Here is a 57,671-nt window from a genome sequence, read left to right as displayed (position 1 = left end):
GTCCGGTCGGTCGGTCGCCGTTGACCTGGGCTGGCGCAGGGTGGCGCGCAGGGGTCGGGATGTCATCCAGGCGATCATCGGCGGTGACGGTCGCGTGGTCCACGCATCTGATTTCGGCTCTTGCGACCGGCGCTGCGTGGGCCCGGGTCGGCCTCGGAGCGTCAGCATGCGGCGTTGACTATCTGCGCATCACGGTTCCGGCGCAGCCAGCCGACCATGTCGTGGATCTTTCCGAGTGGTTATGCAAGCGAAGGACCCGAAGATCGAAGACTGGGCGCGGTACGTGAGCGACTACTTCTACTCACCAACGGGGTTCTGCCGACCATGACGTCGTCGTCTGATGTGTGCCAGGATTCTGCTGTGGTAGCGATCGAGGTCGCCCTGGGTGACATCACGCGGGAGAACGTGGACGCCATCGTCACCGCCGCGAACGAGTCGCTTCTGGGCGGCGGTGGTGTCGACGGCGCGATCCACCGCGCCGCCGGGCCTCGCCTGGCCCGGGCGGGTGGTGCAATCGGCCCCTGCGAGCCGGGCGACGCGATGCCGACCCCGGCGTTCGACCTCGACCCACCGGTGCGGCACATCATCCACACGGTCGGGCCGGTCTGGGAAGGCGGCGGCCACGGTGAGGACGAGGTCCTGGCCTCCTGCTACCGCAGGAGCCTGCAGGTCGCCGATGAGCTCGACGCCCGGACCGTGGCGTTCCCCGCGATCGCGACCGGCGTATACGGCTTTCCTGCCGAGCGGGCGGCGCGGATCGCCATAGCAACGATCAGGTCCGTGTCGACGAACGTTCAACGGGTACGACTCGTCGCATTCGACGAAGACACCCGGGATCAGCTACAGGCCGCGCTGGCAGCCACCGGCTGACCTTGAGACGGGTGCGTTGCGCAGTTCCACAAGCAGGCTGGGCAGGCGCGGGTGGGGGTCAGTCGGTGCCTCCTCCGCCACCGCCGGTGTCGAAGGTCGCCGCGTCGCCATACGCGGTGTTCTCCGCGATGGCAGCGGAGTGGCGGTCGGGGACGCCTCGGCCCCGCTGGAAGATGTCGCGATCAGGGCACGGCGAGTTACGGCGTATCGATCGCATGGCGGCCCACGCGGCTGCCGCCTTCTCCGCTGCGCTCTGTGGCCGACGACGTTTGCGCTTGAAGATCAGGACCGCGATGCCCGTCGCAAGCACCGTGCAAGCGAGCAAGAGGTGCCACTGCATGGCATCACGGTAGAAGAGGCGCGCATTGGACGGGAAGAGCGCTCATGCCGCGAATCGTGCGGCTCGGCGGCCCTGCGCGTCGGTGCCTGGGTCGAGGCGATGCCCGATGTGTTGATCCAAGTGATGATCAGGTTCGAGGAGCGCTTCGGCGGACTTTGGTACCCGGTCATCGGCTCCAAACGGTATGGAGCACGCCTTGACGGTGCTGCGGTGGTTCATCGCGGCCCGCTCGATCTGGCTTTCACCGGAATCGTGGACGGTGACCGGACCTGGGGTGTCGATCTTCCTGCTGGCGGCTGCACCGCCATGGAACCCGGCCATTGGTCCTACCGTTTGATCGACCACTGCGTCCTTCAGCGTCTGGAGAGCCACGCCACGCTCATGACGGTTAGTGGCAGCGAGCCGGCAGCGAGTCGGGTGTAGGTGTCACCATTGCGCAGGCGAGGAGGGGCTGCCGCTGCGGCACGAGACGCCGTCAGTGGGATCGATGCTGGTTACGGTGGTGTCATCCTGCCCAAAATCTCCTATTTCATGTCCTATTTGGACTAAGTGGAACGGGGTTGAGGTCGTGGAAAGGGCCTGACCTGCGTACCGCTGTAGGGCTACCGCGAGTCTGTAAAGCCCTGATCGTCAAGCTTAGGATTGCCCAATGTCGGCCTGGACAGGCGTGGTTGTGATCACGGCCTTCGCGCCGATATCTTTGGTCGCCCCTGTTTCGTCGAGTTCGGAGCCCAAGGTCATGGTGACGAGTGCGGCCACGACCGCTCCTGTGCAGAGGTCGCCTGATCCCTACCCTGTGATGGCCTACCTGCGCATACGCCGGCCGCACCGCCTCGCACCGCTCTTTCGTCACTACTACCTCACCGAGGACCTTCCGGAACCTGTGGAGGGCACCGTTCTGGTCCTAGGCATGAACGGTGTGTTCGAACTCGCCGGCATCGAACGTCGCGGTGTCCGTGCGCGTGCTGATGCCCCGGTTGACGCCTTCCTGGTTTCCACTGTTAACCACACCGTTTACTGCACCGTCGAGCTAAACTCCGCCGAACCGCATCGGACGTTCACTGTAGCCGCGCGCTTTGCCTGTTTCGTCAACGACGCGGTGGCCCTGCTCCGGAATGGCTGTACCCACGCTGCGGAACAGCTGACATCCTATTTGTATGGCCTGGTCAATCTTCGGGCGGAGCTGGCCAAGCACCGCGTCACAGACCTGGAGACGGTCCATGCTGTCCTGATCTCGGAGGCGCAGGCGGAAGTGGAGCTGTCTCCACCGTCGATACCCGGTATGACTGTGCAGCGACCCTACCTCAGCTTTCTCCCGTACGGGGCTTCTGGTCTTGTGACGAAGAGCCTGCAATCGCGACCGTCGGAGGGCACGGATGGCTGAACGTCTTGATCGCAATTTCGGCTGGCCGATCGGTAGCTATCTTCGGGCGCTTGCCGGTGTGCAAGAAGAAGTGCTGAACTTCGTGCCGAACGAACGTCCCCGATACACCGCTCTCGGCGGCGTCGTCGTCGGTGCTTCGCTGCTCGCGGTCGTCTCCATGTTCGCAGCGATGCGGTGGGTTACCGATTCGTGGGTTGTAGCCCTCGTTGTGTCCATGTTCTGGGGCGCAATGATCCTGACCCTCGATCGCTGGCTGGTGACCTCGGTTTCCGGGTCAACCAGTCGTGCTGGGCGGCTGGGCAGCTATGTGCCTCGTATCTTGATGGCCGCGCTGATGGGCGTAGTGATTGCCGAACCGCTTGTCCTCACCATTTTTCAGCGCGAAGTCGAGCAGGAGGTGTCGCTCGACCGGATGCGTTCGCTTCAGGAGTACGAGAGTAAGCTTCGGCTCTGCAATCCCGTGGCCGGGACATCTGAGGCGGCGAGACAACCGGATCCGGCCGCCTGTCAAGGCTACCTGCTTGTCGTCCCAGACCCTGGGGCTGCTTTGGTGGCGCTGGCCGGATACCAAGCCCAGGCTGACGAGATGCAGAAGTCGGTTGACGCTGGCGCGAAAGAGTTGGATCAAATCGAAACGCGGGCATGGCAGGAATGCAATGGGGAGCAGGGTGCCGGGCTGAGCGGAAGTCCAGGTGAGGGACCGAACTGCAAGCGCCTCCGTGCTGACGCCGACCGCCTCCGCGCTGAACAGACCAAGAAAGCAGCGCGACTCTCGGATCTCAGAGAGCTGATTCGGGATAGGCAGGCGTCACTCAGTGAGGTCCAGGAGTCTGCAGCGCAGGAACGCAATGCAGCGATCAGGCGCCTGGTTCGTTCGCAGGAGGCGGCACTGGGGCCGATCGGACTGATCGATCGGCTGTCAGCTCTGCAGCGCCTGGGTTCCGAGAGTAGTAGCGTCGCCGCGGCAGCCTGGTTGCTGAGACTGTTGATCATGCTGATCGACGTCCTTCCTGCCTTCGTCCGGTTGGTCATGGGCACCACGGACTATGACCGGATCGTCGCCTACCGCTCGGAACTTGCCGTGCAGACCCAGTTTGCTGTCGCCGAGAACCATCGCGACCTTGTTCTCGCTGACGAGGAGTTGGCTCGGGAACGCAAGGAACTGGAGCTAGCGGTGCTGCGCGAACGGATCGAACTTGACGCGAGCATTGATCGCCTGCTGGTCGACTCCCACCGCGCCAGCTTGATCTCGCGACGCGCCACCGAACTCCGCAGTGCGAGCAAGAGCATTTCGGCGGCCGATCTACCGGAGAAGCGCGATCATCCGAGCGTCGAGCCGTGACCTATCGTGGCCACAAGCGCTGGCGTGCACGGGGGGTCGCACGTGGCAGGCTGCATGTTGTCCGCCGAGCCTTGCTTACCCTCTTGCTGATCGGCGCGGCACTCGGAGTGTCAGCGCTGCTGGATGCGCCCTCGACCGCCGCCTTCGGAGCGACCCAAACCCGAGCGGAGGTGCCCAAGGACGCCCTGATGATCTCTTTCGGCGCTGGACGGACGCCACTTACCCGCACCATGACCGTGCGACCCCCGGTCGAGGGAAACGCCGTGCGTCCGCCCGGTGCCTTCCTGGTACGCCTGGAATCAGACCTCACCGATCCCGGCACCGGTCGACAGTTCCCCGCACAGCAGGTGACCGTCGCTGCCAGCGAGATTACTTCCGGGGTCCTGGCCCTCGCGGTCTCTGCCGACCCCTGGTCACCGGAGCAGGTCCCGTCCGGCGACTACCGCGGGTTGATCCGGGTATCGAAGGACGACGTCCAGATGGACGTGCCGATCGTTTTGCGCGTCGATGAGCGGGGCGGCTGGTCAGCCCTCTACGCAGTACTCATCCTGGTGGCCGGTGCGGCTGCCGGACTGCTGATCAAATGGATTACAGAGCGGCTGACACCGCAGGCAATGATCTACCGTCGGCTGGCATTACTGCGGCGGGCTGTGGGTTGGGGTTCGGACGGCCGTAACCTCCCGGTCGTGGCCCGACTGCAGATGGAGGAGCTGCAGGATGTAATTGCTCGGCATGACTACGGACGTGCCGAACAGCTGTTCACGGATCTGGAGAAGGAACGTGAACAGCTCGCGTCGATGGCGAACCGTTTCATCGTGCTCGACAACATGCTGTTCGCGCAGTCTGAGGCAGTCAGCGCGCACCCCAAGCCGATCAGCCGCAACGTGCTCGCGCGGGTTGACGCCGTCGTTGACGAGTGTCATCGCCGCCTGCAGCTCGCGAAGGATGCCCCGTGGCCAGACCGAGCCGATGAGATCGCTCGAAACCTCGACGTCCTCCAGCTCAACTTCATCACCGCGTCGCAGGTGATCACTTCCTACATCGAGCTTCCGAACGAAGCGACCTTGCGCAGCGCGGTCGACATGTTACAACGCGGCGCGTACGACAGTGCGGCACAGGAGTACGACCGGTTCTTGCAGTCCGGCACTGTCGAGACGAGTACCACGGCTGAGCCGGGAAAGAGCCGGCGCTCCCGTCGAATACGTGCACCCCGGGCGGAAGAGCCCGGGCTGGCACCTTGGTTCCGGGCTGCCCGCCCGATCGCCGGCATGGCCTCGGTGCTGGTTGTGGCGCTGGTGGGACTTAAATTGCAGTACCTTGGCAACCAGTCCTTTCAAGGCGACCTTACCGCCTGGCTCACCCTCGGTCTGTGGGGGTTCGTCGTTGAGCTGAGTGGAACCTCGGTCATGGAGGTGGTGGCGCGGCTCAGCGCCGGGCACGGTTCCGGCACCCAGCCGCTTTCCGTGAATCGCCGGTGAGCCAAATAGCTCGCCGGGCCGCACCGACAGCAGTCCGGTTCAATCATGATCGGTCCAACGTGCAGCACCCTGGCCGGGCCGTTCGGGTCACCGATGGTGCGTCCTATCCGAGCACTGCGCCCGGCCACCGCGCCAGGCGAGGATCGCAACGACCGGTACATCGCCGCGTTCGCCTGCAGCAGGGTCGCTGCGTCCGGCCACCGCGCCGGGTGAGGATCGCAACAGGACGGTTACCCCGTCGTCGGTGATGAGCTTCCGATGCTGCGCCCGGCCACCGTGTCGAGCGAGGATCGCAACACCACCAGGTCGAAGCCGTGCTCTCCGCCGTAGGCACGTCGGTGCGGGTCGTCGAGGCGACCAGCGCGGTGTACAGCCGGCCGTTCACCCGCACCGACACGGTCAGCGGCGAGGCGGTGTCCGGGTCGATGACCCAGCCGCGTACCCGCAGGCCGGACGGTCCGGGGGAGAGTTCGTCGAACGAGCCGAACGGGTCGAACCGGACGGCGAGCGCCCGACAGGCGGTCTCGCCGACCCCGGCGCCCTGGTTGACGACGGTGAGGCAGACGGTGTCCCCGTACCGGGCGGGGAGGGTCCGGATGAAGGCCGAGCCGGAGGCGACACTGAACCGGCCCACCTCCACACCGGAGATCCTGGCGTGAGTCAGGCCGGCGGGGCTGGATGCGTCCGCGGGTGGGGGTGCCGAAAGGTGTCGGGACTCTCCGTTAGCGTGGCAGCTCGGAGAAGCGACGAAGGGCGGAACAGCGTGGCAGCGGATGACGACGAGGTTGATCCTGCTGCGGGCATCGTTAACCCACGGTTGAGTGACGTCTTCGGCCTGGTCATCCGGCAAGACGAGGTGGACTTCGTAGTCCCTCACCTACGTGAGGACCTTCCGCTCTACCTCGACCCCTTTTTGCTCTGGAAGTCTGAGGACCCGCAGTACCAGCAGCTTCACGCCGACTTGCTCGGCTTCGTCGAGGAGGTCCGCCGGCAGGCCGTCGGCGGGCAGGCCAACCGGGCGGCTGTGCTCCTGGCGGAGGTCAGCGAGCCGGTCGAGCTCGGCCTGGGCTACGCCACCGGGACTAAGCGGGGATCGGCCCTGGGCCCGGGCACCATCGGCGGCATTATCCGCACGTTTCAGCAGGTACCCCAGTTGCAGACCGCGGGCTTGGACCACTTGGAAATCCTCGCGTTGCTCGTGCCAGGCATCGCCGAGGATCGCATCAGCGACCTGACCGCCTCGGTCATCAAACGGTGGTTGGCGGAGTTCACCCAGCGTCACTGCCAGCAGTGGGGCATCCCGACGACACGCCGCCGGCTGGTCGGCTGGGACCCGGCTGCGCTCGACTGGCGGCCGTTCGACGCGCACCTTCCGTACAACCCATCCGACGCCTCGCCCGTTCTGCTCGCGCCGCTGAACCTGCTGCGCCGGCTGCCGTGGATCAACTACGGTGACTACTACCGCACCGCTTACGCGCCACTCGTGCTGCCGCCGGGGCGCGCGGGCAGGGCCGTCGCCAAGCAGGATGTGCTCGCATACAACCGAGCTCACTTCGATACCGTCCGCGGCTATGTCGCCGAGCGGGAGGCCGCCGCCGACGTGTGCGCCCCCGACCCGCTTTTTGCCCCGCTGCGCCTTACGACCATTGCCAAAAAGGTCAAGGAGATCAAGGCGCTGCCGACCGGCCGGGTCAGCGGCGCGGACAAGAAGTTCGAAGACCTGGCCTTCGATGTCCTGTCCTCCGCGCTCTACCCCGAACTCGACCTCGCAGCCCAGCAGGAGCGCACCATCAGCGGTGCCCACATCCGCGATGTCATCTTCCATAACGACGGTAAGACACCGTTCCTGACCGACCTGCGAGACCTGTACGGCGCCCGCCAGCTCGTCTTCGAACTCAAGAACGTCGCCGAGCTCGACACCGAACACGTCAACCAGCTCTACCGCTACCTCGACGACGAGGACATGGGCCGCCTCGGCATCCTCGTCGCGCGCCACCCGCCCAAGAGCAGCGTCCAGCGCAACATCATCGACCTGCACTCGTCCAAGCGCCGAGCCGTCTTGTGCCTGAATGACTCCGACCTCGAGCTGATGGTCGCCCTGCTCGACTCTGGACGGCGGCCCATCGAGGCGCTGCGTAAGAAGTACGTCGAGTTCACCCGCATGCTCCCGAAATAGGAGACCGTATGCCCCGCCGCACCGCCGCCAACGATGCTTCCTCGCCGTCGCCGACCGAGGAACAGGCCGCGACTTACGACCGGCTCGTCCCGATGCTGGAGGCCGCCCACCGCGAGATGACCGAGCTGTCCAAGAAGAAGCAGGACGGCATTGTCAACACCCTCAAGATCAAGATGCTGAACCGGCTCCTCGGCGAGCTCAGCAAGATCATCGAAAGCGATCCCAGCCACGCCTTCGTTGACATGCTCGACGAAGAGACTCTCCCGCAGAACAGCGATGCGGTCCTCATCCTCAGCCAGTGGCACGCCGCCCTCAAGCAGTACAAAGCCCGACACTATGGCCAAGAAGCCGTGACAGGCGAACTCAGGTGGTTCACTGTGGAGAACCCGGGTGACCGCTATCGCTGACGCCTCGCCAGTCCGGTCATCGATCGGCGATCCACCCAAGGAGGGCAGCCGCCACGAGTGAGCAGTTGCACTCCACCTGCATTTCTTCGGCCGCTTGACCCCGCCGGTGGTCGTCGTGCACGACGCCCGTGGGAATGGAACCCAAGCGTCGCGGCGACGGTTGGCTCCGCTGGCGATCGTGGCTGCCCGGTGGTCGTGTTTGGAATGTGTATTGGTCGGGTGTGTCGCACAGTGGGTCCGATCGATGGGCCTTGGCCTTCCACGCCCGCAGGAACGGCCCGGTCGGCGCCCACTACGCGTCGATGGCATCACTGGGGCACGGCTTCCGATCACCCATGACCGGGCTAACGCTGCCCCGGCCCCGAAGGTCGCGACATCCCATGGAATCGAGGGGCGGCTATCAATGACGTGCCAGACCAAAGGCCCTCAACCGGACGCACGGCATAGATCACAACTCGAAGATCCTCGAACCGCACTCTGAGGGGTTAAAGATCAAGTTAGGCCGAAGGGGCTGCGACCGCCAGCACCGGTGGCGATCCGGACGCGAGTATCACCGTGCCGCCGGAACAGAACCTGGATGTCACCCTCCGGCACAATCTCGGCGCGGTCACCGGAGGCGAGTATCCGAACAGCCGTGACCGGACGGTCCTCCACCTGGGTCCATTTGCCGCTGGCCCACCGCCATCAGGTCGGCGGAGCCGGATCCGGTCCCCCGCGTACGGTCATGTTCAGGGTGCTGTTGAGTCGACCCTCTCGGTCCCATCAGGTGTCGCCCATCGAGGTCGTGCCCGGCCCGAGCGGGAGATCCAGCTGGGCGAGTGCGACGCCCGCTCTCAGGATCCAGGCGCGCACGTCAGGGCAGATTCCGTCGTCCGCCGGTTGGCTGATAAGAACACCGGGTGGCAGTCGGCGTCGTGACCGCCGACCGCCCCGGAGCCGACGACGGAGGCGTGGCCGTGCACCTGTCGCCCGCGCCGAGCGATCTCAGATGGGCGTTGAGCTGGTTGCGGATGAGCGGGCCGGCCGGGTGGCGCCGGAACGTCGAGTCGGTCGTGGGTGTACGGGCGCAGCGTGGGGCGGTGCCGAACCAGTTTCTGCGGTGAAGCGATTCGGTCGACGGCGACCACATCGTGCGCTGACGAGGTAGGGGACGTCAGGTGTCCACCCGGAGTGACCCTGGCGGAGGTTGTGTCGATGGCGAAGGACTTGCCTCCTAAGTCATGGTGAGGTGATGGTGAACCGGTAGCGGACGCCGTCGCCGACTGGCCGGTAGACGCCGCTGTGAGCTGGGTCGAACGGGTTGGGTAGAAGATGGATCCGCCGCTCGGCGGCTCGGAAAACGTTAGTGATGAAGAGGATTGTGTAGCGTTCGTTCTTTCTTAGGCCCCGTGCTCGGGTGATCTCCGCCGGGGTGAGCAGGAACTCGAATGCTCCGCCCTCGGATGCCTTGACCTCGAACATCAGACGCCGGTGGCCCTGCTCGACCAGGAAGTCGTATCCGAGGGTGTCGTCCCCGCCGTCGTCGCCGAGCAGTTGGTTGCGATAGCCGGAATGCCAGCACTGCAGCTCGTTCAGGCCGGGGTAGCGCTCCTTGAGCCACTCCAGCGCCGCGATCTCGCCGGCCAGACCGATTGCAGCCAATTTGGCCTCTGGCGGCCGGCTCTGGCGGGCGGCGGTCGTCCCGGGGCCGCCCCACCCGGGTGCACGGCGCGACGGGCGTGCGGCGGCCTCCAGTGAGGTGCGACCGTTGGCAGCGCGGAACTCGGGCGTGATGCTCGCCCGAACGGCCGTGGCGATCTGTGCGTAGTTCGTCTCGTCGGCTACCAGCCGAACTCCGTCAATCTGGACGGTCCGGCGATCGAGCTCGCGACGGTCGTGGATCTCCCGCTGTTGCTTTCGGGCCAGGTCGAGGGCGTCGGCGGGCAGGCCGAGCGTGCCCAGGTCGGTGGAGCGCGGCATGTCGGCCGGCCAGCGTTTGGTGTCTGCTGCCCAGGCCAACAAGCGGTCCGCGTCGACTGGCTCGAAGTCCAGGATGCCTGCGCTACTAGCCGCGTCGGCGACCGCGGTTGGCTCACCCGGCAGGCCGGACGGGGTAAGGCCGCGCTGGGTTTCGTACGCCCGGACGACCCGGGCGGTCTCGGCGGCCCAGCTCAGTGCTGCGGTGCGGTTGCCGATCCGCAGCCGGTCGAGTGGCTCGAGCCCGGAACTAATGCCTGGCTCACCGGCGCCGGACGCGGCCAGCCAGGCGTTGACTCGCTCGCTCATCCGGGCAGCGGGGACGGTGGGGAAGTAGTCCAGCGCCCATTCCGGATCGGGGCCGAGGGTCGCCAGCGTCCGTTGCGCGACGTATGGGTCCAGCGGGCGGCCGGCCCGAAAGTCGGCGAGGAAGGCCGCCCGCAGGGCATCGAGGATCGGCCCGGTGCGCTCGGCGACGAAGGCCCGGAACTGCTGGGCGATCCCCTCCGGGTCGGTCAGAGGGTGGTACGGCGCCCCGAGCGCCCGAATCGCCGCGTTCAACGGGCGCAGTTCGATACCCAGCAACCGCCGAGCCGCGTCCAGGCCCTCGGCTGCGGCCTGGAGCAGGGCGTCCGGCGTGGCCGTGGCGTCGCTGTGGTCGCACAGCCATGCCGCGATCTCGCCGGGGGTGACCGCCGTGTCGTCGCCGTCCAGATCGTGCGCGCGGGCCGGGTCGAGGGCAGCGACCAGCGGGACGAGAACCACGAGGGTGACCTCGTCGGGCCGGCGGATCGCGGCGCGCACCTCCTCCACCCTGGCGACCGTTTCGCCGAGGACGTCGGCGATCGCGGCCGGCGACGGGGACTGGTCGGGTCCGTAGCCGTCTCGGGCCAGCTCGATCAGGGCGAGCCGGAGGGACTCGTCCAGCGACGGATGACCGAGCAGTTCGCCGACGGCTGGGGCGGCGCATTCCAGTAGCCGCTGGCGGTCGGGCGAGCGCAGCAGCAGGACAGTTGGATGGGTGTCGTCTGGCATGGCCAAGTGCCGCGCCTCGATCGCATTACCGCCGAAGCCCGCCTCGATCCGGTCGGCCTCTACGACGCGGATCCGGCGGAGCCTGGTGTTCGCCCGGCGCAGCACGTCCGTCCGACTGGCCCGGACGCTGCGCCCCCGCAGGTCGATCACCGCGGCAACCAGGTCAGCGAACCAGTCCTGGTCCGGCTGCATCAGCAGCGGCGGCGCGTCCGACGGGGTGAACGGGATGCCGTCGACGGTCACCGCCGGGTGCACGCCGGAGACCCGCTGCACCCGAGCGCCGCGACCAGCCGGTCGGCGACGGCAGACGCCTCCGGGCGGCGCAGGCGCAGCACCGGGAGTCCGCACTGCTCGAGCATCCGGAGTCGTTGCCGCTCGTCCGTGTCCTGCACGAACACAGGATCGGTGGCCGCCTCGACGGCGAGATCGATCACGTCGATGGTGGTGCCGCGGGTCACCACCAGCGGTGCCCGGCTCTGGTGATCGAGCGGCGTCCCGGCGGAGCGCTGGCGGATGAAATCCGTCCAGGCATCCTCGTACGCGTTGCGGAACGGGGGCACCACCGTGTCCGGCACGTGCCCGGTCTCGAGCAGTTGGGCCAGCAGGAGGACCCGGTCGGCAGCGGTGGCCGGGTCGTCCCAGGTGCGGATGCCAAGGCTGGTAGCTCGTGCCTCAGCGACCGGGCGGGCGTGGATCAGGCTGCGGACCCAGGACGCGATGACGGCTGCGAACGGCAGCGCGTCCCCCCGATCCGACCAGGCCTCGCGTGCCTTGTGATAGGTGATGTTGCTGCGGTCGCGCGGGGCGGTAACCGGCAGCCAGTCCGCTTCACTCAGGAAGGCCGCGGCCGGCGTCGGCAGATCGAAGGCGTCCGTGCCGTCGTTGTGCCGCCGCACCGTCACCGTGAGCGTCTCGTCAGGCCAGGTGTCGAGGCCGTGGGCGATCAGCCGCGCGTACGCCATCCGGGCGGGACCGGGAAAGCGCGCGTAGTCGTCCTGGCCGGCCAGGCGATAGAGCGGGCTTCGGCTGAGGTATGTGGTCTGCGGCCGGCGTCCCTGCGGCCGAGCGCGCCCGATCGCCCGGCGCCAAAGCTTCCCGGTCTCGGCGGTCAAGGCGCGCGGGAAGGTGAAGTAATTGCCCATGAAGGCGTCGCCGCGCCCGTTCAGCAGCGAATCCGGCACCGGATCTGGGACCAGGCCGGCCCGCACGCCGATGTGCGCGAGGAGCTCCCGCCACCGCTCGCGTTGGTGGCCGGAGAACGGCGGAGCGCCCGGCCCGGCGAGGATGCGGCGCCGCAGGGCGGCCATCTCGGGGAACTCGTCAGCGGTGTGGCGCAGCAGGTCGTCGAGCAGCGCGGGCTCGGGGCCGCCCCAGTCCTTGGACAGGTGGGCCTCAGCCGCGGGGAGCCAATCGCCGTCGCGGCACGGCACGCGCAGACCCATCTCGCGGATCTCGCGCCATGGTGGATCGGCGAGGCCAGTCGCGAAATGGTACGTCCACAGCAGCACATCGGCGGCCAGCTCCGGCCTGCGCTTCAGCTCTTCCCCGATGGTCCGGAGCAGCGTGGCGGCCCGGTACTCCCGGACCAGACCGGCTTCCAGCAGCGTGCGGCCGGGTCGCTTGGTGATGACGCTTCCGGTGCGGGTGTTCCAGGGCAGCGCCGACGAGACGTAGAACAGCCGGTGGCGCAGCGACTCCGGCGGCTTGAGGTCGTCGCCGGCGGCATCCGGCGCGTCGGCGTCCGAGCGCGGGGAGAAGAACGCGGTCGGGCCGCCGCGGTCGCTGTTGCAGGCGCGCAGCCGGCCGTCGTCATCGATCAGGATCGTACGGCCGCGCAGGACCGTACGCTGCCGCACCGCGCCGGCCAGGTCGTCGTAGAAGGCCATCCAGGCGTCTGGGTCGAACGGCGCCGAGGGCAGGCCCTCGGCGATGCGCTCCGCCCAGCTGGCGATCTCCTCATCCGGCGCGGTCAGAGTCCGGCCGGCGAGCGTCCGGGCGGTCGCGCCGATGCTGGCCCGGCGTCTCTTCGACAGTGCCGCCGGGAGCAACGGGACGTGCGCGCGTCGGGCCAGCCCTTCGGTTGTCAGCACCTTGCGCCCGCCGCCATCCCAGGTGAAAACCTGCGACAGCGAGGATCGCGCGCCCGAGTCACCCTCGATCGGCACCACAGGCACGGTAGCGGCGTCGTGGCCGAGGGCGCCGAACGCGTCCCGCAGCCGCCCGGCGTCCTCGGCTGTCCAGGAGAGCAGGTCAGCCAGGGTGTCCACATCGATCGGCACGTCGCCGCTGCGCGCCGCGAGCAGCAGCCGGGCGCACAACATCGCGACCTCGTTGAGCAAGGTGTCGTTCAGCGGCACTGACTGCTCGAGACCGACCCTGGCAAGCTTGGCGAAGAACGGCGCGTTGACGTGCGCGGCCAGCGGCGCCCGAGCGTCTCGCCCCATAGGTAGGTGGGTGTAGAGGCGGTGGTCGTCGGGCTCGTCGCCTAGGGTCGCGGCGATCGACACGTGGGCGTCGCCGCGCCAGTCCCGCCAGCCCTCGCTAATGTGGTCGCCCTCGACGCTCCGCCGGATCGCTTCGGCCAGCGTCGTCTCGGGGACCAGCTTGTCGGCCACGAAGTACCGACCTGCCGGGCCTAGATCCACGATCGATGCCGAGACCCCGCCGTCGAAGCCGGCCAGCGGCGTCTCGCGTCGATGCAGGGTCTCGCGGACCGGCTGAAGGCCGCCGATCTCGACGGTCAGCTCGGCGATCCGGCGCAAGAACAGCAGCGTCGGCGGCGTCCCGCCAAGCAGGCGCATCTGCGCCATCGCGTCCGCGCGGGCATCGTCGCTCTTGAGCGGCAGGCGCACTACTGTGGCGTACCCCTCGGCAAGCAGCCCGGTCACCGCCACCGGCCGGTGCGGCTGAGGGAGTGGCAGACACAGGTGGAAGACATCGCGTTCAATGTCGGCTACGTCGCCGGCGATGTCGGGGCCGACGATGCCGATCAGCTGCTCGCGCAGCTCCGGTCCTGTGGCGAAGCGGAAAGAGTAGGCGTCGTCAGAATCCGCTGCGGTCGAATAGACCTCGGGCGAGCGGGACAGCTGCAGGACCGATTTGAACCCGATGCCCTTGTTGCCGATGCCCTCATCGGGCCGCTTGTCCGACCGGGCAACGTCGCTGATCGCGTCGAAGTTGCTGTCGCCGAAGCCGTTGCCGGTGTTCGCCACGTACAGCACGCCGTGCTCGCCCTCGTCGGGATCGAGCCGGACCAGGATTCGTCCGGTCCGCTCTCCGCCATCCTGCGCGTCGTGCGCATTCTGCACCAGCTCGACCACAGCCCGGTGCTCGTAATCGCGGACCGCCTGCTCGGTCAGGTTCTTCAAGCCGCGGGCCGGGTTCCAATCGTCCTTGGAACGCAGGTACGACCGGATGCGGCCACGGGTGGTGTCCTCGACTCGGCGCTGGCGGAATCCGGTCGAGGCGGGCTGGACCTGAGTCACGCCTTGAGCATGTCACTCAGGTGCGACAGAGGCGACGGTGCGGCACGCCGGACACCTGATGTTCCAAACCGGGCACCGAGCTCCTCAACAATGCGTCGGTGCGCCCTTACATCGCTGCGTGAGGTCTCCCACTACTCCGAGGGGCATTGGTACTAGACGGCGGAGGCTGGAGTCAGGGATACGACGGAGGTGCGCCGCAGTGTGCCGCCGCCTTCGATGCTGAGCGCGCCGTGGTCCATGAGGGGCTTCAGCGCCCTGATCACGTGCTCCGGTCGGTACACCGTTTCGAGAAGAGCGAAGTGTCGCAGGTCTTCGACGCGGACGGGTCCGCTGCGTCGAAGCTGTTGGGTGAGTAGTCGGGTCAGCGGTCCGAGTTGTGGTTCGTCGACGTCGAACAGCGTTTCGGCCTGCTCGTCGCGGGGATCGCGGAAGCCGACGCCCTGGGTGCGGTCGACCTCCCAGAGACTGTCCTTCATCTTCTGCACGCCGAGGCGATGGCGGGTGCCGAAGATCAGATAGAGCGGCTGTCCCTTCCTGGGGATCAGCTCGAAGTCCAACAGGTACGGGAAGCCTGCTGCGCGCAATGCTTGCCGGTAGCAGGTGAGAATGTGCCGGCTCTTCGCTCCTGGTGCCAGGTCTGCCACGGTTCGCCATGCGGGGTTGCCGCCGAACACCGCGTCGCCAGCTTCGCCGAGGTCGCTGACGAAGCGCACGAAGTGCTGCGGAAACAGGGTGACGATGACCTCGCTGGAGACGTTCGCGGCCAGGCGCCGAAGGAGGCGATATGGCACTGGCGCGTTACCCCAGGAGTCGAGGTTGGCGAAGATCGGTTGCCCCCAGGCGCGCATCTCGTCGAGGGTGGCCTCCAGATGGGAGGCGCAGGTGCCCTTAACGATCTTCACGGGCATGGCGGCGTCGGTGCGCGGCCGTTCAGGGAACGCCTTCGTCAGGGTCGCCCGGAGCATGTCGACGCAGCGTTGGTCGTCGTCGACAAAGGCGAAGCGGGCGACGCCCTTGGTCCTGGGCACCTTGGTGACCAGCGCCCGCATTGCGATCACTGGCGAACCCGGCTCGTCGCCCTTGTAGATCCCCGGGCCGGCGAAGCCCTCGGCGTAGGTGACCGAGGGATAGGCGTTGGAGCCGGCTAGGGCCTGTGTCGAAGCCGGTCACAGCCATTCGTTGATGGCGGCGATGTGCACGGTGGCTTCGTAGCGGACGGCGAGTTTGTCGAAGCGGGTCGCCACCGCACGGTGGCGTTTGAGTCGGTTGATGCCGCACTCCACGGCGTGACGCTGCTTGTACCGCTGCGGATCGAAGGCCGGTGGCCGGCCGCCCTTCGACCCCTTCCTCCGCCGGTTCGCGTCCTGGTCGGCCTTCGACGGGATCGTCGCCCTGATCCCACGTCGACGCAGGTAGCGGCGGTTGGCCCTCGACGTGTACGCCTAATGAGCGTGCAAGGGCTGGTCTTGCCCGGTGCTCGTTCGGAGATCTCGCGTTGTAGCCCGCGCGGTGAGCGCTTCGACAAGACCGATCCGACACGGCGGGTCCTGGCAGGACCGGCCCTTGCGCAGTGGTAGTCACTTGCTTGAGCCGCTCGCGTGGGCCACCTCTGGACAGGCCTGGATCATCGAATCCTTCGACAACGATGGAGGGCCACGCGGGCGTCCACGGTCACTTCAACGCTGGTGGGATGGTGGACCGAGAGTCCTTTCATTAGGTCGCGGCGTGATCGTGGCGGGCCCGCCCGAATCTCAGATATCACCTACGAGGGGTTGATGCCTATGACTGTTTACTGCGGAATTGACTGGGCCGAGGAACACCACGACGTCGCGATCATCAACGACAGCGGCGGGTTGGTCGCACGGCTGAGAATCGGTGATGACGCGGCCGGTTACCGGCAGTTGATCGAACTGCTCGCCGACGCCGGTGACAACCCGCAACAGCCGATCCCCGTGGCGATCGAGACCTCCCGGGGTCTGCTGGTGGCTTGCCTACGGGCGACCGGCCGGCAGATCTACGCGATCAACCCGGTCGCGGTCGCTCGTTACCGAGACCGATACACCGTCTCACGCACCAAGTCCGACCATGTCGACGCGGTGGTCCTGGCCAACATTCTGCGTACCGACATGGCCGTGCACCGGCCGCTGCCCAACGACTCCGAACTCGTCCAGGCGATCGCAGTTCTCGCCCGTGCGCAACAAGACGCCGTATGGGATCGAACCCAAGCCCACAACAAACTGCGCTCACTGCTGCGCGAGTACTACCCGACGTTCCTACTGGCCTTCCGCGACGCCCGCGGCGGGATCACCCGCCCCGAAGCCCGCGCCGTACTCGCCACAGCGCCCACCCCCACCCAGGCAACGACCCTGACCCCAGACGACCTCGCCGACGCCCTACGACGAGCCGGCCGGCAACGAGGCGTCACCGCCGAAGCTGACCGACTGCACCAGGCCCTGGCCACCGCAACCCTGCACCAGCCACCCCTGGTCGAACAGGCCATGGGACGACAAGCCCTGGCCCTACTGCGCGCCTTGGACACCGCCTGCCTCAACGCCGAAGACCTGGCCACGGCCGCAGAACAGTCTTTTGATCAACACCCGGACGCCGAGATCATCACCAGCTTCGCAGGCCTCGGTCGACTCATCGGCGCCCGGGTACTCGCCGAGATCGGGGATGACCGATCCCGCTTCGCTGATACACGAGCACTGAAATCGTATGCCGGTTCCGCCCCGATCACCCGCGCCTCCGGCAAGAGCCTGATCGTCAAAAATCAGCGCCTCGCCCACGCCAGCCATCTCTGGGCCTTCTCCGCCCTCACCGCCTCCCCCGGCGCCCACGCTCACTACCAACGCCGACGAACCGCGGGCGACGGCCACACCGCCGCCCTGCGCCACCTGTCCAACCGGCTCCTTGGCTGCCTTCACCACTGCCTGCAAACCCGACAGCTCTACCAGGAGACAACCGCCTTCACCCCACCTCAACCACAACAGCTACCCACCGCAGCTTGACACCAAATTGCGTGGGATGTCTTGTCGGCCAGCACGGTGTCGGGGCGGGTGCGTGGCCGGCCGCCACCGGTGCGGGGGACGCGGATCCTGGCCAGTACGGGGATGAACTGTGGGCTGTCGCCGCGTTGTCCGGCGGTCACCACCACGGCCATCAGTTTGCGGCCTTGTTCGCAGGCCAGATGGGTCTTGGTGGTCCAGCCGCCCCTCGACCGGCCGAGGCCGTGGTCTGCCGGCTCGGTCTGCACACCACCGGGGGGCTCTTTCTGCGCCTGACCGTCGCGGCGGGCCCCAGCGGCGTGGTGATGGGCGCGGCTGATGGTCGAGTCCACACTCACCGTCCAGCCGATCAACCCCGCCGCGTCCGCGCTGGCCTGCAACGAGGTGAGAATCCGAGACCAGACGCCGTCACGCTGCCAGCGCCGAAACCACCGGTACAGGGTCTGCCAGGGCGGGTAGTGCGCGGGCACGTCCCGCCACGGTGATCCGGTCCGGACCCGCCACCGGATGCCGTCGATGATCAGTCTCATGGTCCATCTGCGTGGCCGAGCATGACCCGTTCCCGCAGGCAGCAACGGCTCGAGTACCGCCCACTGCACGTCGGTCAGGTCATGTCGCCTCACTGCCGCTACGCTCGGCACGAGGTCTCCGGTGTGAAGTTCTAGCTTGGTCGCTGAACCAACTACCGGAGACCTCCTCGATTAGCGACCACCGCCGGTCACGTCCGCGCTGGTGGTGTAAGAGACGGCCATCGCGTGATCCGGTCTGATGCTATGCGGCGATCGGGGTGGGGTCGGGTTGGTCGGTGTCGTGTTGGCTGGTGTCGACGGTGATCAGGCGGGCTTTGGCCAGTAGTTCCAGGCCCATGTAGCGGCGTCCTTCGGTCCATTCATCGGTCTGCTCGGCCAGGACAGCACCGACGAGGCGGATGATCGCCGCCCGGTTCGGGAAGATCCCGACGACGTCGGTGCGCCGGCGGATCTCTTTGTTCAGGCGCTCTTGCGGGTTGTTCGACCAGATCTGACGCCAGATCTCGCGCGGGAAACTGGTGAACGCCAGGAGGTCGTCGCGGGCGGCGTCGAGGTGCTCGGCCGCGGTGGGGAACTTCGCTTCGATCGTCGCCACGACCCGCTGGAACTGGGCTCGGACGGCGTCGGCATCAGGCTGGTCGAAGATCGTGCGCACAAGGGTCGCGATCCACGGCTGCGCCGACTTCGGCACCTTCGTGAGCAGGTTGCGCAGGTAGTGGGTGCGGCATCGTTGCCAGGTGGTGCCGGGCAGGGCTGCGCCGATCGCGGCGACGAGGCCGCGGTGGGCGTCGGAGATGACCAGTTGGACGCCGGAGAGTCCGCGGGCGGTCAGGGATCGCAGGAACGCCAGCCAGCCGGCGCCGTCCTCGTCCGAGGCGACGTCGACGCCGAGGACTTCACGCTGGCCGTCGGCGTTGACCCCGACCGCGACCAGGGCGTGGACGTTGACGGTCCGGCCGTGTTCGCGGACCTTCATGGTCAGCGCGTCCATCCACACAAACGTGTAGTGCGCGGCGTCCAGGGGCCGGTTGCGGAACGCCTCGACCTGGGCGTCGAGGTGGGCGGCCATCTCCGAGACCTGCGACTTCGACAGCTGCCGGATCCCGAGCTGCTCGACCAGCTTCTCCACCCGCCGCGTCGAGACCCCGAGCAGATAACTCGTGGCCACCACCGAGACCAGGGCCTGCTCGGCCCGTCGCCGATGCGTCAGCAGCCAGTCGGGGAAGTAGCTGCCCTGACGGAGCTTGGGGATCGCCAGGTCGATCGTTCCGGCGCGGGTGTCCCACTCCCGAGGCCGGTAGCCGTTGCGCGAGTTGACCCGCTCGTCGCTGCGTTGCCCGTAGCCGGCGCCGCAGATGGCATCCGCCTCGGCGGACATCACCGCCTGCGCGAACGTGCGGATCATCGCCTGCAACACATCCGGCGACGCGCCCTCAATCTGCTCGCGCAGCAGGTCAACAGGGTTCACACTCTTTGAAGCGGCCATCGCGCTCTCTCTTCCTTCTCTGACTTGGTCGTCTTGAAGGATCGACGCGATGGCCGTCTCTCATCTACGCAACACGCCCATCACGGGCAAGTCGTACACCACTCCCGTGGACGCAACCCCACCGCCACGCCGTTGACCGCTACGAAACACGGCCTAGGAGGATGGGGAACCAGCGCTCAAGGTAGCGCTGGTAGATGTCATGCTTGGCGCCCGTGTGTGGGGCGCATTCCCATGGCACCTCACCATTGACCGGCATCCGTACCCCCTGGCTACCGAGTGTCAGGCGTCAGTGTCTCATCGCAACCTCATCGGCGAAACCCATCGACCGTTGGCCGGCCTGCGCGAAGCGACTACGGCGGTCATGCCTTTGGCGAGACAGCAGCGAATATGCGCGTGGGCATGGCCGAGTGTTCGCGTCCGTCTAGCTCACGGCCGCCAGCCTTCGGCGTGCGACCCCCCCACTGCTTGAAGAAGAAGGCGGTCCCCGCCTCACCACACTTGTCCCGCAACTGCCGAACCCACAGCGGGTCCACTGGTCGGTGGGCCGGCCCGGACTCGCCCCCAGCGATGAGCCAGTCGATACCGTCTAGGTTCAAGTCGGCCAACGGGCCGAGCAGGGGTTCTGCGGAGAGGAAGCGGACAGCGGCCGGAACCCGCCGCAAGTCGTCCACGCGGGAGAGTTCCGTGGGGCCCTCCACGCTGACGCCCATCCAGATGTTCGGTGCCCAGTCCAACTGCGGGGCCACCTTAGCCAGCCTGCCTGCTCGTTTGGTGAGTAGCTGGTAGGTATGCTGCGGCGTTTCGTGCATCACCTCGAACACCCGCTGCACGAACGGCAGCGGTACTCGAGCGTGGAAGAGATCCGACATCGAGTTTACGAACACGATCCGGGGATCGCGCCAGCGTCTGGGGACGTCTAGGGCGTCTTCGTGTACTGCGACCCCGAAGCCGGGACCGGAGGTTCGTGGATCACCGTCGGTCTGATACTTGGCTGAACCCATAGCCTTCAGCCGCTTCGACAGAGTGAGGGCGTAGCAGTTGTCGCAGCCCCGGGAAACGCGATCGCACCCGGTGGTGGGGTTCCACGTCGCCTCTGTCCACTCGATGGGACTGTGGTCCGCCACCGAATCACCTCCCTACACGCCTATACTGTCGAACGTTCGTACGATGCGGAAGGGGATCGCTCAAAGTCGCCGCTCCGCCGGTCGTCGGCGATGTCGCGTTACCGCGTACAACGGTCGGGCAAGTGGATAGACGTTGGCGGCGTGGGATTGCTGTACGGAGCACGGCGCGCAGACCGGACAGCAGCCAGTCAACGGGTCGGTGCGGCGGCAGGCTACCTCCGTGAGTGCCGTGCGCCAGCCGCCGAGTCGGCCGGCGGCGACCTGTCGTAGGGGCTCGGATCCTTGAAGCGAACAAGATCGTCAGAGGATTGACCTGTCTATCGATATGCCGTAAGTGGCCCTTCGCCCCCGGCGCGGGTAGGGTACAGCCCTGGCGCGCACTGCTTTCCTCTGCCGAGGAACGCCCTCACACTGTCCACACAGGGCACCGGCGCCGGCAAGAAGATCGTCGGCCGCAAACGCGGCATCATCACCGACACCTCGGCCTCCTCCTCGCCGTCACCGTCTGCGCCGCAAGCGCCAGCGACAACACCATCGGCATGAACCTCCTCGACCAGGCCACCACCACCTACCCCACCCTGACCAAGACCTGGGTCGACGCCGGCTTCAAGAACCGCGTCGTCGAACACGGCGCCACACTCGGCGTTGACGTCGAGATTGTCACCAAGACCCGCAGGCCAAGGGCTTGAGCGTGGTCAAGCGCAGATGGGTCGTCGAACGCACCATCGGCTGGCTCATGCACCACCGCCGACTCGTCCGCGACTACGAAGCCCGCCCCGACAACTCCGCCAGCATGATCACCCTCGCCATGATCGACAACCTCGCCAAACGCCTCACCACCGAAACCACCCCAACCTGGCGAGAACCCCTACAACCACAACACACACAAAATACGTGAATCAGACGTCCTCTTAGCGCTCAGACCAGGGGCGGCTTACCTGTGCAGCCGATCTTTCCAAATAGCGAGACTTCTCTGCGCCGCCATTGTCTCCTTGTGTAACTCACCGAGGATAACGCCCGCGTCTACCGATAGACGCTCAAGATCTCGAACTGCCCCAACGGCGTCGCCGGCAGCGCCCCGCCACTGTGCGACGATACGGCGAGCGGCGAGGACTGCGACATGCTCAGCCCCGAGGAGCCCCACCAATTCAGCCAACAGGAACTGCGAGTCTCGGAGTTGCTCTAGGATCCCGACTGCCTCTGTCTGTAGATGAGAATCTAAGGACCCCAGGGTATGGATTGCTCGATTTCGGATCGTGACCCAGTGCTGGCCCTGTGATGGATCGGATGGAGCCTTGGACGACTTTTCCCACCATGGCTGAGTATCATCGGCTGATGTCTGTGGCGAAACGGGATCAAAGAATGAGACGTCGGATAGCACGAATTTCCGGGGGCTTTGGTTTACTCGCTCGCCACTGGGCCGCCCCAGGATTCCTGATGCTTCTGTCCGCTTGGCGGCGTCTTCCTCATATCGGCGCTCTCCTCCCGGCGCCAACGCTCGGCGAAGTGGCGCTACGCCTTGCGTATACGAAGCGCTAAGTCGATCTAGCGCTGCTACTACCTTTCGTATACGTGTGAGTTGATCTTCTTCTAGTGAGTGGGACGGGATTGCCGAGTGTCGGAACATCAGCGCCGGATCCAGCGATGGTTCCTCTGAACTGAGGCCAGGCAAGCTAGGGTTGACGATCGAGACGCCCTGCCCCGCATTGCTGGCTTCGACACCTGGGCGCGGGTCGTCGACTTCGCTAGGAGAGCTTGCAGCGGATTCCTTGATCGAGCGCAGTAAACGGGGTGATGCTCCATGCTTCCGAAGGAGCGAGTGGAAGCGCGCCGAGACCAGTCCTGAGCGCCTCGGGTGAACTCGAACTCCGGAATCGTTGTTATCGTCCATGGCTTCCCCACCAACCTGTTGGCGGCGGCCCTAGTTGTTCAAGCGTCGCAGCCAAATCATCAAGTATGTCTTGCATTCTTTCAGCCAGAAGATCCGGTGACTTCAGGGGGCCACTTACGAGAATGCAACCATTGGGCCTTCCATCTACTGCGAAGGTTGGACTAGCCACAACTCCTTCCGGAAGCGAAGATCGGCGCAGCTGCCCCCAACTTAGACCGTAGCGTTGCCTTGCTGAACGGCGCTCCCATGCTTTTGGCCCCTCTTGAGTGGCTAGTCGAACGAACATGCGCCAGTCTTCCGCTAAGACTACTTGCTCGGAGAATGCCGTTCCCGCAATGCCAACTCCGGGTCTGACTAGGCGGTCGGTATCTGCAATGCTGACGCCTGCGCGTAGCCCGGAAACTAGGCCAAGTCGTAGCCATTTCGACACCCCTCGCCGACGGTAGTATTTTACGTCGATCTCGTCCCACGGTGCCGCGGTAATCTCGACGATCGACGACACTGTCGCGCTAAAGATCGCTCGGAGGTCATTGTCCCACTCTCGAATTCGGGCGGATTGCACTGCATGGTTAACCTCTTTAATGCCGTCATAAAGGACAAAGGCCGCCAAAGCGACAACGCTCGCCCACTGCAGGGCCGGCCTTTCATCCCAGAAGCTTCTGCTAGGCAGATTCAGCTGGGCGAGCGTCACCACCGCAGCAGCTACTGCCATCGCCGTAGCCCGGAGTAGGCGCAGAACCATCACTTTCTAAGTGTGGCTTATCCAGCTGTCGATGGGAACTCAGGCACTGGCCAAGTTGGACGAACGCGGGTTTGAAGGAGTCTCGTGCCCAGACGACAACACCAAGGTCGCCCAACACCTGGCCGCTCTCAAAGTCCCAGGTGTGTCCGGTTTGGTCAGACGCCATCCGCTATCCGATCGCCGACAGGTGGCAGGGAGCGCGATGGGTCGTACATGTGATCGGGGCTGGGGCTCGCAGGTGATGCGCTGTGCCGTGAGCTGTGGGCGCGACGCCTGCTTCGGTTGGGTCAGTGTGTGTACTCCAGGGTGGTGCGGGACAGGTGGTGGAGGGTGTCGGCGAACTTCGTCGCGTCGAGATTCTGCAGGTGGTTGATGAGGTCGTCGCGAGTTTGCTCGGCTATCGTGCGGAGGCCGTCGACGGTCGTGCCGCTGGGCGGAATGATGGCCCGAAACGTGGGGTCGTGGATGGCGGTCTTGACCATTTCCTCGGCGATCCAGTACGGGGTGCGTTCGCCGATGGCGACGGTGAGATGGATGCTGGTTTCGGTGTTGGAGATGTTGCGGGGGTTGTGGACCCACCCGCGGGGCAGCACAAGTACCTCGCCGGCCTTCAGATCGTGGGTGAAGTCCGGGCCGGCGGCGGTCCATTGCTGGCGCCACTTCTCCTGCCAGATCTTGGAGGAGTCGTGGTAGTCGCGTGTCGGTGCAGGGTAGAGGGGTTTCCAGCAGTCCCAGCGTTTCGTGCCGGCGAGTTGGATGGCGAGCGTCATCTGCTGGTCCCAGTGGTGACGTAGTCCCTGCTCGCCGGGTGGGGTGACGAAGGCGTGGACGAAGGTGCTGTAGCCGGTTTCCTGCTGGACGCCGTGGGCGAGGCGGTGCATGGCCGGGCTGATGCGTTCCATGTGGCCGAAGCGGACGGTGAAGCCGTTGTCGAGGAGGTTCCGTAGTCGGGGACCGTCGGTGCGGCCGTTGGTGCTGAACGAGGCGGCGTTGAGGGATGGGTTGGGAGCCTTGACGACGGCGATCTCGGCGGCGGGAACGCAGCCGGTGTCGATCCATTCGTAGAGGGTGGTCGCGTTGATCTCGCGGTCCAGCGCGGCGGGGACGCTGTCGTAGACGTGGATCTGATCAGGCCAGTTGGTCATCAGGTTCCTGACGCCGGCCTCGGGGAGCAGGAGAGTGAGCGACATGCTATTCCTTCCGCGATGGCGGTTGATGGCAGGAGGGCGTGGGCGAAGTGAAGTCGAGCGGCGGCTACGGGTGGATCAAGCACGGGGTTGGGAGTGCCCGTAGTCGCTACACCCGCTTCTGGCTAGAGCGGTGGTTGGCGGGCCGCCCTCGGGTGGGGCGGCCCGCCGCGTTGACGATGGTGCTGCGATCAGGCGGTGAGCCCCTGCTCGGTGAGGAACCCGCGGGCGAAGGTGGTCAGCTCGTCCTTGGTGAAGCGGAGCTGACCGGCGTCGGGGTTCTTGCTGTCGCCCACGACGAAGCCGTCGGTGGTGCCGGGGATCTCGCCGTACTCGACGCACTGCTGGTTCTCGCTGCCGAGGTTGCCACCGCAGCGGTTCCGCAGCGTCACGCCGTCGAGGGGCATGCTGTACAGGTCGAGCGACATGGTGAGTCCTCCGATCCTTGCTGATTGCGGAGAGTCGGTCTCCGCGCCGTGACGCGCCCAAGCCCTGGGGCATAGGGATTCCTGCGCGGGCTCGGGTTTCCGTGCGGGCGGTGCCGCGGTCTGAGCCTGGCATCCGCGACGGCACGGATGGCAGACCGTCGCGGGTGGGTGCCAGGGTGCGCGAAAGGTGTGCTCGGCTCAGATTCGGCTCAGAGGGTGGTTCGGTAGCTTTCGTCCAATATGGGTTTGGGCTGGCATGTGAATGTGAGCCGTGGTCGTAACCGGTAGGTCCGGCCGGCGTTGGGCTGATCATGGGTGAGCGTGCGGCGTATCCGAGTGACCTGACCGATGAGCAGTGGGCGGTGGTGGGTCCGTTCCTGCAGGCGTGGAAGGACCGGCATCCGTCGGTGTCGGGGCATCAGGGTCGCTACGAGCTGCGGGAGATCGTGAATTCGATCTTCTACCAGAACCGGACGGGTTGTCAGTGGGCGTACCTGCCGCACGATCTGCCGCCGAAGTCCGCGACGTATTACTACTTCGCCCAGTGGCGTGACGACGGCACTGACCAGGTGATTCATGATCTGCTGCGGTGTCAGGCGCGGGAGAAGGCCGGCCGTCGGGAGGATCCGACCGCGGTGGTGCTGGACACTCAGTCGATTCGGGCGGCCAACCACGTCCCGGCGGCGACGACCGGCAAGGACGCGGCGAAGAAGGTGCCGGGCCGTAAGCGGGGCCTGGCGGTGGACGCGCTGGGGTTGATCATCGCGGTGGTGGTCACCGCGGCGTCGGTCACCGACAATGCGATCGGTGTGAGGCTGCTGGACAACGTCCTCGCGCACACGCCGACGGTGACCAAGGCGTGGGTCGATGCCGGGTTCAAAGACGACGTGCAGATCCACGGCGCGGTCCGAGGTATCGATGTCGAGCAGGTCCTGCGGTCCGACACGACGGCCGGGTTCGTGCCGGTGAAGCGCCGGTGGGTGGTGGAGCAGACCAACGGCACGTTGATGCTGCACCGCCGTCTGGTCCGCGAGTACGAGAGCCGACCCGCCTCCGCGGTGTCACGCACCTGGTGGGCCTCGACGGCGAACCTCATCCGCCGGTTGACCGGCACCGCCACCACGTCCTGGCGCGACCAACGGTGACGCAGCCGACGCTGCTGGCCCTGCTCACCGAACGCGAGAACGCCGCCGGCCTGGCCGTCGAGCGGCTCCGCGCCCAGATCGCTTCCCTCGACGAGCAGCTCACCGCGGCCGAGACCGAGGTCGCCGAACTCGCCATCACCCGCAAGACGCTCCTGAGCCTGGGCGGCCCACTCGATCCGGCGGCACCTGCTGACCCGACCGTCGCCAGCCCCGCCTACCAACAGATCCTCGCCGTGTTCCACGGCGCCAACGCACCGATGCGCGCCAAGGACATCTGCCAGGCCCTCGCCGCCGGCACCACCGCGAAGGACACCGAGAATCTCCGCGCGAAGCTCAAACGCCTCGTCGCCCGCCAGATCCTCACCGAACCCGAGGCCGGACTGTTCACCCTGGCCCCGCCGACGGCGTCCGCGTAACCCCCACCACCAGGGCCGCTAACGAACCGTCAAACCCGCATCGGACAAAGCCTCCCGAACCACCCTCTGAACGATAGCCGTCTCGTCGGGTCGGGCCTGGTGGGCGTGCCAGGCGGCTTCGTACTCGTCTGGGGATCGCCAGCCGAGGTCTTTCTGGATGCGGCGGGTGTTGTACCACCCATCTATGTAGGCGAAGATCGCGTTCTCGGCCTCGTCGCGGGTCCGCCAGGAGTTGCGGTAGACCAGTTCGATCTTCAGCGTCGACCAGAAGTTCTCCATCAGAGCGTTGTCGAACGAGTCGCCGACCGACCCCATCGAGGGCAGGATCCCGTTGTCAGCCAGGCGTTGCGCGAAGCGGAACGACGTGTAGTTCGAGCCCCTGTCCGAGTGGTGGATCAGTTGCCCGTCGCGGACGTCGCGGGACCAGATGCCGTATTCGAGAGCGCCGAGGATCAGGTCGGTGTCGCATCGGTCTGAGCACCGCCAGCCCACGATGCGGTTGGAGAACACATCCCGCACCGCGGCCAGCCAGAACACGCCCTCACCGCAGGGGATGCGGGTCGCGTCGGCAACCCACAGCCGGTTTGGTGCCGCAGCGGTGAACTGCCGGTTGACCAGGTCCGGAGCCGGTGTTGCCTTCGGGTTCGCCCGGGTGGACGGAATGCGCCACTTCTTGCGCAGGAACGCGCCCTGCAGGCCGGCGGTCCGCATCAACCGCTCGACCCGCTTGCGGCCCACCTGCCGACCCTGCCGGCGCAGCATGGCGTGCACCCTCGGACTTCCGTAGGTGCCGCCGGACACGTCGTGGATCTCGGCGATCTCCACCGCCAGCTCGGCGTCCTCGCGTCGCCTGGGGGACGGGTTGGCGGCTTGGGTGAGCCAGCCGTAGTAGGTGGAGACGGCCACGCCGATGACCCGGAGGACGGGCTCGACCCCGAAGCGATCGCGCAGCTCGTTGATGAGCGTCACGACCGTCGCCGGGTCGGGTCGAGTTCCGAGGCGAAAAAAGCCGAGGCGGCCTTCAGGATCTCATTGGCACGCTTCAGTTCGGCGTTCTCCCGCCGCAGCCGGCGCAGCTCCTCAAGCTCGGAGGTCGTGGGCCGATCGTCGCGCTGGCCGCGGTCGGCTTCGTCCTGGCGGATCCAGTTGCGCAACGCCTCGTGATGCACCCCGAGCTGCCGGGCAAGCTGACGGATCACGGGCTTCGGGTCCGACTCCCGATACAACCGCACCGCACGTTCACGCAGCTCATCGGGGTACTTCTTCGGTGCTGCCACGGATGACTCCCTTCAGCTCCATCAGAGCATGATCGAAAGCCTCCGAGCTACCGGGGGAACCTCACCCCGCCCACCTCCACGAACCTGTCCAGCAGCGCGAACGCGCGTTCCTGGTCCACCATCGTGCCGTAGTTCATCGTCCCCAGCACCAGCCGGGCCGCTGCCCTGTCCCCTGCCATGACGTCGACCCTGACACCTGGAGCGCACTCCAGATCAAGCCCTCCGTCCGGGGTGGTCGGGCGCGGGTGCGTCCACCATGTCTGGCCGGTCGGGGCGTCGGGTGCCACGCCGACAGCCCCACGGTCGCCAGACCCTAAGGATGCGAAATGCGTAACTTGCCCGATTTGCTCTCGTTCACTCGGTGACGGCTGCCGCCACATCACGCAGGCCCGTCATCCATCTGAACGGGGGAAAGTGGTGAGGACCGTCCTGCGAAGAACCACGAGCGCCGCCACGGCGCTGCTGGTCACCAGCCTGGCAACCCTGACCCTGGGTATGCCGGCCCTGGCGGCACCGGGCGACGCGAGCGCCCGCGGGGTCGTCGTCGACCTCTCGGCCGAGGTGGCCGGGATAGCCGTGATCAGCGCCGACGCGACCGTCGGCACCGCCACCGCGCCCGCCGGAGGGGGCACCGACACCGAGACGCTGCTGGCGATCTCGATACCGGGGGCGGTTGGCGTGACCGCCAGCGGCACCGTCGAGGAGGTCACCGCCACCCGGGCAGCCGACGGGTCGTCGGCGTCCTCCAGCGTCAACGGGCTCAACCTGGCCGTGCTCGGCATCGACGTGCTGAACGCCACGGAGGTCACCGCCACCGCGGTCTGTCCGCAGGTCGGCGCGACCAGCGCGGACACCACACTCGTCGGGCTGGAACTGTTCGGCTCGGCGGTGACGCTGACGGCGAACACCCCCGCCGTCGTGGGTAGCGCGGCGGTGGTGGTGCCGGGGCTGCTGGACGCGAGCCTGAACGCCTCGTTGACCCGCGTCGAGACGACCACCGCCACCGGTGCCACCGCAATCACCGTGCGGGCCGTGCTGACCCTGTCAGGCAGCATCCTCGGTGTCCCGACCACCATCCCCGTCGGAACCGTCATGGTCGCCGAGGCACTCTGCGAGCGTCCGCCGGCGGCACCGACCACCGCGACGATCGCCCCGGACGAGGGCCCGCAGTCGGGCGGCCAGACCGTGACGATCACCGGCACCGGCTTCATCCCGGGCGGCACCACGGTCACCTTCGACGGCGTACCCGCGACCGACGTCACGGTCGCACCGGGCGGCACCTCCCTGACGGCGGTCACCCCGCCCGGCGCGGTCGGACCCGCCGAGGTCGTGGTCGGCACGGTGAACGGCACGGCCGCCCCGCTGGGCTACACGTACCTGGCCGACGGCAGCGCGGCCACCATCACCGGCCTCACACCGACCTCCGGGCCGACCATCGGCGGCACCACCGTGACCATCACCGGCACCGGCTTCACCGGAGCGGCCGGCGTGGACTTCAACGGCCTGCCCGGAACCGGGTTCACCGTCAACCCGGCCGGCACCACGATCACCGTGGTGACCCCGCCGAACCCGGCGGGCCCGGCCCTGGTCGAGCTGGTCTTCCCGGCCGGTCGGGTGACCGCGCCGACGTTCACCTACCTCGGGCCGACGATCACCTCGATCGTCCCGGGCACCGGACCGACCGCCGGCGGCACCACGGTGACCATCACCGGCACCGGCTTCACCGGGGCGACCGGAGTGACCTTCGGCGACACCCCGGGCACCAACGTCACGGTCAACCCGGGCGGAACCTCACTGACCGTGGTCACCCCGCCCGGTCAGGTCGGCCCGGTGGACGTCACCGTGCTCCTGCCGGGCGCGGACGCGACCGCCCCGGACGGTTTCACCTACGTGGCAGCGCCACCGACCGTCGCGTCGATCACCCCGAACGCGGGTCCCCAGTCGGGCGGACAGACCGTGACGATCACCGGCACCGGTTTCGTCCCCGGTGACACGACCGTCACCTTCGACGGGGCACCGGCCACCAACGTCACGGTCGCCCAGGGGGGCACCTCCCTGACGGCGGTCACCCCGCCCGGCGCGGTCGGACCAGCCGTCGTGGTGGTGAGCACCGGCGGCGGTACGGCGGCACCGTTGGACTACACCTACCTCGCCGACGGCAGCGCCGCGACCGTGACCGGGCTGACCCCGACGAGCGGGCCGACCTCCGGCGGCACCACGGTCACCGTCACCGGGACCGGGTTCACCGGCGCCACCGGCGTGAACTTCGACGGGGTGCCCGGCACCGGATTCACCGTCAACCCGGCCGGCACCACGATCACCGTGGTGACCCCGCCGAACGCGGCCGGGCCGGCAGACGTCCGACTGGTGTTCCCCGCCGGCACCGCCACCGCGCCCGTCTTCACGTACGTCGCACCGACGATCACCTCCATCGTGCCGGACACCGGACCGACCACCGGTGGCACCACGGTGACCATCACCGGCACCGGTCTCACTGGTGCCACCGGCGTGAACTTCGGCAACACACCCGGCACCAACCTGGTCGTGAACCCGGACGGCACCTCGCTGACCGTGGTCACCCCGCCCGGCTCGCCCGGGACGGTGGACGTCACCGTCCTGCTGCCCGGTGACGACGTCACCGCACCGGACGGATTCACCTACGAACCCGCCCCGCCGCGCATCGACACCGTCGACCCCGGACAGGGGCCGACCGGTGGCGGCACGACCGTGACGGTCGGTGGCTCCGGGTTCGTACCGGGCGGCACCACGGTAACCATCTGCGGCACGACCATCCCGGCCGACCAGGTCACCGTGGCGCTGGACGGCCGCTCGCTGACCTTCCGCACACCGCGGTGCGCGGCCGGGAACACCACGATCACGGTGAGCACCGGCGGCGGCACCTCCAACGGAATCACCTTCCGCTACGTCGGGGGGATCCTGCCGGTGACCGGTGACGCCCTCACCGCGCCGCTGACCGTCGGGGTGGTGCTCGCGCTCCTCGGCACCGTCCTCGTCGTGCTGACCCGCCGCCGGCACCGCGCCGGCCGCACCGGCTGACCGGATGCTCCCGGCCAGGGTCCTACCCGACCCTGGCCGGGAGCCACGCTCCCAACCGTCCTCAGGGGCCGATCGCGCCCACGTACCCCTGAGCGGGCGCTCGACTGGGAGCTCAGTCAGCGTCAGGCAGGTCGTACCGCCGGTACGCCGCCGGACACGGACCCAGGGCGTCATCGTCGAGGTGGGCCCGGGCGGTGGCGCGGCCCAGGTTCCACTCCTGCCACGCGTCGCGCCGGTTGGACCCCGACGAGGGCGCCGAACCGCCGGTCAGTTCGTTGGTGATTGCGGCCAGCGCGCAGGAGCGGTACGGCTCCGGCAGCTTCCGCAGCGCCGGAACGGCGTCGGCGGACAGGGTGCTGAGGTAGTACACATCGATCCCGTGCTTCTCGAACCGGTTCACGTTCTGCCGGGCGATGAACGCGTCGGGATTGAGCACGGCTAGGCCGATCAGCGCGCCGACGGCCGCGGCGAGGGCGGCCCGGGGCACCCATCGTCCCCGCAGCTTGATCCCGGCCACCAGGATGAGCAGGAACAGCACTCCCAGCCACAGTTCGCCGACGGTCACCAGCAACCGTTGCCGGGTGAACCCGTACGCCTGCTCGTAGGCCGCCATCCGGGAGAGGGCCGAGGCGACGATGACCAGGGTCAGGGCCGACAGCAGTCCCAGCAGCGTGCGCAGCAGCACCCGGTCGGACACTGTGGCCCGGGGCGCGATCTGGGCCGCTACGCCCACCACGATCACGGTGAGCCCGGTGACCACCAGTAGCTGCCAGAAGCCGGCCCGGGCGTATTCCGCGTACGTCAGCCCGGCGGTCTTCGCCACGTGCTCACCGCCGCCGAACAGGACCGTCGCTTGGACCGCGACGAAGCCCGCGAACAGCGCGACCAGTCCGCCGACCGGAAGGGCCCACTCGATCCGGCGGACCAGCCCCAGCCGCGACTCCGGTTCAGGCACGGTCGTGCCGGTCAGCAGACCGTAGGCCGCGACCGCCGTCACCACGACGGCGGCCGCCGCCGACCCCAGCCACTGCACCACGGTGCTGCCGTCGACCGATGGGATCAGCACGGACAACACCTCGGCGAACGCCGCGTCCGCCTCGGCCAGCAGGAACCCGAACACGGCCAGCAACGCCACCGCTACCAGCCCGGCGATGGTGGTCCGCCGGGCCGCGCCCCGATCCTGTACGCGGATCCTGATCGCGTCCCTGAGCAGCCATCGCAGCGCGGCCGGCACCGAACCGACCACCCGCAGCGGGGCGGCAACCAGGCTGCCAGCCGACCAGCGATCGGCCAGGGCCACGCAGCCGACCACCCCGGCGGCAAGCATGCACAGGACGAACAGCCACTCCGCCGCGCGCACCGCGCCCACGGCGGTCAGCGCCACCACGGCCACGGCCTCGCCGGCCCGGACCGCCGTACGACCGGACCACGCAAAACCGCTGCCGGCCGAGACCACTACCGCGGCGGCGACGGCGAGAGCGGTCAACAGCCACCCGATGCCCGGCCGGTCCCACGACAGCGCGACGGCCGCCACGATCGCGGCGCCCGCGGTGGCGGTGATCGCCGCTCCGGGCCGTGGCGCGGGCGTGGATCCGGGCGGCCCGGACTCGGGCGACGACGAGGCTGGCGACGACGGCTCGGGTGGCTCGCTCGGTGGTGGCGTGGCGGTCGTGACGGGCAACGACATCACATTCCCTTCGGACGCGGTGACGCGGCTTGCGAATCTGTGTCTAGTGGGCGGCGGGTTGTCCGGCTTCGGGAATGCGGTATGGACAAACAACAGTGGACAACCGATTCGGCCGTTCCTGTGGTTCGAGGTTGTCCGGTTTCCGGATGTGGGAACTGAACAACCGTCGACCAGGACTTCCGACGACGGCCGCTGATAGCATTCGCACCTGTCGTTGGAGGTGGGAAATGCCGCGTCCGGAGCGTCCGGTGGATCCGGGCGAGGGGCCGGCGCAGCGGTTCGCCGTCGCCTTACGGGAGCTGCGGCAGTCAGCGGGCAATCCGACGTACCGCGCGTTGGCCAAGCGGGCGCACTTCTCGGCGACCACCCTGGCGCAGGCCGCTGCGGGCGACCGGCTGCCGACCCTGGCGGTGGCGGTGGCGTACGCCCGCGCCTGCGATGGCGACCCCGAAGAGTGGACGGCCCGCTGGCGGAGTGCGGTCGCGGAACTGGATGCTGCGGCGCCACCGGCGACCGGTGCCCCCGATCAGGTCGGGGACCGGCCGCCGTACCTGGGCCTGGCCGCCTACGGACCCGACGACGCGGACCTGTTCTGCGGTCGGGACCGCCTCGTCGCCGACCTCACGGACCGGCTGGCCCGACACCGGTTCGTCGCGGTGGTCGGGCCGTCGGGCTCGGGTAAGTCGTCCCTGCTGCGGGCCGGGCTACTGCCGGCCTGGTGCGCGAACGAGGAGCTGCGGGCCGTGGTGATCACCCCCGGTGCCCACCCGGTGCGGGAGCTGGCGGACAACCCGGTGGCCCCGGGCGCCGACAGTCTGCTGATCGTCGACCAGTTCGAGGAGGTGTTCTCCCTCTGCGTGGACGAGTCCGAGCGGGAGACCTTCATCCGCGCGTTGCTCGCGGTGGCGGGCGAGGTGGGCGGCCGCACCTGGGTGGTGATCGGGTTGCGGGCCGATTTCTACGCGCACTGCGCCCGCGTGCCCGAGCTGGTGGCGGCGCTGCAGGACGCGCAGCTGCTGGTCGGCCCGATGACGCCCGAGGAGCTGTCGGTCGCCGTCACCGAACCGGCGGCCCGGGCCGGGCTGATGGTGGAGAAGACCCTCGTCGCCACGATCATCGCCGAGGCGGCGTCCCGGCCGGCGGTGTTGCCGTTCGTCTCCCACGCCCTGTGGGAGACCTGGCGGCGGCGGCGCGGCGCCGGGCTGTTCCTGGCCGGCTACGAGGCGGCCGGCGGCCTGGACGGCGCGCTCGCGCAGTCGGCCGATCGGGTGTTCGGGGAGCTGGACGAGGAGCACCGCCGGGCGGTCCGGCGGATCCTGCTACGGCTGACCGCGCTGGGCGACGGCACCGAAGACACCCGCCGGCGAGTCCCCCGCGCGGAGCTCGGCGACGACGCCGTCACCGCGCACGTCCTGGAACGCCTCGCGGCGGCCCGGTTGGTGACGATCGGCGAGGAGACCGTGGAGATCGCCCACGAGGCGCTCATCCGGGGCTGGCCGACGCTTCGGGACTGGCTCGCCGCCGACCGCGAGTCGCTACGCGCCCACCGCCGCCTCACCGGTGCCGCCACCGACTGGGCGACGCACGGCGAGGACGACGCGTTCCTGTACCGGGGCAGTCTGCTCGCGGGCTGGGCCGACCGGGACACCGAATCCCTCAACGGGACCGAACGCGATTTCCTCGCCGCCAGCCTGGTCCGGCAGAACCGCGACCACGCCCGCCGCCGGCGGCGGCTGCGGGTCACCATCGGCAGCCTGGTCACGGGCCTGGTCACGGTCAGCCTGCTGGCCGTCCTCGCCGGGGTGCAGACCGTCACGGCGAATGCCCAACGCGACCTCGCCGTCGCCAGCAGTCTGGCCGCCCAGTCGCGCGCGGTGCTGGCGACCCAGCCTGACCTGGCGAACCTGTTGGCGCTGGCCGGGCTCGGCCACTCCGTGACGGCGCAGACCGTGGCCAGCGCGCAGGCGGCACTCTCGGCCCCGGTGCACGTCGCGCGGCCACTGATCGGGCACTCCGGCGCGGTGACCGCCGTCGGGTACAGCCCCGACGGCGGCACCATCGCCACCGGCGGCGACGACGGCACCGTACGGCTGTGGACCGCCGGCCCGACCGCCGCGCTCACCCAGGGCAGTGCCGTGACGGCGATCGCCTTCACCCGGGACGGACGCCTGCTGGCGACCGGGGGAGTCGACGGCACCGTGCGACTATGGGACGCGACCACCTACCAGCCCCTCGGCACGTTGACGGGTCGCGCCGCAGTCAACGCGGTGGCCTTCCATCCGGACGGTACGGCCATCGCGACCGGGCACGCCGACGGTGCCGTCCGGCTCTGGGACACCCGCACCAGCCTCTCCCGGCCCGTGCCGGTCGGCCACGACGGCCCGGTGAACGCGGTGACCTTCGACCGCACCGGGCTGATCCTGGCCACCGGTGGGGACGACAACACCGCCCGGCTGTGGAACACGGCGACCGGTCGGACGACGATCCTCTCCGGCCACACGGGCGAGGTCTTCGCGGTCGCGCTGAGCCCGGACGGCACGACCCTCGTCACGGGTTCCGCAGACGGCACCGCGCGGATCTGGGACGCCACGACCCACGAGTCCCGGGCCAGTCTCGTCGGGCACACCCGCGTCGTGCGGGCCGTGGCGTTCGGGGCCGACGGCCGCACCGTGGTGACCGGAAGCTGGGACGGCACCGCGCGGATCTGGGACACCACCACGCACCAGCCCCTGGCCACCCTCGCCGGCCACACCGACGAGGTGCTGGCCGTGGGGACGAGTCCCGACGGTACGACCGTCGTGACCGGCAGCCGGGACGGCACCGCCCGCAGGTGGGACACGAGGACGAGCCGGTCCGTCGCCACGCTCGGGGGCCACACCGGCTACGTCGACGCGGTGGCGTTCAGCCCGGACGGCCGGACCGTCGCCACGGGAAGCAGGGACGGCACCGTCCGCCTGTGGGACACCGCCCGGCACGGTCAGCTCGCCGTCCTCGACGCCAGGGCCGGCTTCGTCTTCACCGTGGCGTTCAGCCCGGACGGAACGACCCTTGCCACCGGTCACAAGGACGGCCGGATCCGACTCTGGGACACCAGCACCCGCCACCAGAGGGCCACCCTCACCGGGCACACCGACGGCGTCGCCTCCGTCGCCTTCAGCCCTGACGGCCAACTCCTGGCCAGCGCGTCCACCGACGGAACGGCCCGGTTGTGGGACCTGGCCACCCGACGTACGTCCGCCGTGCTGACCGGCCACACCGGCTGGGTGGACGCCGTGGACTTCAGCCCCGATGGCAGCACCGCCTCGACCGCCTCGACCGACGGCACGGTCCGGCTCTGGGACTCTGACGCCGGCAGCACGATCGTTACCCTCACGCCCAGGACCGGCCATCTGAACGCGGTGGCGTTCAGCCCGGACGGCCGTACCCTCGCCATCGCCCCCGCCGACGGCACCACCCAGCTGTGGGACATTGCCGCCCGTCGAGTGGCGTCCGTCCTGACCGGACACACCGCAGACGTGAACGCGGTCGCGTTCAGCCCGGACGGGCAGACCATCGCCACCAGCAGTCGGGACGGCACCACCCGTCTGTGGGACCGCGACCGTGGCCGGACGATCGTCGGTCTCACCGGTCACGTCGGCTGGGTCACGGCGGTGGCCTTCAGCCCGGACGGCAGGACGCTGGCCACCACCTCCTGGGACCACACCGCCCGCCTCACCCCCACCCCGGACACCTGGCCCGCCGAGCTCTGCCGCCGAGCGGGACGGAACCTGACCGACGGCGAATGGGCCTACCACGTCGGGTCGGAGCCCTACCGGCGTCTCTGTCCCGAGCTACCCTCCGGCCAGGGAGCCGACCCCACCGCGCCCGCACTGACCTACCCCGACCTCTGGCCTTCCGCCGTGGCTGACTGATTCGGCGTCCGCGCCGTTGGTGGGCGGCGCTGGTGGGCTCGTGAGTTGGGGATGAGTCACGAGACGCTGCGGAACTGGGTCCGTAAGCAGGAGCGGCAGTCCGGGACGGGTCCGGTCCGAGCTGCCGGAAACGGTGCCGGCGGCAATTGCCGTGGTCATAGCCGTTCGCCAGATCGCCGCTGCGCGGGCCACCATCGCCGCAGTGGATGTTTCGTCGGCGGCCCTCGAAAAGCTGACTGCGGCCGAACTGGAGTTCTTCGCTGCGATCCAGCGCGAGCTGGGTCTGGCACCCCTGCCCGAGAACGCCAATGTTGGTGGCTGATCCACGGTGGCAGGGGACAACTGCCCACCGTCAGAACCCGGGGTCGGCGGCGAGGCCCCTCGGGGCCGGCAACTGGCGTCCGTTGCGCTCCGCGACCGTCCACAAGTACATTCCGACGTCGTCGCACTCCTTGATGATGTAGTTCTCGAGCAGGGTGCCGTCGGGGTCCAGGGCGTCGTACCGCTCCCACTGCTCGGTGCAGAAGAGGAAGGCCGGCAACAGGTACGGCGAGTCCGGCTCCTGGCCGCTGTCCGCGACGGCAGTCAGCGCCTCGAAGTAACCATCGATGACGAGCTCGCACAGTTGCTCGCGGCCCGGGCCGGGGCCCAGGGCACGTAGCCACCGGCGGTACCCCTCGGTCGCTGGTGCCGGGAGCGCCCTGTGGTCGAGGCGCACCAACTGTGCCACCAGGGATGCCGGGTCGTAGCTGTCGAACAGGTCGAACCGCCCCTTGAGGATCGCCACGACGGCGAGCCCCACGCGCCTCCTGCCGACCGGCGCGGGCTGGCACAGATGGGTGTTGGTCAGCGCGAGATCGAGCACCGCGCGGGTCTCCAGCTCCACGTCCCCGGGACGGCGCGGCATCGGCCAGCTGTTCAGCGCGCCCTCGAAGTCACCGAGGAGGACCGGGTGGTCGGTGACGCGCAGGAGGTCGGCCATCGCCCCGCGCAACTCGGGATCGGCGGACTTGAGGGCTGCCGCAAGCACCCGCCTGCCGTCCGGTGGTGCGGTGACCAGTCGTACCCGTGGTTCGTGCGGGCAGTCCGGCGCGGGCGCGAGCAGGAACCGCAACGCCGGCCCCGGCGTGGCGGTCAGGGCGTCCCATACGTGGTTGGTCACCTCTTGGTCGCTGCCCCAGGCCAGGGCCAGGGCCTCCTCGGCCATCGCCGCGACCCGCTCGTCTCGCGCCCCCGCCATCAGCCGGGCCACCGCAGCGACGTTGCGGACATACGGGTGCCTCAGTCGTCTACACAGGATTCGGGCGGCGAGCCTCGCCGACGAGCCGGTGTCGCTGACGGCGATCTGCTCCAGCATCCCTCCATCATCGGGCTCACCCGGAACCCCTGGGGTCCTACGGAAAGTCAGGGGTCGGTGGCGTTTGGTGCCGGGCATTCGCTGCCGGAATCAACCATTCGAGGCCCGCGCAGTCCGGCCGGCGCGCCGAGCAGCGGATCGATGAGACGGGATTCGCCCGCCCGAGTCGTCAGCGGACTGGTAGGCGCTGTAGGGATTCGGAGGAGTCACGCTGTCGTCGGCGGTCCACTGGGCTCCGTCGCCACCGGGCCATCGGGCCAACCCGCCACCAGGCCGGAAACCGGTGGCGGGTCGTCGTCCGGAGCTGTCACGTCGGCGGTGGCGGAACCGACGGGGTGGCGGCCCTCAGGTCAGATCCTCAACTCCTTACGGCACCAGCGTCGCACCAGGGCACGTTTGCCCGCGGACAGCTCCCGGGTGATCGGCATCTCCAGGGCGGTGCCCCGACGGCTCTCGTCGATCACGTCCAGCATCAGTCCCGCGAAGTGGGTCACCCGGTTCGGATCGTGGGGGGTGTTCGCCGGCCCCCACGGAATGATCGTCCCCATGATCGGGTAGAGCAGCGCGTAGTAGCTGAACACCTCCCGGTACACCAGGTCGAAGGTGAGCTGGTCGTCCGGTACGTCGCTGTAGTCGTCGTACGGCAGGGCCCGGACCGTGGAGAAGTACTCCACCGCCCAGGCCGGGTTGTCCGGGTCGGCGTGGGTGTCCGGCGGCAGGTACCGCAGCTTGTAGCAGGCCGGCGCGTCGACCTCGATCGGCACGTCCACCCGGCCGCCGGCCGGCACCCGCACGGTGAACTCGCCGACCTTCTCCTCTCCGAGTGAGGTCGCGGTCAGCACCAGCGGGTTCACCGAGTTCACCCGGCCGGGTGTCTGCACGTCCCGCCAGACCTGCACGGTCAGGGTCTCCGGCTCGGTGATCGGCTCGCCCTTGCGGAACAGCCGCAGCGCGGCTGTCCCCTTCGCCCGCTGGCCGGGGCCGTCCGGCGCCATGTCCAGGTACACCGCCTGGTCGTCGGTGGCGACCTGGACCGTCCCGATCTCCCGCAGCAGCAGCACGGGACGGTGGTCGACCCAGGCCCTCAGTTGCAGCACGCCGTCGTGGATGTGCTGCCCGATCTCGCTGCGCGGACTGAAGTCGAACTCGACCACTCCGCCGTACGTCTCGTAGGGGCCCTGCTCGTAGTCCACCACGCCGATCATCGTGCGCCGCTGCTGGCCCCCGGCCTCGTAGAGCAGCTCCAGGAACACGCCCCCGTCGAAATCGATCTTGCTGAAGTCGCCGCCGCCGACCTCAGGGAACGTGGTGCCCAGGTCGAGCACCACCCGGTTCTCGTCGACGTACGCCATGGCCGGGCCGACCAGCTCCGCGTCCGCGCTCGACGCGCTCAGCGCGTTCAGGGTGGTGCCGGGGATCTCGACGCGTTCCACGTCCTCGTGGGTCTTGACCCGCATCCGGGTCACCGCCCGGGGGGCGCCCCCGTCGGCCGGGAAGTAGGGCGGGCCGGGCTGGTGCAGGGCCCGGCCGACCGGTGCGGAGATCATGTCGGTGCCGTTCCACACGCCGACGGTGCCGACCACCCGACCGATCTTCGGGTTCATCGCCCGCTCGCCCCGTTGGAACTTGTCGTACATGGTCATCTGGTCGAAGCTGGTCCGCATCCCGTAGAAGCACCAGCGCAGCAGCAGACCACCGCCGTCGGCAGCGCCCTCGCGCAGAGCGCGCAGGCCGTCCGAGTCCGGCGCTCGCTCCGGGTCGACGAAGGCCAGGGTGGAGTTCGGGATGACGGCCTGGAAGGAGCCGGCACCGCCGGGGCGGAAGAAGTTCAGCCACCTGGTGAACGAGGTGGTCGGCACCCCCCGCACCAGCTCGGTCAGCTCGCCGTCGCGGTCCGGGCCGATGATCCGGAAGCCGGCCGCCACGAACTGGGTGCCGTAGCTGTCGGCCGGGTTCACGTCGACGATCCGGGCGTTGAACGCGACATACGCGTTGAGCAGCGGATCCCGGGCGGCTCTGGTCACCGGCTGGTCGTCCACCCACACGCTTGTCGCCTGCGCGTTGCCGAACGTGGCGAGGTGGTCACCCCAGTAGTTCCAGTAGCCCGGCATGCCGGACTGCCAGTTGGGGTTGGGCGTGGCCGCCGTGTCCGGGTCCGCGTACACCACCAGGCTGGTCATCCATTCCCGGTACGCGGCGTCGTCCATCGCCGGCAGGCTCGCGCCCTCCACCACCGGCGGATTCAACACCTGGACCCGGTCGTAGTCCAGCAGATGGACGATGTTCTCGTTGTTGGCGGTGGACGGGTTGACCATCGCGTCGGTGCCGAAGAACCCGATTCTGGGCCGGGCCAGATAGCTCATGCGGACAACTCCACGGACGACGGGGTGAAGAGCGGGACCAGCGTTTCCAGCCGGGCGGCGACGGTGGCCAGCGCGTCCTGCGCCTCAGCGCCGATCCCGGAGCCGGTGAGGCCGAGCACCCGGCACCGTCCGGCGACCGCGAGCAGCCGTCCGGCCAGCGCGTCGATCGTGGCCGGCGGGCCGGTCGGCTGGGGTTGCGGTAGCTCGAAGCTGGGTCCGGCGTACCGGCCCGGGTGGTCCGCGCCGGCCGGCAGCCGGGTCAGCAGCGCCGCGAGCGGCTTGATGCCCAGCGGCATCAGAGCGGTGATCACGCGCGCCAGGCCCCGCCGCTGGGCGGCGCTCTCGCCGTCCGGCGTGAACAGCCGGGTCAGCATGTCCACGAAGAGCAGGTACAGATCGTTGAAGGCGACGCCGACCGACCGCGCCGCCGGGTCGGTGATCAGGGTGCCGCCGGTGCTCGTCGCGTCGTAGGCCGGGTTCTCCACGGTCGGCCAGCCCGGGACGAAGTCCGGCTGCGTGCGGTTGAGCCCGTCCAACTGGTCGGCGATCTGGTGGAAGTACGCGAAGTGCGAGTTCGACTGCCAGTCCGGCACGCCCTCGCCCTCCAGCACGATGAGGTCGATGTACCGGGCGGCCTGCTCGGCGGTGGTTATCGCTTCCAGCGTCGGGGTCAGCGGAATGAGGGCGCTGGTGACCTGCCGGGTCGCGGACGCCCGGTCGATCCACTCCGGATGACCCAGGATCGCCTTCTTGATCTGGTCGTAGAGTTCGGCGATCGAGCCGTACGGCCGCGCCTGGCTGGGGGGCATCGCCAGGTTCAGCCGGGCGTGCGCCTGCCGCCCGCACTCGGCGCAGAAGGCGTCCCACCAGCCGTCCGGCTCCGGTTTCTCCCAGCACAGGAACCGGTTGAGGGTGTCGCGGTCGAACGGTGTCAACGTGGACGGCAGGTTTATGTCGGAGTATCGGCTGGCCGGCTGCGGGAAGTTGGGCCGCCACAGCAACGGCGGGGCACCCAGCGCGATCAGGATGTTGTTGGCCAGGGTGAGGTGGTACATCTCCTGCACCGCGATGCGGGTGAGCTGATGGCTCCACTGCTCGGTCAGGGCAGCCCGGACCGCGGTGATCCCGGGATCACCGCCGTGGGCCAGGGTCGCCGCCGCGTACAGGTACTGCACGCAGAGCATGTGTTCCAGCTCGCAAGCGTCGTGAAGCATCTTGATGGTCGTGGGCTTGTCCAGCAACGCGGGCTCGATGGCGGCCACGCACAACCTCCCTTGTGGGCGGAAAGTGCTTCGATGACTACCCGACGCTACAAACGGGGGGTTGGGTCGCCAACCCATTGGCCGGGATCTATCGAATCATGGGAAGGTCGAGCGCTACGCGGTACAATGCCGCACCGCCTTCGGTGGCAGTCGGGATCCGGTGGGACGGCGTCCCGCCCGGGACCACTGGAGGAAGCCCTGCGCACAGGCTGCCGGTGGCTCGATGAGGGCTTTCCGGGTAACAGGCTGAGCACCGTAGGGTCGCGGGCGATCGTCGGTCGAGTGGACACAGACCTGCAACGAAAGGGCGCAGAACCCCGGCGGTCGATAGCGAACCAGGACACCGGCCGCATCCGGCCAATGGCTTCGGTCAGGCCCGCTTGCGCCTCGCGATCTCGTCGGAGAGCTGCTGCACACGGGCAGGGTCCGCGTCCCGGGCGAGGGCGACGTAGTGGTCCATGACGGCCGGCCGGTAGCGCACGGGCAACGTCTGTCCTGGGGTGAGTCGCGTCAGCTCGGTGATCGTGAGGTCTTCGTCTGCGATACCGCGGAACGAGATGCCGTCGGCGGTCTCCACGTCGAACATCAGGACCACGCGAGGGTTGCTGTTCACCTCCCGCCAGCCGACGAGAACGCCGAGCGCGAGCGCCCCCGTGCGCAGTTCCGCGTTGCGCTTCCGGGCATCACTGCTCAGGAGCGGGTTCGGGGCGACGCCCGGGAAGGCGGGCCCGACGCCGAGCGATTCCCGACTCAGATCGGGCCTGAGCTGCGCCATCAGATCGTTGAGCTTCTTCTTCGAACCGAACACCCTGCCTCCTCCCGCACACCGGTGCCGGGTCTCGGCTTGGCGCTTCGTCCTCACCGCGATCATACGTCGCCGGCCGTTTCCTCCCGGCCCGGCCGTCCCGTCGGTTCTGGAGGCCGGCGGGTGGCGTACTCCCTCGGTTGGTCGATCGGCGAGGCCGAACGCGCCGCCATCACCGCGCTGCCCGCCGGGGCGAACGGGCGGTCTGCCGCCAGCCGACCACCGGCGCGACCGGCGGCTTTGCCGCCCGGTCGGCGTCCCACCAAGTGGGAACGGGGAACTCGCTCGCTGTCGAGCGCGATGGTCAGGCCGTGGTCCACCGCGAGACCACGGTCTACATCTGGTCGCGGCGCAGTTGCAGGGCGGGGTGGCGTGGTGGGGTGAATCCGAGGGTGCGGTAGAGGCGTTCGCCGCCCGGGGTGGTGTTGAGGTCGACCACGCTGACCGTGGTGTGGTCGGCGAACCAGTGGAGGAGGGAGGTCAGGCAGTCTCGGGCGTGGCCGCGTCCGCGGGCGTGGGGCAGGGTGCTGATGTTGAAGACGTGACCGCGCAGGCCGCCTGGATTGCCGGGACCTGGCGCGTGGCGGTCGCAGAGGCCGGCGGCGTTGCTGACGATGCCGTGTTCGGCGTCTTCGATCACGAATGCGGCGAACGTCTGCGGGTCGCTCAGCGAACGGGTGAACCAGTCCAGGGCGGCGGCCCGCCATGGCGCGGTGGCGTCGCCGACGGGTGCCCCCATCGCCTCCAGCATGGTGACGCGAAGGCGCACCAGCGCAGCCGCGTCGCCGGGGACGGCCCTACGTGGTCGTGCCATTCCTCGCCTTACTCCCTGCGGCTACTGGCCGATGTCGAGGACGATCTTGCCGCGCACCCGTCCCTCGTGCAGCGCCTGGATCGTGGTGCCGGCGTCCCTCCAGCTGTCGCGTCTGGCGACGGGAGGGGTCAGCGTATTGTCCGCGACCCGCGCGGCCAACCATGCCAGGTCCGCGGACAGCCCGGCATGGGCGCCCAGGAAGAAGGACGTGACGGAGCGGTCGTTGCGCCCGTCGTGGCCGGAGAACGCCAGGGCGGGGAAGCGTTCACCCGTGCTGGCGACGTTGCCGACCGACACCAGAGTCCCGCCTTCGGCGAGTTTGTCGTACGCCTGCACGAGGGTCTCGCCGCCCACCACGTCGATGACGCCGGCCACCGCCTGGTCGAGCTGCCCGGGGGACCGGATCACCTCATGGGCGCCCAGTTCCCGTAGTTCGTCGCCGTGGCCGTCGGGGTCGCTGGTCGAAGCCGTGACGTGCGCACCGCCGAGCCGGGCCAGTTGCACGGCGTACCGGCCCACCGCACCGGTGGCACCGGTTACGAGCACTCGGCGCCCGATGATCGGGCCGACTCTGTGCAGGGCGCGGAGCGCGGTCGCGCCGGCCACCGGCACCGTGCTCAGGGCTCCCAGGTCGGCGTTTGCCGGTGCCACGCCGATCCAGTCGGTTCGCACTGCGCGTAGCTCCGCCCAGCCGCCGGCGAAGCCCAGCGTCACCACCGGCGTGCCGACGGCCGGGCCGGAACCGTCCGCAGCCGCCTGCACCACCACCCCGGCGGCGTCGTAGCCGGGCACGGCTCCGTCCGGGGCGTTGTCCAGGTACAGGTCGCCCGGATTGATGGAGCTGGCGACGACACGGATCAGGGACTCGTTGGCGGCGGGCAGCGGGTCGGGTGCTGAGCCGAGCCGGAGGTTGCCGGGCGCGGTGCGATCAACGAGCAGTGCTTGCATGACGCCGCCTCTCAGGTTCGACTTGCTCTCGAAGCATAGTGCCACTGAGTAGCATTAGCCTGCAAGTGGCGTACGCCGCTCGGTAGTATCGCCTCATGGCCACCGCGTCGTCGCACTCTTCCCAGCCGCGGCCGTCGCTGCGGGAACGCAAGAAGCAGCGCACCCGTGAAGCGCTGACGGACACAGCCCTGGACCTGTTCACCCAGCGCGGCTTCGACGGCGTGACGCTCGATGAGCTGTGCGACCGCGTCGAGGTCTCCAAGCGCACGTTCTTTCGCACCTTCGCCAGCAAGGAGGAGGTGGCGATGGCGCCCTACGAGGACCTCTGGCGGGCGTTCCTCGACGACCTGGCACTGCGGCCGGCTTCTCCGGGCCAGCCGGTCCTGGCGGCGCTGCAGGACAGCGTGCTGGCCGCCATGCAGATCATGGACTCCGGTGACTGGGCACGCCGGCTCCTGCTCTGCACGCAGCTGGCCAGCAAGACCCCCGCGATCGAAGCTCACTGCCTGTACTTCTGCGACGTCACCGTCCGCGCCGCGCTCGGCGTCCTGCACCGCAGGTTCGGCCTCGCGTCTGACGACCTCCGCCCCCGGCTGGCGCTGGACGTCCTCGTCGCCGCGTTCCACCGCGGACTCGAAACCTGGACCACCCGGCCACACGCTGCTTCCGCCGACCGACTGGCCACCGACACCCGCGCCGCGTTCGCGGCGATTCCCGGCGTCCTCACCCTCGCCGCTGCCATACCGGCAGAACATGCCTGACCACCTTGTGGTCAAGGAACACCTGGATCGAGGGTGGCTCAGTTGCGGTACGCGCGGTGCAGGAAGTACACCCCGGCGCCCACACCGGCGAGCAGCAGTGCGGTGCTGCCGACGTGACCCCACCAGTGGTCCAGCAAACCGTCGGCCAGCGTGCCGGAGCGCAGCAGTTCCTCCGTCACGACGGCCACCGCGAGGACGGCTATCGCAGCGACGATCCACCCCCGGCGGCCCGTGTTCCTGTCGCCCGTCATGCCTGGAATCGCCTCCCTGTCTCGCGCCTCGGCGGCGTTGTGCCGCAGCGGTCCGCCCGTCGCATCGGTCCGCCTACGCACCGGCACCGACGATGTGCGGCGCAGTCGCCGGCCATGGCGGACGGGGTCACTGTGCGCGGTGGCGGTAATGATCAACCACCAAGGAGCCGGCGCAGACGAGGGCAACGACGCCGAAGAGGACGCTGATGACGGTACTGGCGGTGGTGCCGACGGACGACGCGATCGCGTTGGCGGTGATGCTCACGAAGAGCAGCAGCCACAGGATGGGCCGCAGCTGGCGGCGGCCGTTCGACGAGATGTGTTCAGCCATCATCACAAGCTAGAAGAGCCGCTGGTCGGAAACGATCCCGCCACCGCGACGACAGGCGGTACAGCCTGCTGTACTGCCTTGCCGGTGGCCGGTGCCCTAGGGTCACTGGGCGACGGGGCTCGCGGGAGGTAGGCCTGCGGCGGTACGCGGGCGAGCGGATACGCGCCGCCGTCGACGCCCTGGAACACCTGGCCGGTGGCCTCACCACTGCCGTGCTGGCGATCGGGGCGCTGCTGTGGCTGCTCGCAGCCAGCCGGACACCGCCCTGGACCGGCTCACCCCGCGTGAGCGTGACGTGCTGTCACTGATGGCCGAAGGGCTCGGCAACACCGCCATCTCGGAGCGGCTGTTCGTCACCGAGGGCGCGGTGCACAAGAACATCCGCAGCATCTTCGCCAGGCTGGGCCTCGCCCCGACGGACCAGGTGGACCGCCGGGTGAGCGCGGTGCTGCGCTACCTCGAGGACACCCAGCGGCAGGCGTGAGCGTCGGCACGATCATCGGCTGCGTCGTGACACGTGCCGTCGAGGGGCGGGCCCGTGATGGGCCCGCCCCTCGAGAGTGTTCGGCCGATCAGCGAAACCGGCTGTTCGTGGCCGGTTACTCCTTGATGCCGATGCCGGCGACCGGAGGGACGCGGAGCAATCGTGCAACCGGCAGGATCGTGGTGAACAGCGCCAGCAGTGTCGTGCCGCCGATGATGGACGCCCAGCCCAGCGGTGGCACGTAGGGCACCATCTGCCCGGTGAGCGTGTGCACGATCGCCACCAGGGTGACGGCTGCGATGGCTCCGCCGATGAGCAGCGAAACGCTGAGCAGGCCGGTCTGTTCCGCGTGGACCATGCGCTTGACCTGCTTGCTGGTGACACCGACCAGGCGTAGCAGGGCCAGCTCGCGGCTTCGGGCGAGTGCAGCCATGACCATGGTGTTCGCCGCGGCGAGAGCGGCGTAGCCGACCATGATGCCGATCAGGAGCTTGTTCAGCCAGGCGCTCAGCGCGAGGTCGTCGGCGAGCTGGCCGCTGATGTCAGCCGTGCTGGTCACCGCGCTGCCGGGGTACTGGCCGATGACCTCGCCCAGCGCGGCGGTGACGTCCTTGCCGGGCTCGGTGCGCACCAGGATTCGCTCGTAGCCGGCGACGGCGGTGTGCCCGGCGACGACGTCGGTGACGACGGTGACGTCGCCGAACGCGAAGCCCCGGTCATAGATCGCAACGACGCGCAGGTCGGCGGGTGTGCCGTCGCCGAGCCGCACCGTGACCTGCTCGCCCACCCGCCACCCGTTCGACTCGGCCTGCAGGGTCGACACCGCCATGGCCGGCCCGCGCAGGTCCGCCAGGCTACCGCTGCGGACCTTGAGGTCCATGGTGAGGTCGGCGCCCTCCGGGTCGATCGCCTGCGCATCCGCGCCCTCGGCGGCTCCGTCCGGGATGATCGAGGTGTTTCGTACGCCGGTGGCCGCGAGCACGCCGGGGATGCCGCGGATCTGCGTCAGCGCGGTGTCGGGCAGTCCGGTGACGGAAACCACGGTCTGCTGGGCCAGCATCCCACCACGGTTCTCGGCGACGATCTGCTGGTCCAGGTTGTCCTGGAGGAACCAGACCGAGCCACCGAAGCCGACGGACAGCACCAGTGCGGTCAGCACCGTGACCATGCCCTGGGCATTGGCGCGCAGATTCGCCGCGGCGAGGTAGCCGCTGTCGCCCCACACCCGCCGCAGCACCGGGGCGAGCAGACGGGCGGCCGCCCGGTTGATCCACGGCCCGAGCAGGGCGACCGCGAGGACGAACAGGCACAGCAGACCCATCGCGGGCCCGAGGGCAGCGGTCCCCTTCGCCGCGCTGGTGAGAGCGATCAGGAGGAAGCCGCCGGCCAGGGCGGCCAGACCGGAGATCAGACGAAGTACGCCGTTGCGTTCGGATTCCACGGCGATCTCACCGAGCGCCTCCGTCGGCCGGATCCGCACCGTCCGGCGGGCGGCGATCAACGCGGCACCTGCCGCCACCGTGACTGTTGCCACCGCCACGGCGACCGCTGCCAAGCCGCCACCGCGAACCGGGAAGGTCTCCGGTATGAACGCCCGGTCCACCAGTTCCTGATGCAGCCAGCGGCTGACGAGCCAACCGGCGGGCACACCGATGACGACCGACAACAGGCTGAGCAGTCCCACCTCGGCGAGGATCAGGCGAGCGACCTGGCCAGGGGTGGCGGCGACGGCGCGCAGCAGGGCGAGATCACGGCGGCGGTGCCGGACCGCGAGACCGATGGTGCCCGCCACCACGAACATGACCAGCAGCGCCACGTAGCCGCCGAACACGCTGCCCAGCTGGACCAGCATGGTGGAGGCCGCCTGGTCCGCGGACTGTTCCAGCAGCCCTCGCTCGTCGCCCGCGTAGGCCTTGACGCCGGCCTCGGCGGCCAGCCGGCGCACGTCGGCCACCACTGCCGCGGAGGCACCGGCTTCGGCCAGGACGGCCACCGCGTCGACCCGTCCCTGCCGTGGGTGGACGGCCACCGCGTGCGCGTCGGTGAAGAACACCGCGGGCGCTGCGTGTGGGGCGGGCCGGGGCCCCGCGTGGCGGACGAGGCCGCTGACCCGGTACGTCCGCGCGCTGCCGTTCACCAGGATCGACACCTCGTCGCCGGGCGACACCGAGGCGGCCAGACGTTCGTCCAGCGCGACCTCGGTGTCGCGGGTGGGCCGGGCACCCGCGGTCAGCTGGTACGGGGTGATGGCGGTGCTGCTCCACCCGTGGCCGGTGGCGGTGCCGTTCGGCAGGATCGCCGGCACCGTCCGGTCGGCGATGACGGCGGCCACCCCCGGCAGTTGCCGGATCCGGTCGACCATCGAGGCCGGGACGGTTCCGCCCTCGGGCAGCGCGACGGTGGTCGTCTCCTTTTCGCCCATCATCGTGGAGGTGAGCGTGATGTCGCGGTTGGCGACGACGACGTCGGCGGCCGCGTAACGCTGTGGGGCGGCGGTGAAGCGTAGGCCGGACTCCACGAGGACGCCCAGCGACATCAGGATCAGCACTCCGGCGGTCATCGCCAGGAGGGTGGCGACCGCGCTGCCCTTGCGGTGACGCAGCATCTGTCCGGCCAGTTTCAGCACGGGTCAGCCCCCTGCGTCAGGTGCGGGCGGCGCCCGAGCGTCGCGAGATGCTCGGCGATCCGCGCCGCGCCCGGCTGCGGCATGTCGTGCACGATGCGTCCGTCGGCCAGCACCATCACCCGGTCGGCGTAGGACGCCGCCACCGGGTCGTGCGTCACCATGATGACCGTCTGTCCCGCCTCGTCCACCACCGAGCGCAGCAGGGCCAGCACCTCGCCGGCGGTCTGGGTGTCCAGCGCGCCGGTCGGTTCGTCACAGAAGATGACCTTCGGCCGGGTGGCCAGTGCCCGGGCGATCGCGACGCGTTGCTGCTGCCCGCCGGACAGTTCCGAAGGGCGGTGGGACAGACGCTCGGTGAGCCCGACCCGGTCGACGATCTGCCGTATCCAAATGGGGTCCGCCCGCTTTCCGGACAACCGCAACGGCAGCGTGATGTTCTCCTGCACCGTCAACGCTCCGACGAGGTTGAACGCCTGAAAGACGAATCCGATCTCCGACCGCCGCAGCTTGGTCAGCTTTGTCTCCGAAAGCTGCGACAGTTCCGTCTCGCCGACCCACACCAGGCCGCTGGTCGGGCGGTCCAGCCCTGCTGCGGTCTGCAGTAACGTGCTCTTGCCCGAGCCGGAGGGGCCCATTACCGCGGTGAAGGTCCCCCGCTGAAAGGTTGCGTCGACACCGGCGAGCGCGGTTACCGCCTGCCGGTCCCCGCCGTAGACTTTCCGCAGCTGCTGGACCCGCACGGCCGACACTGGCGTCTCTTTGTCGACTGCCGAGATGAATCTGAGTCGTGCATTACTCGCCGACATCGCCGGACTCCCATTTTCTATTGACTTCTTCTATGCGAAGAAACCCTATTTTTGGGAGTCGCCGACAACAATCCAGGCAGCGGGCCGATCGAGGTAGCGCTGGCTGTACCCGTCAGGGCCCGGCAAGGTCGTCAGGAGATTCCGGGCGGGGTGAGCGCCGGAGCCGCGCAGGGGTGGGCCGACAACGTCGCGCCCACCCCCGGACAGCATGGTCAACCCAGCAGGAGCCGGTTCTCGGTGATGCCCTTCGGGTCGCCGAGGGTGGGCGGTGTCTGCCAGACCCGGCAGTTGGCGTCGTACGGGTCGTCGGCGACGCAGTACCGGCTGTCGACCACCACCACCGCCAGCGTGGTGGTCCGCCCGCTGGGCAGGGTCACCCGGGCCGCCGGTGCGCTGGTCGCCGGGCCGCAGGCCCCCGCCACCAGGCTGTTGGGCAGCGGGCCCTGCCGCACCCAGCGGCCGTTGGCGTCGGTCGACCACACCGTGCCGGCCCGGCCGCGCGGGTCGCAGTTCCACAGGTTCATGGCCGCCACGCCCTGCAAGGTGGTCGGGTCGGCAGCCGCCTTCGCGGTCCACTGGCAGAAGAAGTACGGGTTGCCCGCCCAGCCCGGCGAGCGGGCCCCGAGCAGGAAGCAGTACTGGGTGCCGGGCTGCAACCCGGTGACCAGGTGACTCATCCGTCCGGTGCCCGGGGTGCCGGCCAGCACCACGTCGGGCACCCCGGACCGGACCAGCCGCCACTCGGCCTCGCCCGTGGCGACGTCGTCCCAGCTCAGCATCATCGAGGTGTCCGAGACTCCGGTCACCCCCACCCGGGCCGGCTGGGGGTAGGCCCCGGCCCAGGTGGTCGCGCAGACCGCCGGCGGGGTGTGCGAGCCGTACGCGTTGTACGCGGTGGCGAGGTAGCAGTAGGTGCGCCCCCAGTCCACGGTCAGGTCCATCTCCCAGTACCCGGCCGGGTTGCTCCAGGTGCTGTGCGGGGTGGGCCAGTCGGTCCACGGCCCGTTCGGTGTGGGGCCGCGCCACACGCTGACCTGGGTGGCGTCCTGGGTACCCACCCGTACGTCGACCTCCATCCGGGGGGTCGGGTAGTCGGGGGCCCGGACCAGGAAGTGGTCGATCACCGGTGCGCCGCCCTGGGTGACCGTGCGGCAGGGCAGCGCGGTGTCGGCCCCCGCGCCGGCGTTGATCGCGGTGACGCAGACCGTGTGGTCGCCCCGGGCCGCCGGCACCAGCAGGTCGAAGCCGTGGCCGCCGCCGTAGGCGGGGTAGTTGGCGGCCACGTCGGTGCGGGTCGTCGAGGCGACCAGCGCGGTGTGCAGCCGGCCGTTCACCCGCACCGACACGGTCAGCGGCGAGGCGGTGTCCGGGTCGATGACCCAGCCGCGTACCCGCAGGCCGGACGGTCCGGGGGAGAGTTCGTCGAACGAGCCGAACGGGTCGAACCGGACGGCGAGCGCCCGGCAGGCGGTCTCGCCGACCCCGGTTCCCTGGTTGACGACGGTGAGACAGACGGTGTCCCCGTACCGGGCGGGGAGGGTCCGGGTGAAGGCCGAGCCGGAGGCGACACTGAACCGGCCCACCTCCACACCGGAGATCTTGGCGATGACCTGGACCGACGTGGTGGCGTCCGGGTCACCGGCGCTCCCCTTGACCTGCACGCCGGTCGGTACCCGGCTGGCCGAGGTGAGGTTGACCCAGGCGTTGTCGTCGTCGACGTCCCCGCCGCACACCGGAGGCGGCTCGGGGACGTCACACACGGGCGCCGCCACGGCGGGTTCCGTGATCACGGCGACTGGCCCCAGGGCCAGCGCGAACGCGGCGAGGCCGCGAATCAGTTTGGATGACACGCGGTGAGGGTGGCAGGGGCACGCAAACCCTGCCCACACAACGGATCCGCCGGTTGTGGACGGCCCGCGGGCCGGGTCGTCCAGCAGCCGTCACAGGTGTGGGAGTGGCCGGCGGTTGGAGCCACCGTCGTCCACTGTGCGGTGTCGTGGACGCCGCCCCGGGGCTACCGGACCAGCAGCGGGAGCGCGGCGAAGGTGTGGTCCTGCCACAGCCGCCGCGAGGTTTCCTCCGGGTACGCGACGACCACCGGCCGCTCGTCGAAGATCCGCGTGCTGCGACCGGCGTCGTACGACGGCCAGCCGGGGTCGCCGTTCGCGGCGAACGCCGTCCACGCCCCGCGAATCTGTCCGGACAGTTCCTGCGCCGCCGGGGTGGGCGGATCACCGATCAGCATCGCGGGTTGCCCGCTGGTCAGGTTGCCGAAGACCAACGGCACGTCCAGGCCGTGACAGGCGCCCAGGGCGCCGCCCAGGCCCGGTGCCGGCCAGGTCAGCTCGTAGAGGTAGGCCCGGCCGCCCCCGGCGAGTTGCGCGTCGGCCAGGTGCAGGCTCGGCATCCGGAACAGCCAGTCCGCGTTGACCAGCTCGTAAAGCTGCTCATCGGTCGCATCGGGGAACGCCTCCCGGTATCGGCTGGAGCCGTCCGGGCCCGGTGCCAACATCCGCAGCGCGGTCTCGGCCTGCTCCGGCGTGACCTGGCCGAGTACGCCGTCGAGCAGGCTGAACAGCCGGTGCTCGTCCCGGGTGTGTCCGACGAGCAGTGCGACGTCCCGCGCGGCGCCGTCGGCAAGCGCCCGCCAGGGGGTCGCCGGCAGCACGTCGCCGTCGACGACCGGCGCGAACGGGATCGGCCGGTGGGTGATCCGCCCCCAACGCTCCCGCCACTGGACGATCCTGGCCGAGATCGCCTGACCCACGGCCGGCAGCCGGTCCGGAGCCACCGTCGACAGGTCGGCCAGGGCCGGTCGTACCCCCAGCTCGGCGGCGCAGGCGGCGGTGACGTCGGCGGCCAGCTCGGGCGAGAAGAACGTACCCGGGATGCTCTGCGCGACCGCGCGCCGGAACAGTCCGGCGGCGCGCGGCATGGCCAGCAGCGCCGCGACCGAGCCACCGCCGGCCGACTGCCCGAAGACCGTCACCCGATCCGGGTCAGCACCGAAGGCACGGATGTTGTCCCGCACCCACTCCAGGGCCGCGACCTGGTCGAGCAGCCCCCGGTTGGCCGGGGCCCCGTCGATCATCCCGAAACCCTCGAAACCGAGGCGGTAGTTGAGCGTCACCACCACGGTTCCGCTGCGGGCGAGCTGCCCGCCGTCGTATTCCGGTAGGCCGGAACAGCCGACGAGGTAACCACCACCGGGGATCCACACCATGACCGGCAACCGCGCCGCCGGGTCCGGGTCCGGCGTCCAGACGTTGAGCGTCAGCCAGTCGTCGCCGACGCCCTGCGGGGACATCCCGAACGCGCCCGGCTGCGGGGGCGGCGGACCGTAGGCGACCGCCGGACGCACGCCCTCCCAGCCGCGCCCCGGCCGCGGCGCGGCGAGCCGGAGGCCGCCGACCGGAGGCTCGGCGTACGGGATGCCGCGGAACACCGCGAGGCCCGCCTCCCGGCCGCCACGCAGAACACCGGCCACGGTACGCACTTCCGGCTCGGACTCCGACTGCATGCTGGCGCCTCCCCGCTCCCGGTCGGCCGCAGCATCCCAGCGCCCGCCGAGCACCGGCAAACCATTTAGGGCCCTCGTTGCCCGGCACCAGATCATGAGGGGTCTGGACCGAGGAGACGCGGGTAGGACCCTTCTTGCTGCCTGGCCTGTCAATGCTGGTGTTGCCGCTCGGGGTTCTCCCGAGCGCCGACGCCTTCTGGCCCGGTTTGGTGGCCCAGCCGCAGCGGTACGTCATCCGACCGTTCCACCCGGATTCCGCATCAACGAGCACGCTCATCCGACAGGCTTTCCGACTCGCCTTCTCGAACCGCTCTCCTCGCGCCTTCCGCTCAGGCGGTCGTGTCCTGGGCCAGTGCGTCGAAGGCCGTCGTGGCTTCCCGGTCCAGCTCGATCCGGGCGACCGCCATGTTGTCGGCCAGGTGCGCGAGGTTGCGGGTGCCGGGGATCAGCAGTGTGGCCGAGCTGTGCCCGAGCAGCCACGCCAGGCCGGCCTGAGCCGGGGTGATGGCGAGGCGTCGGGCGTGCGCGGTGACGACCGGGTTGTCGGTGACGTTGGGCAGCCAGTCGAAGGCCGATCCGAGCGGGCAGTACGGCACCCAGGCGACGCCCTGCTCGGCGCATTCGGTCAGCACGTCCTCCTGGCCACGGGTGAGGACGTTGTACAGGTTCTGCACGCAGACGATGCCGGCCGGAAGGGCCTGCCGCAGTTGTGCGAGGCTGACGTGGCTCAGGCCGATGCCGCCGATCTTGCCCTCGTCGCGTAGGGCGATCAGCTCGGCGAGCTGGCTGTCCAGGTCGACCACCTGGTCGCCGGTGACGGTGATGCCCGGCGGCACGTCGGCCCGGCGAAGATTGACCACGGCGAGGTGTTCGGTGCCGAGGGTGCGCAGGTTCTCCTCGACCGACGCCCGTAGCTGCGCCGGCTTCTGGGCGGCGACCAGTCGCTCGGTCGGGTGGGACACCGCGCCGACCTTGGTGACGATCCGCAGGCCGTCGGCGTACGGATGCAGAGCGGTCCTGACCAGTTCGTTGACCGTGCCGTAGAACTGGGCCGTGTCGATGTGGTCGACGCCGAGTTCGACCGCGCGGCGCAGCACCGCGACGGCATCCGCGGGTTCGGCGTGTTCCAGCTGCATGGCGCCGAAGCCGACCCGCAGGACCTCGTGCTCGCCCAGCTTTCCGTGCGCGTACCCCTGCGATGTGGTCATGGTCGTGGACCTCCGGATACGATGACCGCAAGCGGAACCGGTTCCGCTTATCTCAGCTCGACCCTAGCAGAAGCGGAAGCGGTTCCGCTTAAGAGGTGATCATGGTTTCCGAGATCGAGCGACGCCCCGGCGCGCGCAGGGACGCCCAGCGCAACCGGCAGCGCATCATCGAGGCCGCCAAGCGCGCCCTCACCACCGGTCCGGACCCTGTCAAGATCGAGACCATCGCCCGTGAGGCGGGAGTCGGCGTCGGGACGCTCTACCGCAACTTCCCGTCCCGCGAGGCCCTGGTCGAGGAGGTCTACCGCAGCGAACTCACCCACCTCTGCGCCGTCGCCACGCAACTGGTGGCCGACCACCCGCCAGCCGATGCCATGCGCGAATGGATGCGCTGCTACCAGGACTTCGTCGCCACCAAACACGGCATGGCCGAGGCCCTACGCGCGGTGATCGCCAGCGGTGCGATCAGCTCCGGCCAGACCCGCGAACACCTCGACGGTGCCATCGCCACCATCCTCGACGCCGGCCGGACCGACGGCAGCCTGCGTGCCGACGTCCAACCGGCCGACGTGTCCGCCAGCATGGCCGGCATCATGCTGACCGCCGCCGACATCGACCAGGCCAGCCGGATGCTGCAACTCCTCGTCGACGGCCTACTCGCCCGCGACGCCTCCTGAGCACCGGCTCGGCCCGGTGGTCCTGGCAGCCGCCCGGAGCAGCAACGCGCCCGCGCAGCCGATGACGACCCAGGTCACCAACTGGAGCGTCCAGAACGCGCCGTCGGCCAGCTCGGTGGCCGGAGTGACGAGATTGGAGGAGGTGAACACCAGAGTGGTGTTCATCAGCGCGTGGGCCCACGCTGCCGGCCAGACCGATGCCGACAACGCCCGCGCCGCGCTCAGCACGAGCGCTGCGAACAGCAGGTTGACCGTGGTGGCGACGACCTCCCGCCCCGCCATCGCTCCGTCGAGGTGGTATCCGAGCAGCAACGGCAGGTGCCACAGCGCCCACAGGCCGCCGATCGAGACGCTCGCGCGAACCAGCCCGTACCGAGCCAGGCTCGTGTGCAGCGCGCCGCGCCATCCGATCTCCTCACCCGTGACCGTCAGCATGCCCACCAGGGCCAACGGCAGCACCAGGGGCACCAGGCGCAGCGCCTGCCCGCTCGGCTGCCAGGCGACGACGCCCAGCGCCAGGGCCAGCAGGGTGACCACCGCCGGGATGGCCACGAACACCGCGAGCATCAGCGCTCCGGTGCGCAGCACGCGTCCGGTGCGCAGCGGACGGACCGCCGACCAGTTCAGGAAGGACGTGCGGCGACCGGTGCCCAGGTGCGCCACGAACGCCGACAAGGCCGGCGCCCAGGACAGGAGGGGGACGGTGGCATTGAAGGTGTCGGCGTCCGCGCCGCCGGCGAACAGCGGCACGAGGACGACCGCCGTGACGACGGTCAACGTCCCGGCGAACCACGCCAGGACCCGTCGCGGGTCGCGGGCCGTGGACGAGGTCGCCTCGGTCGTGCCGGGGACGGCGTCCCCGGAGGTGCGGCTCCGCGGTGCGGTCATGGTGCTGGTCTCCTCGCCGGGTCACGGTGACCCTCGCCGTCGAGCCTCGCAGCGGGCAACCGTCCGCCGCCTCACCCCGGCTGGCGGGTGGCCCTCACCCCGTGGGGTGAGGGGGACCGGCTAGACCGTTCTCGTAGGCGAAGATCACGACGTGTACCCGGTCACGCAGGTCGAGCTTGGTCAGGACCGCACGCACGTGTGTCTTGACGGTGTTCTGCGTCAGGTGCAGCTGCGCGCCGATCTCGCCGTTCGACCGTCCCGCAGCGATCAGGTCGAACACCTCCCGTTCGCGGGGGGACAGCTGCGCGACCGCCTGGGGCCGGGGCTCCGCCGTCCGCCGCACGTGCTCCACCAGGGAAGCCGCCGCCGCGGGCGCCAGGGCTGAGTTGCCGGCGGCCACGTCGCAGATCGCGTCGATGAGCACCGCAGGGCGGGCATCCTTCGTCAGGTATCCGCTGGCCCCGGCGCGCAGCGCGGCCAGGACCAGCTCGTCCAGGTCGAACGTCGTCAGGGCCAGCACGCGGGTGCGCGGGCTGAGGCGCACGACCTGCGCGGTGGCGGCGATGCCGTCCAGCACCGGCATGCGGATGTCCATCAGCACCACGTCGACTGAGCGTTGCTGCACCGCCGTGACGGCGGCACGGCCGTCGGCGACCGTGCCAACCACCTCGATCCGTTCGTCGGCTCCCAGCACCGTGGCGAGCGACACGCGCAACAGGGCTTGGTCGTCGGCGAGCAGCACCCGCACCGGCGGCGTCACGCCGCACCCACCGTCGGCAGCCGCGCGCTGAGCGTCCAGCCCCGCCCGCGCACGACTGCGAACTCGCCGCCCGCGGCCTCGACCCGCCTCGCCGCCCCCGCCAGCCCGGAGCCGGTGCCCGGAGACCCCCCTGGGTCGCCTGCCGCGCGTGGTCCCGAACCGCCGTCGTCCTGCACGCGCACCTGCACCACGTCGCGACCCCCGCCCTCGTCCAGCTCGACATCCCAGTCCACGTCCACCGCCACGCTCAGCGGCGGTTCGACGTGCCGCAGCGCGTTGGTGATGCCCTCCTGCACCAGCCGCACCAGCGCCGACTCGGCATCGGCCGGCATGGCGCGCCGGTCCCCGCGTTGGGTCAGCGTCACCCGGTGCATCGGCGTCGTCGCCGCCGCGACGAGCGCCGGCAGCCCGTCGAGGGACGGGACGACGTCACCGGCCGCGCTGGGCGCAGCGTCGAGCACCCGCAGCATCCCGCGCAGCCCCAACAGCGCCGCGCGAGCCGTGTCCGCCACCTGAGCCAGAGCCCGCTCGGTTTCGCGCTCGGCAGTGCCGACCCGCGCTGCCTCCGCCTGTGCCACGACCAGGGTGAGCGAGTGCGCGATGACGTCGTGCAGGTCCCGCCGGATCTCCGCGCGCTCGGTGCGCCGGGCGGCGGCAAGTCGCTGGGCCGCCTGGATCACCGCGCGTTGCCGTTGCGCCCGGACGGCGCGGGCGAAAACCCACACTCCGACGACCATGGCCAGGAGCAGGGTCGCCTCCAGCACCGGCATCCACACCGGCGGCCGCGCGTCGGCCGGCTCACGGAGCGTCGAGGCCGTCTCGGTGAGCGCCACGCCCGCCACCGCGGTCGCCAGCGCCGGGACCACCCACCGGTCCGGCCCCACCGCTACCAGCCGCCACAGGACGAGCAGGAAGCACAGGGACGACGGGGTGAGCACCCCGCTGGACCAGCCCGGCATCGGCACGAGCGCCAGGACCACCATGGCAAGAGCCGCCGCCACGAACGCCCTGACAGGCTGCGGAGTCGCCCGCCACGCCGTGATGTGCAGCACCGTCGCCGCCACTCCCACCGCCACGGGCTGCACCGGGTCCGCCCCGCTGAGCGCCATGGCCACGAGCAGGGCCAACGTCCCGGGCGGAAGGACGGTCGCGGACAGCAGCACGAGCAGCCGCCACGCGTAGTCGTCGCCGGATGGCCGGATCTGCATGACGCGATTGTCTCCCAGGCCAGAGGCCGTCACCCCGGTGCCGGGTCGTCCGCCGGGCTTCAGCCTGAATGCGCTTCACGAGGCGTATTCGTCCGAGATCTCGGTGGCGTAGTTCTTCCACAGCGGTGTCATGGTTTCGGCGTTGACGGGCTGCCCGGAATCGATCATGGCCTTGAAGTCGCGGAAGTACTGCACGTACAGGTCCGGCGTGAACGTGTTCAGCATGACCGCGTTCTCGTCGCC

General features: G+C 69.2%; 47 protein-coding genes and 4 pseudogenes (1 of these 51 running past the window's edge). 19 read left to right on the top strand and 32 right to left on the bottom strand.

Annotated elements, in window-relative coordinates; translation table 11 throughout:
* Positions 1–360 precede the first annotated feature (360 nt).
* Positions 361–870 (top strand): O-acetyl-ADP-ribose deacetylase, encoded by a 510-nt coding sequence (locus O7633_RS17980; protein WP_282323241.1) that lies wholly within the window; start codon positions 361–363, stop codon positions 868–870.
* A 58-nt stretch (positions 871–928) separates the two neighbouring features.
* Here the strand turns inward: O7633_RS17980 and O7633_RS17975 are convergent, their stop codons facing one another.
* A complete protein-coding gene (locus O7633_RS17975; RefSeq protein ID WP_282323240.1) occupies positions 929–1,210 on the bottom strand; it encodes a hypothetical protein in 282 nt (93 codons plus the stop codon).
* Here O7633_RS17975 and O7633_RS17970 point away from each other — a divergent pair.
* Positions 1,199–1,633 carry a hypothetical protein gene (locus tag O7633_RS17970; protein WP_282323239.1) on the top strand — a complete coding sequence of 145 codons (435 nt, stop codon included), beginning with the start codon at positions 1,199–1,201 and terminating at the stop codon, positions 1,631–1,633. The two genes, O7633_RS17975 and O7633_RS17970, sit on opposite strands and share 12 nt — an antisense overlap.
* A 213-nt stretch (positions 1,634–1,846) precedes the next feature.
* Here O7633_RS17970 and O7633_RS17965 read toward each other — a convergent pair whose 3' ends face one another.
* Positions 1,847–1,969, bottom strand: a complete 123-nt coding sequence (locus O7633_RS17965) for a hypothetical protein (protein WP_282323238.1) — start codon at positions 1,967–1,969, stop codon at positions 1,847–1,849.
* A 40-nt stretch (positions 1,970–2,009) separates the two neighbouring features.
* On the opposite strand from O7633_RS17965, the gene O7633_RS17960 reads away from it, so the two are divergent.
* The 6 genes from O7633_RS17960 (at position 2,010) to O7633_RS17935 (ending at position 7,997) form a co-directional block, all read left to right on the top strand.
* Positions 2,010–2,594: a hypothetical protein gene (locus tag O7633_RS17960; protein ID WP_282323237.1), complete on the top strand. Its 585-nt coding sequence runs from the start codon at positions 2,010–2,012 to the stop codon at positions 2,592–2,594.
* Positions 2,587–3,936 (top strand): DUF4407 domain-containing protein, encoded by a 1,350-nt coding sequence (locus O7633_RS17955; protein WP_282323236.1) that lies wholly within the window; start codon positions 2,587–2,589, stop codon positions 3,934–3,936. Before O7633_RS17960 ends, O7633_RS17955 begins: the two co-directional genes overlap by 8 nt.
* Positions 3,933–5,414, top strand: coding sequence for a hypothetical protein (locus tag O7633_RS17950; protein ID WP_282323235.1), 1,482 nt, complete (start codon positions 3,933–3,935; stop codon positions 5,412–5,414). Before O7633_RS17955 ends, O7633_RS17950 begins: the two co-directional genes overlap by 4 nt.
* Positions 5,415–5,728: 314 nt before the next feature.
* Positions 5,729–6,073: a hypothetical protein gene (locus O7633_RS17945; protein WP_282323234.1), complete on the top strand. Its 345-nt coding sequence runs from the start codon at positions 5,729–5,731 to the stop codon at positions 6,071–6,073.
* A 104-nt stretch (positions 6,074–6,177) separates the two neighbouring features.
* Positions 6,178–7,590, top strand: coding sequence for a hypothetical protein (locus O7633_RS17940; protein ID WP_282323233.1), 1,413 nt, complete (start codon positions 6,178–6,180; stop codon positions 7,588–7,590).
* An 8-nt stretch (positions 7,591–7,598) separates the two neighbouring features.
* Positions 7,599–7,997 carry a hypothetical protein gene (locus O7633_RS17935; RefSeq protein WP_282323232.1) on the top strand — a complete coding sequence of 133 codons (399 nt, stop codon included), beginning with the start codon at positions 7,599–7,601 and terminating at the stop codon, positions 7,995–7,997.
* 1,218 nt (positions 7,998–9,215) lie between these two features.
* Here the strand turns inward: O7633_RS17935 and O7633_RS17930 are convergent.
* The 4 genes and pseudogenes from O7633_RS17930 to O7633_RS17915 form a co-directional block, all read right to left on the bottom strand.
* Positions 9,216–11,261, bottom strand: a complete 2,046-nt coding sequence (locus tag O7633_RS17930; RefSeq protein ID WP_282323231.1) for a DUF3883 domain-containing protein — start codon at positions 11,259–11,261, stop codon at positions 9,216–9,218.
* Positions 11,228–14,473: an ATP-binding protein gene (locus O7633_RS17925; protein ID WP_282323230.1), complete on the bottom strand. Its 3,246-nt coding sequence runs from the start codon at positions 14,471–14,473 to the stop codon at positions 11,228–11,230. Before O7633_RS17925 ends, O7633_RS17930 begins: the two co-directional genes overlap by 34 nt.
* Before the next feature lie 152 nt (positions 14,474–14,625).
* Positions 14,626–15,594 (bottom strand): annotated as a pseudogene (gene tcmP, locus O7633_RS17920) (three-Cys-motif partner protein TcmP); the annotation flags it as partial.
* A 45-nt stretch (positions 15,595–15,639) separates the two neighbouring features.
* Positions 15,640–15,915, bottom strand: a pseudogene (locus tag O7633_RS17915) (transposase); the annotation flags it as partial.
* 339 nt (positions 15,916–16,254) lie between these two features.
* Between O7633_RS17915 and O7633_RS17910 the strand changes: the two are divergent.
* Complete coding sequence (locus tag O7633_RS17910) at positions 16,255–17,481, top strand: IS110 family transposase (protein ID WP_282323229.1); 1,227 nt, start codon at positions 16,255–16,257, stop codon at positions 17,479–17,481.
* An 11-nt stretch (positions 17,482–17,492) separates the two neighbouring features.
* Here the strand turns inward: O7633_RS17910 and O7633_RS17905 are convergent.
* The 3 genes and pseudogenes from O7633_RS17905 to O7633_RS17895 form a co-directional block, all read right to left on the bottom strand.
* A pseudogene (locus tag O7633_RS17905) lies at positions 17,493–18,119 on the bottom strand (IS5 family transposase); the annotation flags it as partial.
* A 130-nt stretch (positions 18,120–18,249) separates the two neighbouring features.
* On the bottom strand, positions 18,250–19,494 hold the full coding sequence (locus O7633_RS17900; RefSeq protein WP_282323228.1) for an IS256 family transposase: 1,245 nt from the start codon (positions 19,492–19,494) through the stop codon (positions 18,250–18,252).
* A 359-nt stretch (positions 19,495–19,853) separates the two neighbouring features.
* Positions 19,854–20,618 (bottom strand): phage Gp37/Gp68 family protein, encoded by a 765-nt coding sequence (locus O7633_RS17895; RefSeq protein ID WP_282323227.1) that lies wholly within the window; start codon positions 20,616–20,618, stop codon positions 19,854–19,856.
* Positions 20,619–21,023: 405 nt separating this feature from the next.
* On the opposite strand from O7633_RS17895, the pseudogene O7633_RS17890 reads away from it, so the two are divergent.
* Positions 21,024–21,516: pseudogene (locus O7633_RS17890) on the top strand (transposase); the annotation flags it as partial.
* A gap of 2,022 nt (positions 21,517–23,538) precedes the next feature.
* Here the strand turns inward: O7633_RS17890 and O7633_RS17885 are convergent.
* Positions 23,539–24,441 carry a cupin domain-containing protein gene (locus O7633_RS17885; protein WP_282323226.1) on the bottom strand — a complete coding sequence of 301 codons (903 nt, stop codon included), beginning with the start codon at positions 24,439–24,441 and terminating at the stop codon, positions 23,539–23,541.
* Positions 24,442–24,629: 188 nt separating this feature from the next.
* Positions 24,630–24,866, bottom strand: a complete 237-nt coding sequence (locus tag O7633_RS17880) for a DUF397 domain-containing protein (protein ID WP_282323225.1) — start codon at positions 24,864–24,866, stop codon at positions 24,630–24,632.
* 311 nt (positions 24,867–25,177) lie between these two features.
* On the opposite strand from O7633_RS17880, the gene O7633_RS17875 reads away from it, so the two are divergent.
* Both O7633_RS17875 and O7633_RS17870 read left to right on the top strand, forming a co-directional pair.
* Positions 25,178–26,011 (top strand): IS5 family transposase, encoded by an 834-nt coding sequence (locus tag O7633_RS17875; RefSeq protein WP_278127551.1) that lies wholly within the window; start codon positions 25,178–25,180, stop codon positions 26,009–26,011.
* On the top strand, positions 26,008–26,427 hold the full coding sequence (locus O7633_RS17870; protein ID WP_278127552.1) for a hypothetical protein: 420 nt from the start codon (positions 26,008–26,010) through the stop codon (positions 26,425–26,427). The genes O7633_RS17875 and O7633_RS17870 overlap by 4 nt, the downstream gene beginning before the upstream one ends.
* A gap of 18 nt (positions 26,428–26,445) precedes the next feature.
* On the opposite strand, the gene O7633_RS17865 is transcribed toward O7633_RS17870, so the two are convergent.
* From O7633_RS17865 to O7633_RS17855, 3 genes are read right to left on the bottom strand one after another with little or no spacing between them, the layout of a single operon-like run.
* Entirely contained in the window at positions 26,446–27,396 is a 951-nt protein-coding gene (locus O7633_RS17865; RefSeq protein WP_282323224.1) for an IS3 family transposase, read from the bottom strand.
* Entirely contained in the window at positions 27,393–27,704 is a 312-nt protein-coding gene (locus tag O7633_RS17860) for a transposase (protein ID WP_104113285.1), read from the bottom strand. Before O7633_RS17860 ends, O7633_RS17865 begins: the two co-directional genes overlap by 4 nt.
* 47 nt (positions 27,705–27,751) lie before the next feature.
* Positions 27,752–27,883 (bottom strand): hypothetical protein, encoded by a 132-nt coding sequence (locus O7633_RS17855; protein WP_278130167.1) that lies wholly within the window; start codon positions 27,881–27,883, stop codon positions 27,752–27,754.
* A 238-nt stretch (positions 27,884–28,121) separates the two neighbouring features.
* On the opposite strand from O7633_RS17855, the gene O7633_RS17850 reads away from it, so the two are divergent.
* Entirely contained in the window at positions 28,122–30,761 is a 2,640-nt protein-coding gene (locus O7633_RS17850) for an IPT/TIG domain-containing protein (protein WP_282323223.1), read from the top strand.
* A 112-nt stretch (positions 30,762–30,873) separates the two neighbouring features.
* Here O7633_RS17850 and O7633_RS17845 read toward each other — a convergent pair whose 3' ends face one another.
* Positions 30,874–32,295, bottom strand: a complete 1,422-nt coding sequence (locus O7633_RS17845) for a DUF4173 domain-containing protein (RefSeq protein ID WP_282323222.1) — start codon at positions 32,293–32,295, stop codon at positions 30,874–30,876.
* A 16-nt stretch (positions 32,296–32,311) separates the two neighbouring features.
* Here O7633_RS17845 and O7633_RS17840 point away from each other — a divergent pair, with 16 nt between their 5' ends.
* From O7633_RS17840 to O7633_RS17830, 3 genes are all read left to right on the top strand, one after another.
* A complete protein-coding gene (locus tag O7633_RS17840; RefSeq protein WP_282323221.1) occupies positions 32,312–32,644 on the top strand; it encodes a hypothetical protein in 333 nt (110 codons plus the stop codon).
* A gap of 31 nt (positions 32,645–32,675) precedes the next feature.
* The gene (locus O7633_RS17835; protein ID WP_282323220.1) at positions 32,676–36,359 is read left to right on the top strand and encodes a hypothetical protein; all 3,684 of its coding nucleotides are present in this window, start codon (positions 32,676–32,678) and stop codon (positions 36,357–36,359) included.
* Between the two features lie 133 nt (positions 36,360–36,492).
* Positions 36,493–36,681 (top strand): hypothetical protein, encoded by a 189-nt coding sequence (locus tag O7633_RS17830; RefSeq protein WP_278130161.1) that lies wholly within the window; start codon positions 36,493–36,495, stop codon positions 36,679–36,681.
* 30 nt (positions 36,682–36,711) lie between these two features.
* On the opposite strand, the gene O7633_RS17825 is transcribed toward O7633_RS17830, so the two are convergent.
* The 6 genes from O7633_RS17825 to O7633_RS17800 all read right to left on the bottom strand — a co-directional run bounded on the left by O7633_RS17825 (position 36,712) and on the right by O7633_RS17800 (position 43,908).
* Entirely contained in the window at positions 36,712–37,716 is a 1,005-nt protein-coding gene (locus O7633_RS17825; RefSeq protein WP_282323219.1) for a hypothetical protein, read from the bottom strand.
* A 350-nt stretch (positions 37,717–38,066) separates the two neighbouring features.
* Positions 38,067–40,079, bottom strand: a complete 2,013-nt coding sequence (locus tag O7633_RS17820) for a hypothetical protein (protein WP_282323218.1) — start codon at positions 40,077–40,079, stop codon at positions 38,067–38,069.
* Positions 40,076–41,341: a ferritin-like domain-containing protein gene (locus O7633_RS17815; protein ID WP_282323217.1), complete on the bottom strand. Its 1,266-nt coding sequence runs from the start codon at positions 41,339–41,341 to the stop codon at positions 40,076–40,078. Before O7633_RS17815 ends, O7633_RS17820 begins: the two co-directional genes overlap by 4 nt.
* Before the next feature lie 370 nt (positions 41,342–41,711).
* Positions 41,712–42,149: a hypothetical protein gene (locus tag O7633_RS17810; protein ID WP_282323216.1), complete on the bottom strand. Its 438-nt coding sequence runs from the start codon at positions 42,147–42,149 to the stop codon at positions 41,712–41,714.
* Positions 42,150–42,480: 331 nt separating this feature from the next.
* Positions 42,481–42,960, bottom strand: coding sequence for a GNAT family N-acetyltransferase (locus O7633_RS17805; protein ID WP_278130151.1), 480 nt, complete (start codon positions 42,958–42,960; stop codon positions 42,481–42,483).
* 21 nt (positions 42,961–42,981) lie between these two features.
* Positions 42,982–43,908, bottom strand: coding sequence for a zinc-binding dehydrogenase (locus tag O7633_RS17800; RefSeq protein WP_282323215.1), 927 nt, complete (start codon positions 43,906–43,908; stop codon positions 42,982–42,984).
* 95 nt (positions 43,909–44,003) lie between these two features.
* Between O7633_RS17800 and O7633_RS17795 the strand changes: the two genes are divergently transcribed.
* Complete coding sequence (locus O7633_RS17795; RefSeq protein WP_278130146.1) at positions 44,004–44,669, top strand: TetR family transcriptional regulator; 666 nt, start codon at positions 44,004–44,006, stop codon at positions 44,667–44,669.
* 38 nt (positions 44,670–44,707) lie between these two features.
* Here the strand turns inward: O7633_RS17795 and O7633_RS17790 are convergent, their stop codons facing one another.
* Positions 44,708–44,920 carry a hypothetical protein gene (locus O7633_RS17790; RefSeq protein ID WP_278130145.1) on the bottom strand — a complete coding sequence of 71 codons (213 nt, stop codon included), beginning with the start codon at positions 44,918–44,920 and terminating at the stop codon, positions 44,708–44,710.
* Positions 44,921–45,047: 127 nt separating this feature from the next.
* Positions 45,048–45,251 carry a hypothetical protein gene (locus O7633_RS17785; RefSeq protein WP_278130143.1) on the bottom strand — a complete coding sequence of 68 codons (204 nt, stop codon included), beginning with the start codon at positions 45,249–45,251 and terminating at the stop codon, positions 45,048–45,050.
* A 235-nt stretch (positions 45,252–45,486) separates the two neighbouring features.
* Between O7633_RS17785 and O7633_RS17780 the strand changes: the two genes are divergently transcribed.
* Entirely contained in the window at positions 45,487–45,735 is a 249-nt protein-coding gene (locus tag O7633_RS17780; RefSeq protein WP_347405153.1) for a LuxR C-terminal-related transcriptional regulator, read from the top strand.
* A gap of 115 nt (positions 45,736–45,850) precedes the next feature.
* Here O7633_RS17780 and O7633_RS17775 read toward each other — a convergent pair whose 3' ends face one another.
* From O7633_RS17775 to O7633_RS17755, 5 genes are all read right to left on the bottom strand, one after another.
* Positions 45,851–48,361, bottom strand: a complete 2,511-nt coding sequence (locus tag O7633_RS17775) for an FtsX-like permease family protein (protein WP_282323214.1) — start codon at positions 48,359–48,361, stop codon at positions 45,851–45,853.
* Entirely contained in the window at positions 48,355–49,110 is a 756-nt protein-coding gene (locus O7633_RS17770) for an ABC transporter ATP-binding protein (protein WP_282323213.1), read from the bottom strand. The genes O7633_RS17775 and O7633_RS17770 overlap by 7 nt, the downstream gene beginning before the upstream one ends.
* A 269-nt stretch (positions 49,111–49,379) precedes the next feature.
* Complete coding sequence (locus O7633_RS17765) at positions 49,380–51,017, bottom strand: fibronectin type III domain-containing protein (protein WP_278130138.1); 1,638 nt, start codon at positions 51,015–51,017, stop codon at positions 49,380–49,382.
* Positions 51,018–51,181: 164 nt separating this feature from the next.
* A complete protein-coding gene (locus tag O7633_RS17760; protein ID WP_278130136.1) occupies positions 51,182–52,687 on the bottom strand; it encodes a carboxylesterase family protein in 1,506 nt (501 codons plus the stop codon).
* Between the two features lie 329 nt (positions 52,688–53,016).
* Positions 53,017–53,895: an aldo/keto reductase gene (locus O7633_RS17755; protein ID WP_278130134.1), complete on the bottom strand. Its 879-nt coding sequence runs from the start codon at positions 53,893–53,895 to the stop codon at positions 53,017–53,019.
* A gap of 101 nt (positions 53,896–53,996) precedes the next feature.
* Between O7633_RS17755 and O7633_RS17750 the strand changes: the two genes are divergently transcribed.
* Entirely contained in the window at positions 53,997–54,572 is a 576-nt protein-coding gene (locus O7633_RS17750) for a TetR/AcrR family transcriptional regulator (protein ID WP_178067928.1), read from the top strand.
* Here O7633_RS17750 and O7633_RS17745 read toward each other — a convergent pair.
* The 4 genes from O7633_RS17745 to O7633_RS17730 all read right to left on the bottom strand — a co-directional run.
* The gene (locus O7633_RS17745) at positions 54,549–55,460 is read right to left on the bottom strand and encodes a CPBP family intramembrane glutamic endopeptidase (protein WP_282323212.1); all 912 of its coding nucleotides are present in this window, start codon (positions 55,458–55,460) and stop codon (positions 54,549–54,551) included. The genes O7633_RS17750 and O7633_RS17745 overlap by 24 nt on opposite strands.
* Positions 55,461–55,554: 94 nt before the next feature.
* On the bottom strand, positions 55,555–56,220 hold the full coding sequence (locus tag O7633_RS17740; protein WP_278130130.1) for a response regulator transcription factor: 666 nt from the start codon (positions 56,218–56,220) through the stop codon (positions 55,555–55,557).
* Positions 56,217–57,428 (bottom strand): histidine kinase, encoded by a 1,212-nt coding sequence (locus tag O7633_RS17735; protein ID WP_282323211.1) that lies wholly within the window; start codon positions 57,426–57,428, stop codon positions 56,217–56,219. Before O7633_RS17735 ends, O7633_RS17740 begins: the two co-directional genes overlap by 4 nt.
* A 75-nt stretch (positions 57,429–57,503) precedes the next feature.
* Positions 57,504–57,671: the 3' portion of a cupin domain-containing protein gene (locus O7633_RS17730; protein ID WP_282323210.1), read on the bottom strand. 294 nt of this gene lie beyond the right edge of the window; 168 of the gene's 462 nt are visible here — the last part of the coding sequence; its start codon lies off the right edge, out of view; it ends in the stop codon at positions 57,504–57,506.

Origin of the sequence: Micromonospora sp. WMMD712 (genome assembly GCF_029581295.1) — a bacterium.
In the GTDB taxonomy this organism is placed as follows: domain Bacteria; phylum Actinomycetota; class Actinomycetes; order Mycobacteriales; family Micromonosporaceae; genus Micromonospora; species Micromonospora carbonacea.
Note: the sequence above shows the minus strand (reverse complement) of the source record. Positions and strands in the feature narration are given on the sequence as shown.

Excerpts from the sequence above, each read along its gene's own strand:
- O7633_RS17800 (WP_282323215.1), bottom strand. The coding sequence starts at position 43,908 with ATGCAAGCACTGCTCGTTGATCGCACCGCGCCCGGCAACCTCCGGCTC.
- O7633_RS17805 (WP_278130151.1), bottom strand. The coding sequence starts at position 42,960 with ATGGCACGACCACGTAGGGCCGTCCCCGGCGACGCGGCTGCGCTGGTG.
- O7633_RS17855 (WP_278130167.1), bottom strand. The coding sequence starts at position 27,883 with ATGGCAGGGGACAGGGCAGCGGCCCGGCTGGTGCTGGGGACGATGAAC.
- O7633_RS17835 (WP_282323220.1), top strand. The coding sequence starts at position 32,676 with ATGCCGCGTCCGGAGCGTCCGGTGGATCCGGGCGAGGGGCCGGCGCAG.
- O7633_RS17750 (WP_178067928.1), top strand. The coding sequence starts at position 53,997 with ATGGTTTCCGAGATCGAGCGACGCCCCGGCGCGCGCAGGGACGCCCAG.
- O7633_RS17755 (WP_278130134.1), bottom strand. The coding sequence starts at position 53,895 with ATGACCACATCGCAGGGGTACGCGCACGGAAAGCTGGGCGAGCACGAG.
- O7633_RS17910 (WP_282323229.1), top strand. The coding sequence starts at position 16,255 with ATGACTGTTTACTGCGGAATTGACTGGGCCGAGGAACACCACGACGTC.
- O7633_RS17760 (WP_278130136.1), bottom strand. The coding sequence starts at position 52,687 with ATGCAGTCGGAGTCCGAGCCGGAAGTGCGTACCGTGGCCGGTGTTCTG.
- O7633_RS17900 (WP_282323228.1), bottom strand. The coding sequence starts at position 19,494 with ATGGCCGCTTCAAAGAGTGTGAACCCTGTTGACCTGCTGCGCGAGCAG.
- O7633_RS17790 (WP_278130145.1), bottom strand. The coding sequence starts at position 44,920 with ATGACGGGCGACAGGAACACGGGCCGCCGGGGGTGGATCGTCGCTGCG.
- O7633_RS17795 (WP_278130146.1), top strand. The coding sequence starts at position 44,004 with ATGGCCACCGCGTCGTCGCACTCTTCCCAGCCGCGGCCGTCGCTGCGG.
- O7633_RS17875 (WP_278127551.1), top strand. The coding sequence starts at position 25,178 with ATGGGTGAGCGTGCGGCGTATCCGAGTGACCTGACCGATGAGCAGTGG.
- O7633_RS17955 (WP_282323236.1), top strand. The coding sequence starts at position 2,587 with ATGGCTGAACGTCTTGATCGCAATTTCGGCTGGCCGATCGGTAGCTAT.
- O7633_RS17735 (WP_282323211.1), bottom strand. The coding sequence starts at position 57,428 with ATGCAGATCCGGCCATCCGGCGACGACTACGCGTGGCGGCTGCTCGTG.
- O7633_RS17935 (WP_282323232.1), top strand. The coding sequence starts at position 7,599 with ATGCCCCGCCGCACCGCCGCCAACGATGCTTCCTCGCCGTCGCCGACC.
- O7633_RS17960 (WP_282323237.1), top strand. The coding sequence starts at position 2,010 with ATGGCCTACCTGCGCATACGCCGGCCGCACCGCCTCGCACCGCTCTTT.
- O7633_RS17785 (WP_278130143.1), bottom strand. The coding sequence starts at position 45,251 with ATGGCTGAACACATCTCGTCGAACGGCCGCCGCCAGCTGCGGCCCATC.
- O7633_RS17885 (WP_282323226.1), bottom strand. The coding sequence starts at position 24,441 with ATGTCGCTCACTCTCCTGCTCCCCGAGGCCGGCGTCAGGAACCTGATG.
- O7633_RS17975 (WP_282323240.1), bottom strand. The coding sequence starts at position 1,210 with ATGCAGTGGCACCTCTTGCTCGCTTGCACGGTGCTTGCGACGGGCATC.
- O7633_RS17820 (WP_282323218.1), bottom strand. The coding sequence starts at position 40,079 with ATGAGCTATCTGGCCCGGCCCAGAATCGGGTTCTTCGGCACCGACGCG.
- O7633_RS17880 (WP_282323225.1), bottom strand. The coding sequence starts at position 24,866 with ATGTCGCTCGACCTGTACAGCATGCCCCTCGACGGCGTGACGCTGCGG.
- O7633_RS17825 (WP_282323219.1), bottom strand. The coding sequence starts at position 37,716 with ATGCTGGAGCAGATCGCCGTCAGCGACACCGGCTCGTCGGCGAGGCTC.
- O7633_RS17745 (WP_282323212.1), bottom strand. The coding sequence starts at position 55,460 with ATGACCGCACCGCGGAGCCGCACCTCCGGGGACGCCGTCCCCGGCACG.